The 57,465-nt window shown below is 54.8% G+C and carries 50 protein-coding genes, 1 tRNA gene and 3 pseudogenes (3 of these 54 cut by a window edge); 31 read left to right on the top strand and 23 right to left on the bottom strand.

Annotation, left to right across the window (positions count from 1 at the left end):
* A protein-coding gene (locus tag AC2FAJ_RS11305; protein WP_485454153.1) for an MFS transporter crosses the window boundary here: on the bottom strand, nucleotides 1-1,329 show its 5' portion. The gene continues 66 nt to the left of window position 1, outside the view; the window shows 1,329 of its 1,395 coding nt (coding positions 1-1,329); the start codon lies at nucleotides 1,327-1,329; its stop codon lies beyond the left edge, outside the window.
* A 45-nt stretch (nucleotides 1,330-1,374) separates the two neighbouring features.
* A complete protein-coding gene (locus tag AC2FAJ_RS11300; RefSeq protein ID WP_485454152.1) occupies nucleotides 1,375-2,442 on the bottom strand; it encodes a cellulase family glycosylhydrolase in 1,068 nt (355 codons plus the stop codon).
* Between the two features lie 185 nt (nucleotides 2,443-2,627).
* Between AC2FAJ_RS11300 and AC2FAJ_RS11295 the strand changes: the two genes are divergently transcribed.
* Nucleotides 2,628-3,635, top strand: coding sequence for a LacI family DNA-binding transcriptional regulator (locus AC2FAJ_RS11295; RefSeq protein ID WP_309257888.1), 1,008 nt, complete (start codon nucleotides 2,628-2,630; stop codon nucleotides 3,633-3,635).
* Here AC2FAJ_RS11295 and fosA read toward each other — a convergent pair.
* Nucleotides 3,621-4,046 (bottom strand): FosA/FosA2 family fosfomycin resistance glutathione transferase, encoded by a 426-nt coding sequence (gene fosA / locus AC2FAJ_RS11290; protein WP_485454151.1) that lies wholly within the window; start codon nucleotides 4,044-4,046, stop codon nucleotides 3,621-3,623. The two genes, AC2FAJ_RS11295 and fosA, sit on opposite strands and share 15 nt — an antisense overlap.
* Before the next feature lie 199 nt (nucleotides 4,047-4,245).
* Between fosA and trpS the strand changes: the two genes are divergently transcribed.
* The 5 genes from trpS to AC2FAJ_RS11265 all read left to right on the top strand — a co-directional run bounded on the left by trpS (nucleotide 4,246) and on the right by AC2FAJ_RS11265 (nucleotide 7,426).
* Nucleotides 4,246-5,247 (top strand): tryptophan--tRNA ligase, encoded by a 1,002-nt coding sequence (gene trpS / locus AC2FAJ_RS11285; protein ID WP_485454150.1) that lies wholly within the window; start codon nucleotides 4,246-4,248, stop codon nucleotides 5,245-5,247.
* A 186-nt stretch (nucleotides 5,248-5,433) separates the two neighbouring features.
* A complete protein-coding gene (locus tag AC2FAJ_RS11280) occupies nucleotides 5,434-6,117 on the top strand; it encodes a hypothetical protein (protein WP_485454149.1) in 684 nt (227 codons plus the stop codon).
* Nucleotides 6,110-6,457, top strand: a complete 348-nt coding sequence (locus tag AC2FAJ_RS11275; RefSeq protein WP_136128812.1) for a hypothetical protein — start codon at nucleotides 6,110-6,112, stop codon at nucleotides 6,455-6,457. Before AC2FAJ_RS11280 ends, AC2FAJ_RS11275 begins: the two co-directional genes overlap by 8 nt.
* Nucleotides 6,458-6,459: 2 nt before the next feature.
* Nucleotides 6,460-6,939, top strand: coding sequence for an Hcp family type VI secretion system effector (locus tag AC2FAJ_RS11270; protein WP_485454148.1), 480 nt, complete (start codon nucleotides 6,460-6,462; stop codon nucleotides 6,937-6,939).
* 115 nt (nucleotides 6,940-7,054) lie between these two features.
* Nucleotides 7,055-7,426 carry a hypothetical protein gene (locus AC2FAJ_RS11265; RefSeq protein WP_288789479.1) on the top strand — a complete coding sequence of 124 codons (372 nt, stop codon included), beginning with the start codon at nucleotides 7,055-7,057 and terminating at the stop codon, nucleotides 7,424-7,426.
* Between the two features lie 74 nt (nucleotides 7,427-7,500).
* Here AC2FAJ_RS11265 and AC2FAJ_RS11260 read toward each other — a convergent pair whose 3' ends face one another.
* The gene (locus tag AC2FAJ_RS11260; RefSeq protein WP_485454212.1) at nucleotides 7,501-7,974 is read right to left on the bottom strand and encodes a SymE family type I addiction module toxin; all 474 of its coding nucleotides are present in this window, start codon (nucleotides 7,972-7,974) and stop codon (nucleotides 7,501-7,503) included.
* Nucleotides 7,975-8,274: 300 nt separating this feature from the next.
* Between AC2FAJ_RS11260 and AC2FAJ_RS11255 the strand changes: the two genes are divergently transcribed.
* Nucleotides 8,275-9,147 (top strand): phosphorothioated DNA-binding restriction endonuclease, encoded by an 873-nt coding sequence (locus AC2FAJ_RS11255; RefSeq protein WP_485454147.1) that lies wholly within the window; start codon nucleotides 8,275-8,277, stop codon nucleotides 9,145-9,147.
* 57 nt (nucleotides 9,148-9,204) lie between these two features.
* Here AC2FAJ_RS11255 and AC2FAJ_RS11250 read toward each other — a convergent pair whose 3' ends face one another.
* From AC2FAJ_RS11250 to rraB, 8 genes are all read right to left on the bottom strand, one after another.
* A complete protein-coding gene (locus AC2FAJ_RS11250) occupies nucleotides 9,205-10,149 on the bottom strand; it encodes a PD-(D/E)XK motif protein (RefSeq protein ID WP_485454146.1) in 945 nt (314 codons plus the stop codon).
* A gap of 1 nt (nucleotide 10,150) precedes the next feature.
* Nucleotides 10,151-12,430, bottom strand: a complete 2,280-nt coding sequence (locus AC2FAJ_RS11245) for a Z1 domain-containing protein (protein WP_407221716.1) — start codon at nucleotides 12,428-12,430, stop codon at nucleotides 10,151-10,153.
* A 10-nt stretch (nucleotides 12,431-12,440) separates the two neighbouring features.
* On the bottom strand, nucleotides 12,441-14,009 hold the full coding sequence (locus tag AC2FAJ_RS11240) for an ATP-binding protein (RefSeq protein WP_485454145.1): 1,569 nt from the start codon (nucleotides 14,007-14,009) through the stop codon (nucleotides 12,441-12,443).
* A gap of 10 nt (nucleotides 14,010-14,019) precedes the next feature.
* Nucleotides 14,020-15,375, bottom strand: a complete 1,356-nt coding sequence (locus tag AC2FAJ_RS11235; RefSeq protein ID WP_407221714.1) for a DNA cytosine methyltransferase — start codon at nucleotides 15,373-15,375, stop codon at nucleotides 14,020-14,022.
* A 317-nt stretch (nucleotides 15,376-15,692) separates the two neighbouring features.
* Nucleotides 15,693-15,777, bottom strand: a tRNA-Leu gene (locus tag AC2FAJ_RS11230).
* A 106-nt stretch (nucleotides 15,778-15,883) separates the two neighbouring features.
* Complete coding sequence (locus AC2FAJ_RS11225; RefSeq protein WP_485454144.1) at nucleotides 15,884-16,606, bottom strand: topoisomerase II; 723 nt, start codon at nucleotides 16,604-16,606, stop codon at nucleotides 15,884-15,886.
* A gap of 30 nt (nucleotides 16,607-16,636) precedes the next feature.
* Nucleotides 16,637-17,395: a tRNA isopentenyl-2-thiomethyl-A-37 hydroxylase MiaE gene (gene miaE, locus AC2FAJ_RS11220; RefSeq protein ID WP_485454143.1), complete on the bottom strand. Its 759-nt coding sequence runs from the start codon at nucleotides 17,393-17,395 to the stop codon at nucleotides 16,637-16,639.
* A 46-nt stretch (nucleotides 17,396-17,441) separates the two neighbouring features.
* Complete coding sequence (rraB, locus tag AC2FAJ_RS11215; protein WP_008501374.1) at nucleotides 17,442-17,867, bottom strand: ribonuclease E inhibitor RraB; 426 nt, start codon at nucleotides 17,865-17,867, stop codon at nucleotides 17,442-17,444.
* Between the two features lie 99 nt (nucleotides 17,868-17,966).
* On the opposite strand from rraB, the gene argL reads away from it, so the two are divergent.
* The 5 genes and pseudogenes from argL to xynR all read left to right on the top strand — a co-directional run bounded on the left by argL (nucleotide 17,967) and on the right by xynR (nucleotide 21,517).
* Entirely contained in the window at nucleotides 17,967-18,062 is a 96-nt protein-coding gene (argL, locus tag AC2FAJ_RS11210) for a putative translational regulatory protein ArgL (protein WP_213014347.1), read from the top strand.
* Nucleotides 18,032-19,036 carry an ornithine carbamoyltransferase gene (argF, locus tag AC2FAJ_RS11205; protein ID WP_485454142.1) on the top strand — a complete coding sequence of 335 codons (1,005 nt, stop codon included), beginning with the start codon at nucleotides 18,032-18,034 and terminating at the stop codon, nucleotides 19,034-19,036. The genes argL and argF (AC2FAJ_RS11205) overlap by 31 nt, the downstream gene beginning before the upstream one ends.
* Before the next feature lie 712 nt (nucleotides 19,037-19,748).
* Nucleotides 19,749-20,111, top strand: a pseudogene (locus AC2FAJ_RS11200) (CHAP domain-containing protein).
* Nucleotides 19,993-20,547, top strand: coding sequence for a DUF3828 domain-containing protein (locus AC2FAJ_RS11195; RefSeq protein ID WP_485454141.1), 555 nt, complete (start codon nucleotides 19,993-19,995; stop codon nucleotides 20,545-20,547). The pseudogene AC2FAJ_RS11200 and the gene AC2FAJ_RS11195 overlap by 119 nt, the downstream one beginning before the upstream one ends.
* 208 nt (nucleotides 20,548-20,755) lie before the next feature.
* Nucleotides 20,756-21,517, top strand: coding sequence for a DNA-binding transcriptional repressor XynR (gene xynR / locus AC2FAJ_RS11190; RefSeq protein ID WP_485454140.1), 762 nt, complete (start codon nucleotides 20,756-20,758; stop codon nucleotides 21,515-21,517).
* Here xynR and AC2FAJ_RS11185 read toward each other — a convergent pair.
* From AC2FAJ_RS11185 to AC2FAJ_RS11165, 5 genes are all read right to left on the bottom strand, one after another.
* Nucleotides 21,502-23,112, bottom strand: a complete 1,611-nt coding sequence (locus AC2FAJ_RS11185; protein ID WP_485454139.1) for a glycoside hydrolase family 43 protein — start codon at nucleotides 23,110-23,112, stop codon at nucleotides 21,502-21,504. The genes xynR and AC2FAJ_RS11185 overlap by 16 nt on opposite strands.
* A gap of 11 nt (nucleotides 23,113-23,123) precedes the next feature.
* Nucleotides 23,124-24,506: an MFS transporter gene (locus AC2FAJ_RS11180; RefSeq protein WP_485454138.1), complete on the bottom strand. Its 1,383-nt coding sequence runs from the start codon at nucleotides 24,504-24,506 to the stop codon at nucleotides 23,124-23,126.
* A 226-nt stretch (nucleotides 24,507-24,732) separates the two neighbouring features.
* Nucleotides 24,733-26,700: a xylonate dehydratase YagF gene (yagF, locus tag AC2FAJ_RS11175; RefSeq protein WP_485454137.1), complete on the bottom strand. Its 1,968-nt coding sequence runs from the start codon at nucleotides 26,698-26,700 to the stop codon at nucleotides 24,733-24,735.
* 14 nt (nucleotides 26,701-26,714) lie between these two features.
* Complete coding sequence (gene yagE / locus AC2FAJ_RS11170) at nucleotides 26,715-27,623, bottom strand: 2-keto-3-deoxygluconate aldolase (RefSeq protein ID WP_485454136.1); 909 nt, start codon at nucleotides 27,621-27,623, stop codon at nucleotides 26,715-26,717.
* Nucleotides 27,624-27,820: 197 nt separating this feature from the next.
* The gene (locus AC2FAJ_RS11165) at nucleotides 27,821-28,312 is read right to left on the bottom strand and encodes a YhcH/YjgK/YiaL family protein (protein WP_485454135.1); all 492 of its coding nucleotides are present in this window, start codon (nucleotides 28,310-28,312) and stop codon (nucleotides 27,821-27,823) included.
* A gap of 675 nt (nucleotides 28,313-28,987) precedes the next feature.
* Between AC2FAJ_RS11165 and arcA the strand changes: the two genes are divergently transcribed.
* From arcA to AC2FAJ_RS11140, 5 genes are all read left to right on the top strand, one after another.
* On the top strand, nucleotides 28,988-30,208 hold the full coding sequence (gene arcA / locus AC2FAJ_RS11160; protein ID WP_008501384.1) for an arginine deiminase: 1,221 nt from the start codon (nucleotides 28,988-28,990) through the stop codon (nucleotides 30,206-30,208).
* 10 nt (nucleotides 30,209-30,218) lie between these two features.
* Complete coding sequence (gene arcC / locus AC2FAJ_RS11155) at nucleotides 30,219-31,130, top strand: carbamate kinase (protein ID WP_485454134.1); 912 nt, start codon at nucleotides 30,219-30,221, stop codon at nucleotides 31,128-31,130.
* A 25-nt stretch (nucleotides 31,131-31,155) separates the two neighbouring features.
* Nucleotides 31,156-32,160 carry an ornithine carbamoyltransferase gene (gene argF / locus AC2FAJ_RS11150; RefSeq protein ID WP_222567231.1) on the top strand — a complete coding sequence of 335 codons (1,005 nt, stop codon included), beginning with the start codon at nucleotides 31,156-31,158 and terminating at the stop codon, nucleotides 32,158-32,160.
* Between the two features lie 47 nt (nucleotides 32,161-32,207).
* Nucleotides 32,208-33,611, top strand: a complete 1,404-nt coding sequence (locus AC2FAJ_RS11145; protein WP_163332732.1) for a YfcC family protein — start codon at nucleotides 32,208-32,210, stop codon at nucleotides 33,609-33,611.
* Between the two features lie 80 nt (nucleotides 33,612-33,691).
* A complete protein-coding gene (locus tag AC2FAJ_RS11140) occupies nucleotides 33,692-34,171 on the top strand; it encodes an arginine repressor (protein WP_028015317.1) in 480 nt (159 codons plus the stop codon).
* Nucleotides 34,172-34,174: 3 nt separating this feature from the next.
* Here AC2FAJ_RS11140 and AC2FAJ_RS11135 read toward each other — a convergent pair.
* A pseudogene (locus tag AC2FAJ_RS11135) lies at nucleotides 34,175-34,292 on the bottom strand (hypothetical protein).
* Here AC2FAJ_RS11135 and AC2FAJ_RS11130 point away from each other — a divergent pair.
* The 5 genes from AC2FAJ_RS11130 (at nucleotide 34,272) to gbpA (ending at nucleotide 37,866) form a co-directional block, all read left to right on the top strand.
* On the top strand, nucleotides 34,272-34,376 hold the full coding sequence (locus AC2FAJ_RS11130; RefSeq protein WP_022646880.1) for a pyrBI operon leader peptide: 105 nt from the start codon (nucleotides 34,272-34,274) through the stop codon (nucleotides 34,374-34,376). The pseudogene AC2FAJ_RS11135 and the gene AC2FAJ_RS11130 sit on opposite strands and share 21 nt — an antisense overlap.
* A gap of 34 nt (nucleotides 34,377-34,410) precedes the next feature.
* On the top strand, nucleotides 34,411-35,343 hold the full coding sequence (gene pyrB, locus AC2FAJ_RS11125; protein WP_028015316.1) for an aspartate carbamoyltransferase: 933 nt from the start codon (nucleotides 34,411-34,413) through the stop codon (nucleotides 35,341-35,343).
* Between the two features lie 12 nt (nucleotides 35,344-35,355).
* Nucleotides 35,356-35,817: an aspartate carbamoyltransferase regulatory subunit gene (gene pyrI, locus AC2FAJ_RS11120; protein WP_485454133.1), complete on the top strand. Its 462-nt coding sequence runs from the start codon at nucleotides 35,356-35,358 to the stop codon at nucleotides 35,815-35,817.
* A 73-nt stretch (nucleotides 35,818-35,890) separates the two neighbouring features.
* Nucleotides 35,891-36,277, top strand: coding sequence for a 2-iminobutanoate/2-iminopropanoate deaminase (gene ridA, locus AC2FAJ_RS11115; RefSeq protein ID WP_003863373.1), 387 nt, complete (start codon nucleotides 35,891-35,893; stop codon nucleotides 36,275-36,277).
* Between the two features lie 137 nt (nucleotides 36,278-36,414).
* Entirely contained in the window at nucleotides 36,415-37,866 is a 1,452-nt protein-coding gene (gene gbpA / locus AC2FAJ_RS11110; RefSeq protein WP_485454132.1) for an N-acetylglucosamine-binding protein GbpA, read from the top strand.
* Between the two features lie 85 nt (nucleotides 37,867-37,951).
* On the opposite strand, the gene AC2FAJ_RS11105 is transcribed toward gbpA, so the two are convergent.
* Both AC2FAJ_RS11105 and mgtA read right to left on the bottom strand, forming a co-directional pair.
* The gene (locus AC2FAJ_RS11105; protein WP_485454131.1) at nucleotides 37,952-40,336 is read right to left on the bottom strand and encodes a beta-N-acetylhexosaminidase; all 2,385 of its coding nucleotides are present in this window, start codon (nucleotides 40,334-40,336) and stop codon (nucleotides 37,952-37,954) included.
* A 178-nt stretch (nucleotides 40,337-40,514) separates the two neighbouring features.
* Nucleotides 40,515-43,223 carry a magnesium-translocating P-type ATPase gene (gene mgtA, locus AC2FAJ_RS11100; protein WP_047364047.1) on the bottom strand — a complete coding sequence of 903 codons (2,709 nt, stop codon included), beginning with the start codon at nucleotides 43,221-43,223 and terminating at the stop codon, nucleotides 40,515-40,517.
* A gap of 390 nt (nucleotides 43,224-43,613) precedes the next feature.
* On the opposite strand from mgtA, the gene treR reads away from it, so the two are divergent.
* The 4 genes from treR to AC2FAJ_RS11080 all read left to right on the top strand — a co-directional run bounded on the left by treR (nucleotide 43,614) and on the right by AC2FAJ_RS11080 (nucleotide 48,696).
* The gene (gene treR / locus AC2FAJ_RS11095; RefSeq protein WP_041911447.1) at nucleotides 43,614-44,561 is read left to right on the top strand and encodes a trehalose operon repressor TreR; all 948 of its coding nucleotides are present in this window, start codon (nucleotides 43,614-43,616) and stop codon (nucleotides 44,559-44,561) included.
* A gap of 127 nt (nucleotides 44,562-44,688) precedes the next feature.
* The gene (treB, locus tag AC2FAJ_RS11090; RefSeq protein ID WP_028015311.1) at nucleotides 44,689-46,107 is read left to right on the top strand and encodes a PTS trehalose transporter subunit IIBC; all 1,419 of its coding nucleotides are present in this window, start codon (nucleotides 44,689-44,691) and stop codon (nucleotides 46,105-46,107) included.
* 51 nt (nucleotides 46,108-46,158) lie between these two features.
* Nucleotides 46,159-47,814, top strand: a complete 1,656-nt coding sequence (gene treC, locus AC2FAJ_RS11085) for an alpha,alpha-phosphotrehalase (RefSeq protein ID WP_485454130.1) — start codon at nucleotides 46,159-46,161, stop codon at nucleotides 47,812-47,814.
* 135 nt (nucleotides 47,815-47,949) lie between these two features.
* A complete protein-coding gene (locus AC2FAJ_RS11080; protein WP_028015309.1) occupies nucleotides 47,950-48,696 on the top strand; it encodes an oligogalacturonate-specific porin KdgM family protein in 747 nt (248 codons plus the stop codon).
* An 8-nt stretch (nucleotides 48,697-48,704) separates the two neighbouring features.
* Here AC2FAJ_RS11080 and AC2FAJ_RS11075 read toward each other — a convergent pair whose 3' ends face one another.
* Nucleotides 48,705-49,364: a MurR/RpiR family transcriptional regulator gene (locus AC2FAJ_RS11075; RefSeq protein ID WP_041911449.1), complete on the bottom strand. Its 660-nt coding sequence runs from the start codon at nucleotides 49,362-49,364 to the stop codon at nucleotides 48,705-48,707.
* A gap of 179 nt (nucleotides 49,365-49,543) precedes the next feature.
* Between AC2FAJ_RS11075 and AC2FAJ_RS11070 the strand changes: the two genes are divergently transcribed.
* From AC2FAJ_RS11070 to nrdG, 5 genes are all read left to right on the top strand, one after another.
* Nucleotides 49,544-50,941: a PTS fructose transporter subunit IIC gene (locus AC2FAJ_RS11070; RefSeq protein WP_072058717.1), complete on the top strand. Its 1,398-nt coding sequence runs from the start codon at nucleotides 49,544-49,546 to the stop codon at nucleotides 50,939-50,941.
* Between the two features lie 10 nt (nucleotides 50,942-50,951).
* On the top strand, nucleotides 50,952-53,549 hold the full coding sequence (locus AC2FAJ_RS11065) for a glycoside hydrolase family 38 N-terminal domain-containing protein (protein ID WP_485454129.1): 2,598 nt from the start codon (nucleotides 50,952-50,954) through the stop codon (nucleotides 53,547-53,549).
* Between the two features lies 1 nt (nucleotide 53,550).
* The gene (locus AC2FAJ_RS11060; RefSeq protein ID WP_248113304.1) at nucleotides 53,551-54,123 is read left to right on the top strand and encodes a PTS sugar transporter subunit IIA; all 573 of its coding nucleotides are present in this window, start codon (nucleotides 53,551-53,553) and stop codon (nucleotides 54,121-54,123) included.
* A gap of 369 nt (nucleotides 54,124-54,492) precedes the next feature.
* Nucleotides 54,493-56,631, top strand: coding sequence for an anaerobic ribonucleoside-triphosphate reductase (gene nrdD / locus AC2FAJ_RS11055; protein WP_060573501.1), 2,139 nt, complete (start codon nucleotides 54,493-54,495; stop codon nucleotides 56,629-56,631).
* Between the two features lie 85 nt (nucleotides 56,632-56,716).
* Complete coding sequence (gene nrdG, locus AC2FAJ_RS11050) at nucleotides 56,717-57,181, top strand: anaerobic ribonucleoside-triphosphate reductase-activating protein (RefSeq protein ID WP_045259613.1); 465 nt, start codon at nucleotides 56,717-56,719, stop codon at nucleotides 57,179-57,181.
* 3 nt (nucleotides 57,182-57,184) lie between these two features.
* On the opposite strand, the pseudogene AC2FAJ_RS11045 reads toward nrdG, so the two are convergent.
* Nucleotides 57,185-57,465: pseudogene (locus tag AC2FAJ_RS11045) on the bottom strand (type II toxin-antitoxin system RelE family toxin); it runs 4 nt beyond the window's last position.
* Nucleotides 57,459-57,465 carry the 3' end of a type II toxin-antitoxin system RelB/DinJ family antitoxin gene (locus AC2FAJ_RS11040; RefSeq protein WP_023331889.1) on the bottom strand. Its footprint extends 236 nt past the window's final position, so only the last 7 of its 243 coding nucleotides appear in the window; its start codon lies beyond the right edge, outside the window; its stop codon occupies nucleotides 57,459-57,461. Before AC2FAJ_RS11040 ends, AC2FAJ_RS11045 begins: the two are co-directional and overlap by 11 nt.

The raw sequence follows: 57,465 nt of genomic DNA, 5'->3' as shown, positions 1-57,465 counted from the left end.
ACGCTCCGCCAGCAGCCGACAAACCTCCGCATGCTTCTCCTCGGTAAAGGTAAAGCGCGACATAAAGCCCATGCGGATCAGCGACCCAATCGCCGGCAGCAGGCAAATCCCAAAGAACAGCCCCGACAGCACGCCTTCGCTCTGGATTTGCGCCTGCGGCACGTAGTCGATCATCGTCAGAAACACGCCAATAAGCCCGCCGCCCACCGCCACCGACATCTTGCCGGTAAAGGTCTGCCCGGAGAAAGTGATCGCCGCGCAGCGCTTGTTAGTGTGGTACTCCGCGTACTCAATGGTGTCGGCAATCATCGACGAGGTGAGGATGTTGGTCATCATCACGAACAGCGTGCTCAGGCCGAGCAGAATAAACAGCATCGTCACCTGCTGATAGCCGACAAACCACATCACCACGCGCACCGCCACGTCCAGCCCGCAGAGGATCATAAACAGCTTCCGCTTCTGCATCCGGCGCGTCAGCATCGGGGCGACCAGGCACAGCACCGCCGCCACGATCCCCATCACGCCAATCGCCATCTGCAGGCTGCCGTCGCCCAGGTTGTTGATAAAGAAGTAGATATACAGCCCACCCGCCACGTTGTGGAACACGCAGAAAAAGAACGACAGCAGGACGATAAACAGCGGCTTGTTCTGACGCAGGTTGTGGAAGGTGTCGCGGATAGTCACCTTTTCCGGGCTCGGCGGCACGCGCTCTTTGATCTGCATAAAGCCGTTGAGCATCAGCGGCAGGCCCACCAGCATCATCACCAGCGCCGCCATAAAGTAGCCTTTGTCATTGCTGTACTGGGCGAAGTAGGCCGCCAGCTTCGGAAAGAAGATGTTGGCGCAGGCAATCCCGGCGTTCACCCCGAGCATCGCCGCCGTCACCGCGCGGGTGCGCTGGGCGGAGTCGTTGGTCATCACCGACGACATCGACCAGAACGGGATATCGGAGATAGCGTACAGCGTCCCCCAAAGGATATACGTCACCCCGGCGTAGAGGATTTTGGTGGTCATGTCCGCTTCGATTTTATAGAACGACAGCAGCGTGACGCCGGTGATCAGCAGCGGCGCGATCAGCAAAAAGTGGCGAAACTTGCCGAACCGGCTGTTAATGGTGTCCATGATGCTGGCAAACAGCGGATCGTGAACCGCGTCCCATGCGCGGGCAATCAGGAAGATGGTGCTCGCCGCCAGCGCCGAGATCCCCAGCACGTCGGTGTAAAAATAGTTAATAAACGAACCCACTAAACCAAAGCTAAAACACTGACCTAAACCATAGCCAAAGTAAGACCACAACTCGCGAGACGGTATTTTCATTGTCATTGCCATAGTGCGTACCTGGTTGCCCGGCGGCTGACCGCCGGGTCGTTATTATTAGCCCTGCGGATTAGGGGCGATTTTGCGCAGCTTCTGCATCAGCGCGATTTCAGCGCGTGAGAACGGAATGCCGTTCTCCTCAAACACGTCGTGGAACCAGAGGCGACAGTAGTCCGTGGACTCTTTCATCACCACCGGCCACGGCAGCCACGTCTGGGTTTTGCCGCGCACCAGCCCCCACTGATACGGCGCAACCTTCGCCATGTACATCAGCGGCAGCTGCTCTTCGATGGTGCCGCCCACGTGGCGCGCCAGCCATTCGGTACAGAAGATTGGGCGGCCCAGCGCCTGAAGCTGCTGAATAATCGCCGTCATCCGCCCGGTGTTGGTGTAGGCGTGATAGCTCACCACGTCCGAGAGCGCCAGCGCGGTCTGGTCCAGCGGATGCTGATAGAACGTCTCGTCCTCCTCTTCCGGCGGCAGACGCCACGCGCAGACGGTGAGCGGCTGGGTCGGGTCTTCTTCACGTACCCACTGGAACGCCAGCTTCATCAGTTCGTGCGCGCAGGTCTCCAGCTTCGCGTCGTACAGCACCTCTTCCGTACCGGTCGCGAAGATGCCGCGGTTGCCCGGCTCGTTATAGAGATCCCACAGCAGCACGCGCTTATCGTCGCGGATATAGCGTTCAATGTCTGCCCAGCAGTCCGGATCGCACACCTTGTCGCGACCGGGGCTCGCCGCCGCCTGGCTGTTGTGCTTGCCCGGCACTGGCGGCTTTTGCGAGCCGAGGTACGGCTCGTCACCGGAGAAGCCGCAGTCGTCCATCAGGGTCAGCATGGTGCTGAACCCGTGGTCGTCGGCAATCGTCAAAAAGCGGTCGATACGCGCCATCAGCCCGTCGCGGTCATGCTCCCAGACGATAAACGGCAGGTTGATGCGCAGGGTGTTGTAGCCCGCCTCCGCCGCCCAGCCCAGCTCGCGGTCAATGGTTGCGGCATCGAAGGTCTCTGCCTGCCAGATATCGGTCCAGTTCACCGCCGTCGACGGCAGATAGTTAAACCCGCACAGCCAGCCTTTTTGCTCGTACCACGCCTGTGCCTGCTCCCTGCTCCACTGCTCTTTCATTACGCGTCCTCTTACTGATAATATTTAGCTAATAAATATTAGTTGCGGGATAAATGCGCAAATCACGGCGCTCTGAAAAGCGATGCCCCTCACAAAGTTCACGCTTCGATGAATGAGAAACGTGATCGACGGCGCTAAAGCGTGCGGTTAGGGTATGATGCGAAGTCGCGAAAGGGAGAGGACGGATGAAGCGAAAAACGAAAGTGACGATGAACGATATTGCGCGGGCGGCAGGGGTGTCGCAGGCGACGGTATCGCTGGTGCTTAACCAGTCCCGCAACATCAAGCTCAGCGACGACACCCGCCAGCGGGTGATTAGCGTCGCTACCGAGCTCGGCTACGACCGCCTCCCCACCGTTCACGCCCCGCGCAACCAGGAAGAGATCGCCCTGCTGGTGAGCTCCATGCAGAGCTTCGACCCGTTTATCGACGCCATCAGCCAGGCGCGGGAAGCGGCGTGGCGCAACGAGACCCTGCTCACCGTCTACGACTACGGCGACGACATTGAGCTGGCGCTGAACATCATCCGCCAGCTGGAGAAGCGCAACTGCATCGGGATTATTCTCGCCTCTCCGGTCACCACGCTGGTGGACATGACGGCGTTTCACGACTGTACCCGCATCCCGCTGGTGCTACTCAACCAGCGAGACCCCGGCTCGCCGCTGCTGCCGTCGTTTATCCCGGACGACTACGCCAACGCTTTCCAGGTGACTAAACACCTCATCGCCTGCGGGTCCACGCGCATCGCCCACATCACCGGCGAAAGCTGGATGGAGGCCTCCCGCCAGCGTCTGGCGGGCTACCAGGCGGCGCTGCAGCAGGCCGGACTCGCGTGCGACGACGGCCTGGTGCGCCAGACCAACTGGCAGTTCAGCGAGTCCTTTACCGCGACCACGGCCCTGCTGGAACTGGCCGAGCGCCCGGACGCCATCTTCTGCGCCAGCGACTGGCTGGCGATTGGCTGCTATCAGGCGCTGGCGGTGAACGGCGTGCGCATCCCGCAGGACATGCTGCTGGCGGGCTACGACGACCAGAAGATTTCCGAGCAGCTCACCCCGCCGCTGACCAGTATCCAGCTGCCCTACAGCGAGCTGGGACGGCTGGCGGTGGAGTACCTGTGCAATCAGGAAGATGCCGCCACACACGTGACGCTGGCGGGCAGGCTGAAGGTGCGTGCCTCAAGCCTTGTCTGAGGTAAACACCATGCCCGCATAGGGCTTCTCGCGACACGCCGCCAGCCGCGCGGCGATGCTGCCCACGTGCAGCTCCAGCTTGTGCCCGTCCGGGTCGAGAAAATAGAACGACGCCCCCTCGCTTTTGTTCTGCTTCCAGACGGTGACGCCCGCCTGCTCAAGCCTTTGCGAGAACGGTTCAAAATCCGCTTCCGCCACGGTAAACGCGTAGTGGGTATAGTCGCTCTCCTGCGGCGGCACATACCGGCGCGCCTCGTCGTACGACAGGCAGACCCACAGATCGCCGCAGGTGAGATAGGCCCCGGTATTCCAGCGGGCGTGCAGGGTCAGCCCCAGCAGCTCGTGCCAGAAGGTGACGCTTTTTTGCAGGTCGCTGACCGCCAGGGTCAGGTGGTTGAATGATTGCAGCATGACGTGCCCTTTTGTTTTTCGCGCCGGACGTGGTACGGTAAAGAGATGAACATAAACCACGCCGTGCTCACCGTAAACCGCTGGTGGCTGCCTTCTTAAAGGCGGCACGGAGTAGTTTTCCCCATTTTCAGATAGCCGCCGAAAGGCGGCTTTCACTTTTCTAAGACCCCTTTCGGCATTACAACGTTAAGGAGTCTTTATGAACGCACCCACCATCCTCACCGGCGATCGCCCAACCGGCCCGCTGCACCTCGGCCACTTCGTCGGATCGCTGCGCCAGCGCGTGGCGCTCCAGCATACGCACAACCAGTTTGTGCTGATTGCCGACCTGCAGGGGCTGACCGACAACGGCAGCAACCCGCAGAAGATCCGCGACAACATCCCCGAAGTGCTGGCGGATTACCTCGCCGCCGGCATCGACCCGAACCTGACCACGATCTGCCTGCAATCTGCCCTGCCCGCCCTCGCCGAGCTGACGATGCTGTATATGAACATCGTCACCGTTGCCCGCGTGGAGCGTAACCCGACGGTGAAAAACGAGATTGCGCAGAAGGGCTTCGCCCGCTCGCTGCCGGTCGGGTTTATGGCCTACCCCATCAGCCAGGCGGCGGACATCACCGCGTTTAAGGCCGAGTGCGTGCCCGTCGGCGACGACCAGCTGCCGATGATTGAGCAGACCAACGAGATTGTGCACAAGATGAACAGCCTGCTGCCCGCCCCGGTGCTGCGCCACTGCAAGGCGATGCTGAGCGACACCAGCCGCCTGCCCGGCATCGACGGCAGCGCCAAGATGTCGAAATCGCTGGGCAACACGCTGCACCTTTCGGCCAGCGAAGAGACGATCCACCGTGCGGTCAGCGCCATGTACACCGACCCGAACCACCTGAAGGTGAGCGACCCGGGGCAGATTGAGGGGAACGTGGTGTTTACGTATCTCGACGCGTTTCATCCGGACAAGGAGAAAGTGGCGGCGATGAAGGCGCACTATCAGGCGGGCGGGCTGGGTGACCGGGCGTGCAAGAACGAACTGGAAGCGTGCCTGCAGGAGCTGATTGCGCCGATGCGGGAGCGGAGGGCGATGTATATGCGTGATAAGGGGGAATTGATGGCGATGCTGAAGCGCGGGACCGAACGGGCGCAGGGGGTGACGCAGGCGACGCTGAGGGAGGTGAAGGTTGGGCTGGGGGTGCCGGTGTTTTGATTAGGTGAGTTGATTGAGGTTGGGCGGTGGAGTGCGTGCTGTTAGCACAAAGCCGCTTATTATCTCATTTAATATAATATTAATTCCGCCAATAATTCTTAATTCGTCGTTTAGATATAATTAATTGCTTTATCTACATTAATATCACATTGATATTACCCTTTATAATACATTTGAAGGGATACTATGGCTGATGTAGAAGATATAGCCCGGAGATTATGCAACATAATCGCTTCTCCTGATACAGTTACTGGGCTTATAAATGGAGGACTATCTGTACCGCTAGATTATGGATATCTGGTTTATGGAATCTTTGATACGGATTCCAGGTATGCTCGTGAAACTCAACGTATAAGAATGATGACTGCCATAAAAAACGACATTTTGAATTACGAGAACATTGTCAACGCAGTTAAAATTATTTTTAAAGTGTTCAATAGATATTTAACCGAGGATGAGCAGGATAAAATATACAGATCTGTAATGACTTCAATTGCAGGTAGAATATCAACCAATATTATCGCATCAACAATCGCAAAGCATGTTATTGAAAGAACATCCTTCACGTTTGTTGTTTTCAAAGGGAAAAGTAACCCAATCACGGCACTGAGCACACTCCTTTTGTTTGGGGGAATGGCTGAGCGATCAATTAGAACATCTGACAGACTCGAAGCAGAAGCCCCAGAAGTATATCAACTTCTGAGGTCCAGAGACTATGACCTGCTTTATTTTCTGTTCGCTGATGCCGTCCAGCCTTTCGTAGATGCTATCCATGCAGGTTATTCAGAAGGAAAGCCTGTATTTAATCAGATCATGAAGAAAGTTAATGAAAAACTAACAACACACACTACGGTAGGCGCGTATGAGTAAGTTTATCATCCCAATTATAAATCTGCTTCTTTGCTCATATTTAGTTTTAGCCTATATCCTTTGCTGGATAGAATTCGAAACCTGGCATGATAAAACAATCGCCTTTTGCATTATTACCATAAGTGCTTACATTATTTCATTTGTAATGAATAAATTCCTGCCAGGAAAGATACATATTTTTGGCGGGCTCCTGGATGTGTTATCAGGTCCCTTAATGATCATCGGGGCATTTGCTTGTATAGCTGTCCTTGAACCATGGCCGCTGAAAATAATTGGCTTATTCATATGGGTCGTGGCGATGTTGCACCTACCTTCTTTTGTAAATATAGATGAGGAATAATCATGTCAAATCCAGCATATCTATGGTTAACCGATGCTAATGGCTCACCCGTCACAGGAGGTTCCATGGTGTCCGGTCGGTTAGGTGCTATTGAATTAAAGGCAGTCGCTCATCACCTCACCATTCCTGTGAGTGGACATACAGGCCGACTAACAGGTACCCGCGTACATACACCGATTGCTGTTCAGAAAGAGTTTGATAAAACAACTCCGGTTCTTATCAGGGCACTGTGTGAAAACCAAACGCTAAAATCGGCTACGATAAAAATGTATCAAATTGATGATGCAGGAATCGAGAGAGAATATTTCAACATTATCCTGGAGAATGTAAAAATCACGGGGATTACGCCCAATCTGTTCCCGGGTTCTGGAACAGGAACGCATACAGAGACAATCGAGCTAAGATATGAGGCAATCACCTGGAAACACTGTGACGGGAATATAGTTTACAGAGATGCCTGGAATCATATGGCGATCGCCTGAACCGACTTTAAAATTTCTCGGGCCGGGGTAACGTTGTGCTTGTCGGTCCGACCAAGCGGAACGCCGCCGGGAAGCACTGGCGATGATTTCCACCGCATTAAAGGAGAGCATCATGATGGAACCCACACTCTCTCAAGTCATTGAGGTTGTTCGAAACTCCTCAGGTGAGCATCGTAAACCTATCGATAGCAATACGTTGATTGAGGCCGATTTGCATATTTGCGGTATGGATGGCGAAGACCTACTGGAAAACTGCGAAGAAGCTTTTGGCGTTCAGCTTGCCACGGAAGAAGATGGCTATATGAAAACGTTCTCTCTCGCAGAGAATGAGTATCTGTTTACAGGTGAAGGTATAGACTTTTTTGGCATCTGTCGATTTATCCGCTGGGTACGTGGCATACCCGAACCTGTTATACGCGATTTAACCGTCGGCGAACTTCACGCTGTGCTGGTTAAGGCTGTGAAAGAGCAGGTAAAGCACGAGTGATTTTTACTTACAACGGGCATGGGATGACATGCCCGTTTTATTGCTTCACGGATTACATTGGATGGGAAGCACAGTTACTCCAATATCGCCTGCCCTGTTCCACGCTTAACAGTCGGTATATCACCGGTATCATTCAGCGCTCCCGGAAAGGTCTTCAGCCACTGTGCGACTTTCTGTTTATTGATATTCACCACGCTCATCCCTTCCAGGCATCCCCATAATTCTCTTGTATGCTGGGGCGTAATGACAATGCAGTCTTTCATGGCGCGGATTTTTACCGGCATGCCGTTAATAAAGCCAGCACGGGTTAACCAGTCGCCGCCCAAAAGAAGATATTTCATATCTATGCGGGAATAAAGTTCGCAGCAAGCGGCACTGTCCTGCGGCGTTTCCGCGCGGGGGTGGACGGGCGCCGCGTTGGGCGGGTTGCCGTGCAGACGGCGGGCGCTGTTTTTGCGTACCAGCTCGCGGTTTTCAATCATGCCGGTGAAAGCGTCTGATTCTGTTTTGCAAACAGTAAACTCTGGCTTAAAATTCGTCGCAGCCATTTTCAACTTCTCCGTAGTTGTTGGTGGTTAGCGGTATGGGGGTGTTGCAGCACCTTCATATCGCGAATTCTTCGTTAAATTCTCTTTGATACTTCCTTTGCCGATTGGCGTAATTTCTGGTGCTCATTATACAAGGCTGAATATAAATACAGCGGTTTTGGGTGGGGGAAATTTGGAATTTGCGAGGGGGATTCAGGAAATAGAGTTCTGTGCGTTAAGGTCATGATTTTGTTGATTGCGGGTTGATTGGTCTGGGTTTTGCGAGCATCATCGCAATTATTTACTCTCTTCCGTAACGCGATGGCTTCCAGCAAAACTCTCGAACAGGCAATTGCCGATATCACAATCTGGCGCAAAGGCGAACAGCGTGCGCCGCATAAGCCTTTATTGCTTTTGTACGTGCTGGCGAACTATCAGCAGGGGCATGTGAGACTGTTTGATTACGGAACTGAGGTCCACGAGCAGCTGCTTAGCCTGTTAGAACGCTTTGGCCCACAGCGGAAGGCGCATTACCCAAATATGCCCTTCTGGCGGCTCAAGAGGGACGGATTTTGGGATCTGAAGAACACTGAGTTCTGTTCGACCACTGGCAGTAAGCAACCGCCTGTTAAAGAACTTGTGGAACATAACGTCGCAGGCGGGTTTGATGAAGAGCACTTTGCGCTTCTGATTATGAACCAAAAACTGATCGGCTCGCTGGCGCAGCAGATCCTTGAAGCGCACTTTCCTGAAAGCATTCAGGAAGAGATCGCGGATGAGATGGGTTTTGATATCCAGCAGATTCGTAAGGTTCGCGATCCGCTGTTCCGGCAGCAGGTGCTACGTGCTTATAACTATGAGTGCGCAATCTGCGGATTCAACATGCGGCATGATAACGCCTCTGTTGGACTTGAAGCCGCGCATATCAAGTGGAAGCAGTTTGGCGGACCGTGTGAGATCCCGAACGGACTGGCACTGTGTGCGATTCATCATAAGGCGTTTGATAAGGGGTCAATTGGGCTGGATGAGAGTATGCGGGTGCTGGTGTCCGAGGCGGTGAATGGAAGTGGGATTGTTGGGCGGTTGTTCTGGGATTTTGCAGGGAAGCAGATTACGTTGCCGGTGGTGAAAGAGAATTATCCAGGAGCGGGGTTTGTGGAGTGGCACCGCAGGGAAGTATTTAGCGAATATTGAATCGGACTATTCCATTATTAAAAGCCTTTACCTACTAGGGTAAAGGCTTTTAATTAACTAAAATATACAAGAATCGTCAGTGATATATTCTATTTCCGAAAGATCGCATTGATATCTGACTGAACTAATTGCTTTGCACTCAACAATAGGTTTAGGGATATTCTTGGAATTAAAATAAAGTACATTTTTTCTAGCATACGTCTCATCAAAAGCTAATGAAGTTGATAAAGAAATATCACTACCCATAACATCAAAAATATTCGTCCATAATTTTTCTTTTGTTTGAGAATCAGGAAGTAATGAATCAATTTTAATAGCAAGATCTAAAATTGTAGTTCCATTGGTCATCTTCTGCAGTAGATAAGAGACAACAAATACATTCTGTTCATCGGTAGAAGAAACCTGTCTAAGAGAAAAATTATGGATTCGTCTTTCCCCTATAGTTGCTTTTACTTCGTACTTAATACTCATTAATTCAAAATCATAAATATATTTATTATCCGAATGCCATGAACTTACTGCCACTGGAATGTTTTTTGAGTTCCTAATTGTAAAAAGCTCCCCCCAAAGGCCAATTAGTTGGTTCTCCGAAGGCTTTGAATTCGAACGAAATAATTTTATTAGCGAATTAATCAGATGATTTATATCAGTTACTAACATTGCACCTTTAAATTGTGAAAGACCTGCTGATACGCAACGCACGAAAACTTCGAACAACTCTGCATTAGCTGAATCAAATTTAATGATACAAAAAACATCTTCCAACTCTTCACTTTTATTTATATAAACAATACACCTCACATTAAACATCACGTTGAAATATCTAAAAGATATATCGGGATGAAAGAGAGGTTGATCTTGCTGTTTTATCAAAAAAATTGGGCTCCCACTTTCAGTCTTTGAAATAAATTGACTATTGAAGCTGTCTAATTTAATAGATTTAAATTTACCATTATCTTTTACAGAATCCAGTAAAAGAAAATCATGATATAAAGAATCCATATTATATCCGCCCTTCTACTAAGATATTTTTTGTCAATCCTTCAGGAATGTGAACAGCATACCAAACGACATTTTTTATATCCGCTGAGGAGGGATCTTTTACTACTGAACCAAGATCAAAAGTACGTAACTGCAAAGTAATATTGTTTTCAGATTTGAAAGATTTATCATTTATAGAATTGGCACTATTACTAAAATATTGATTTATAGGCGCATGTAAAGTCTTACGTTCTTCCGGAGTTTTACCATGTCTAGAACGATATTGTGATTGTAATTTATTGATTAAAAAGACGTCAACATTCAAATCTGGCCGCTCCTCCAAGAAGGAAGATAAGGCTATTAGGGTTGCAGAATGCTCCTCAGCATCCTGAGGATCTTTCACTTGTATATTTAATAAAAAATCATCCAAAATGGTTCTTAAGGGGACATTGCTTATGAGTTCAGAGTTCGAATGAGAGACCTTGCTAGATTGCAATATAGTTATTGCGTCCACAGCAGGTGAAAATTCCTTTTCCCATTTTTTTCGAACATTTGCTAACAAAATTTGGTTTTCTTTAATAGCTATTTTATCACGATGTAAACGTTTTGGAACCAACCAACTCGAAATGTCTATTCTTTGTATAGTCCTTCCGATAACATTACTTCTAGTTGGTTTAAGTTCTTCACCTAAAATAAAATCACGACGCCACCTGCTAAGAGGTTCACCTCTATTTTTAACAAGAACTGAGCGGACATATTCCTCATGCTCAACATATTCGATAAAAGCTTCTTTAACATCTTCTTGTAGAAAAATCCTACATTGCCCAAGATAACTCTTTTTATAACCAAAAAAGCGAGCTCTTTGCTGTAGCGTATCTGCCGATGGAGAAGTTCCTAAAGGGCGTGGCATATAAGTTGTTACTAGACCTTCAACAGTATAACCTCGATCAAGCTTTGCTCCACCAACCAAAATCCAATATGGATTGGATTTCCAATTAACTTTTTTTTCTGCATCAGGAGTTCCATTGATCTCTACACAATATAGATCATTTAGAACATTTTCCGAGATAGAATGTATTAATTCAGAAAGTTTACTAATACCCGGCGATGTTTTACAAAGCGAGTCATACTCAGCAGCGAAATATGACTCAACAGGTGCAAGATTCCCTTTTTTTAAATTATCGCTAATAAGGCGTCGTAGCGCGCTCAACGCAGCATCCATCCATCTCTTATATTGTTTATGCGAACTTGTTTGCATGGCAGGGTGGACCATCATTGATCTATTTCTATCTTTTTTTCTATCGGCTTTAACAGTACAGTTATTTTTTAAAATTGCATGTTGTCCACATACAAGCACAAAAAACTTTAGAGCCTTTATCAAACTTTTAGGAGTTGTTTTGATTTCGTTTTCTTTTGTTGGAACTTCATTTGGTGGAATATTTTCTAATAATTCCCCATTCCCCTTGAAGAAAGCTTTACCCCCAGTATAGGCAGCACCCGGAGTAACAATTTCAGCAAAACTTGGATTCAATAAATCTGCCTGAGCCATTAATAACAAAGCTTGAGGTGTCGCAGTGTATTGCAAGTAAGAATGATGAGGGATAACTTTACGAACATTGCAAATCCATTCATAAATTGTACTTTTCGCGCTAGAGTTTTCTTTTCCAGTTCTAATTTTAGATGCTAGAGTATTTAAACTAGCCTGATCACTTTCATCATCAATTATTAATGTCGGCACGCCTTTTAGTGGCATTTTTTTCAATAAAGAATGAAGATTCTGTAAATGAATAGCTTGCTTAAGAACCGTTATAATAATGGATTTCTTTTGTAATGGATTATTTTTCCATGAGTTTAACTTACCGATCACTTGTTCAGGCTGAATATTTTGCGAGGTAGAAAAATGACTCCAATAATCTTCTTCACCTATTTCCAAATCTTTTATTAATCTTTCTTCAGATTGTTGTTGTAGATTTGTTTTTGTTCCAGCAAACAAAATAACTAACCCATATCTGTTATCCTTAGCTAAAGAAATAACTGTTTCAAAGGACATTGTTTTACCGCTCTGAACATAACCAACTACTAAACCAGTTTCGGATCCGGCTAATTCAGTAGGGGGTAAACATCTACCTAATATTCTCATCGCCTCTTGAACAAGCGAATTTTCACCTTGTGTCAATTCCTCCATTGTTGGCCCACTTAGAGGATTTGATTTGCTATCAATAAAACTGAAGGTTGCTTCCCCTGTTACCGGAGACCATTTCAAAGGTGGATTTATCTTTTCTAGAACCTTAATCGATATCATTTTGCTGCTCCTATATAATGGCACTATTAATTAAGTCACTTCTCAGTAAAGAATTTAAGTTAGAAAGAAAATATTCTGGCGTATCACCAGTAAGTTCTTCCGTCAATACCAAGGAAATACTGCATGCCGTAGCGATTCTTAAAAGCAGTTCTATATTTTCATTAGTTGAACCAATGAATTTGACGGAAAAAGGATGAGCGAGAGAAAGATCAATAATTAGATTTCTTTTTTCCGAATTGAAATCGTCTCTTGCCATAGTTAACCAATCTTCGCAAGAGGGATCAGTAGAGGTACGCAGCGTTATATCCCACAGATAAGTACCATCATGAATAGTTACGTTCCGCTCGCAAATTTGAAATTCGCTTTTTTCTAAAGTATTTTTTATTAATTCAGGTTCAGTTGGATTATTTTTTTTATCTTGTAAAATAGGTTCAACTACATTAACGATATGATGAGCGACATTTTGAGATGCCTCAATGGCTATACTTTCGATTTTTTTTCGCGGCGGTAAAGAACGATAATATTCTGCTTGTGTTATTAAATTTAACATTCCTGTTTCCAAGCATTCTTTCAATTTGGTTAGGAAAATATCTTCGTAGTGCTCCCATCGAAAACCATCTTTAGTATGGCTAACTTCAAAACCCTCTAAGTGAAGTTCACCAAATAATCTCTGAGACTGAAAACTATTAGCTCTCTTAAATATTAATTCTGGCCTATATGCATCATCACAACTGCCAACAATTAAACGTCCACGGCGGAAAAGAGAAAAACCAGCTTGATTTGTTGAACCAATTTCTCGCAGCGCAGCGAAACCACTTATCGTTACATTATCGTCCAGAGAAAAAGATATGTCCTTTTTCCATTCATAAGAAGTACTATCTTCCGATACCACCCCCGGTAATTTATATTTTGGTGCTTTTAAAATTGCAGGTCTTTCATAACTAAGTTTTTCATCATTAAATGTGATATGTATAAAGTTATCACTTAAATACATTCGATATATACTAGAAAGATGATCTTTTATTTTTTTTAGAGTACGTCCTTGAGGAATATGATGCAGTCTATTTAGTACGATTGTGGTATAGTGGTAATTTTCTTGGGAAGGTTTAGATTCAATATCTAAGGAATTAATGTTTTGTTGCACTATCTTATTTACGTCAAAAAGAATTGTTCTTTCAATTGTTTCATTAATTGCTTTCGTTCTCACGGACCACTTTTCAGCAAACCAGCATGCAGCGCTCTTCATTCCCATTCCAAATTCCGATAATCCTGAGCGATTTTTCGGAACTTGTGCTGTACGAAATGCTCGATGAAAATCCTTAGCAGCAATCCCCGCAGCGTTATCTTTTATTATTATGCGCCCTGGCGCAGCGGTTTCAATATTTATACTAATATTAAACTTATAGTCTTTACCATGGATTTTTTTTAAATAATCTTCATTTTCAATATAACTTTGAATTGAATTATCGATAAATTCGGCGATAGCAAACCAAGGCTTATAGTTCAAATGTCGAAGAACTGATAAAACAGTTACCTGAGGGCGAATTTCGACGGAGTTGGAAATTTTTTCTTTGAACATGTTTACTCCCTTAAGCACAAAGATCATTAACCACTATAATATTTTCTTTATTGTCTATGGGGCATTCAGGAACTGAAAGTAACGCTCTTGCAACACTCTCTACAACCTTTGAATTGACAGCATTACCTAACGCCTGAAAAGCCTGTGTAGGGCTCGCTGGCAACGACTTGAGTTCCTCCATACTTTGCAAACGAGCGCACTCATTAGGTGTCATATATCTTTTCTGCCAAGCAATAATAGGCACCTGAGTATCAGTCATTGCAATTAAACTTGGCGCAGTTGTTTTGCGTTTTACTCGAACACCTGATGCTCTGAATTGGATAACATATTTCCAAATATTTCGTTCACCTCCATGTACATTCCACTCTAACTTCTGAAGGCTAGATGGGAATTTTAATATCTTAGGCATCCATTTATCGATCCATTCCTTATTTTCAGAATAGAATTTTCTATTCTGTTTTATAAAGTTAACTTTCCATTTTGGAAATTTAATCTCCTCTGTTCTGGCATAACTCGGAAGATTATTCCAGCGTTCCTCTAGAGTTTTTAGATAACCAATTTTTTTTCCATGATTTCCTCTAAACCCTTTGAGCCCATTTAAGCCTAAACGTATTTTTTTAGCATAGGGGGTTTCTTTTTCGAACGGATAAGTAGCACCCCATTCCATTGACCATAAGGGAAATGACGGTAGTTCAATATTTTTTGGCGCTGCAGTTAGAAAATCATTCCAAACTTCCAAACATTCGGTTACTTGTTGACTCAATTTTTTTGCGTCTTCTGGACAATCATCTAAAATACTTTCGATATTGGTTTCTTTATTTGTTATTTCAGGCCAAGAGAAATTATCTAAAGATTCTAGTGAACCAACAATGTAAACACGTTCACGAATTTGTGGTATGCCAAAATTATGAGGCGATAATTTTGTCGCTCTAATATTATATCCAACCCCTTCTTTCCCCAAGAGTTTTTGTATTTTACTCCAAGTCTTACCATCATCGTGCTTAAGTAAATTTGGTACATTTTCCAATATGAAATAATTAGGTCGTTTTTTTTCTAAAATTTCAACAACATTGAAAAAGAGTCCACCTTGTTTAGTGCACTCAAAACCAAGCTGGTCACCAGCTTTCGAGAATGGTTGACAAGGAAACCCAGCAGTCAAAACATCATGCTCCGGGACGTCCTCAGCATGTACTTTGGTTATATCACCTTCAGGACGTAATCCGAAATTATGAAAATAAAGATCTTGTAAGCTAGCTTTCCATTCAGCAGCAAAAACGCAATTTCCACCTAACTTAGCCAGCGCAAGATGAAAACCACCCAAGCCAGCAAATAAGTCTATGAATTTAAATGTTTTTTTGCTTTCCATGTTATTCTTTCTCAAATGTGATATGTAGTGACGGGGTTGATCTTAATCATATTATCAAAACTTAACACTGTATGCATATACAGCCTTTTGTTTGGTTAAAAAAATTGTTACTTCCGTCGAAATCAAAAGTTATGACTAAAATGATCAATCCACGAAGACAGAGACTCCAATGCCGTAGCACAAAACCAGAGAGAAAGATACTAAAATTACTATTGGAGTTCGAAATTTTTTTCAATATAAATAAAGATACTATTTTGCACTTCCTAAAGCAAAAAAGCCGCCCTAAGGCAGCTTCTTTTGTCCAGCATCACATCTTTTGGTGCCGAAGGCCGGACTCGAACCGGCACGTATTTCTACGGTTGATTTTGAATCAACTGCGTCTACCGATTTCGCCACTTCGGCACTGAAGGGGATGCGGAAACGTTGTGGATTATACCTGTCGCGCGCCGCCATGCAAGCGACGACGCGCGAAACCCGCGCTAAGTGCCCAAAAAACCAGCGCCCTTTGTCACTCCAGCTCAGACACCGCCAGCCGAATCCCCCCCGCCGCCTTCTGCTCCGGCAGCGCCAGCACCTTCGCCCACATCGCCTGCACCATATCGCAGGAGAGCTTCTCTTTGCCCGCCGCCTTCTCCGGCATCTGCAAAAGCTGGATGTCCTCGCCGTACTTATCGGCAAGCGCCTTCATAATCGGTCGGACATCCTCGACAGCCGCCTCGCGTTCGGCCGGGGTCACGGTGTGGCGGTTTTTGCCGTAGGCCGCGCGCATCATGTCGGCGTCGGCCTGCATGCGCCGCGCCATCAGGTCTTTATCCAGCATGCGCATCGGGTTCACGCCGCCCTTCACCGTCGGGTAGAGGAAGCGGAAGCAGGCGTCGTCGCTCACCTTCTGGATGGCGGCGGTCTGCTCCATGTTGATGGTCATGTAGTTCACCACGTTGACGTCCGGAGCGTTTTGCAGGCGCGACATCTGCAGATGCAGGATCTGCGGCTGGATGGTGTCGATAATCTGCTGCTCCGGCTCGCCCGCTTTTTGCAGGGCGGCCATCTGGTCGAGGATGCGCTGATGCAGCGCGGGCTCCTGCTCCTTAATCACCTGCCAGGCGGGCATCGCGTTAAGGGCAGCATTCATCTGCTGTTCCGGGGCGCGCTGCCTGTCGAAGTATACCCAGAACGCCACGGCGGCGGCCGCGACGACGACAATCACAATACGGGTCCACGTTTTATTCATCTCGCATCCTTATCCTTGAGTTGTGCCGGTTTACACCGGCACGCCGCTGTGGAAGCGAAACTCGTTGTCCGGTGTCGAGATAAGTGTGGCTTCAATTTCGCCAAAAAGCTTTATGCGCGGTGAGATATCGTCGTCGCTCACCTGCTGAGCCAGCGTCAGGTAGTCCTGAAAATGGCGCGCTTCCGAGCGCAGCAGCGAGAGATAGAACTTCTGCAGGTCGTCGTCGAGAAACGGGGCCAGCGCGGCGAAGCGTTCGCAGGAGCGGGCTTCGATATAGGCGCCGCAGATGAGCTTGTCGATCAGCGTCAGCGGTTCGTGAGTGCGTACTTCCTTCAGCATCCCTTTGGCGTAGCGGCTGGCGGTGATTTTGACGTACGGAATGTCGCGGGCCAGCATCGCCTCGCGCACCTGCCAGAAGTGGTGCAGCTCCTCTTTAATCAGCAGCACCATGCTGTCGATGAGCGACTGGCCCCACGGGTCGTCGGTTTTGGGCATTACGCTTTTGCCAATCTGCCTGTGCAGGGCGATGAAGTCCGGCTCCGGGCCGTCGCGGAAGGTGAACTGTTCGTAGGGCTTGAGCCAGTCGAGCAGCGCGTCGGCACCGCTTTCGTCGGCGACGTATTTACGCACGAGTAATAGCGCGGTCTGGGCGGCCTTGAGCTCGCACACCATGTGGTCGGTGAGCAGCAGCGGCAGGTTCGCCGGGTCGCGGGCTTTATCAATCCATGCTTGCGGGGTCGGGCACTGGAGGAAGTTGAGTACGGGGGCGAGTATCTGCGGGTAATCCATGGTTCTGCCTTGAAAAAGCGGTGGCGCACGCCACCGCCTGAAACGCTTAGTGACGCACGCCGTCGTCGTCTTCGTCGACGTAATCTTCGTCGTCGCCTTCTTCGCCGTCTTCACCGTTCGGATCTTCGAAGTAGGTTCCCCAGCCGTCGTACTCCACGTCAAACTTCTCGGCCAGGTTCATCAGCTGTTCTACCTGCGCGTCGATCAGCTCCGCCTTCAGCGCGCCTTCGCTCAGGATGTCGCAGCAGATGACGGTGTCGCCCTCCTCCACTTCCAGCTCTTCCGGCTCGGTCACTTCGTAACCCAGCTTGAAGGCTTCCACGGCCATTTTTTCCAGCGCGTCGAAATCATCCGCAGAGAAATGGTGCTCGATGGTGTACAGCGCGTCCGGATCGCTACCGTCTTCCAGCAGTTCTTCAATAATCAGACGCGTCTCTTCGCGTTGCTCTTCCAGTAATTCCGGGTTTGCCATGGCTCAATCCTCTTTAAAGTGCGGCAGATACTTCTATTTTCACACACGGACGGGTTTGCCTCCACCTTTGTTGGAAAGATTTGTGAAACGGGGTTGCAAATGAATAATTACACATATAAAGTGAATTTTAATTCAATAAGTGGCGTTCGCCATGTGAGGATAAAATGTCTGATCTGTACAAGAAACACTTTCTGAAATTGCTCGACTTTACCCCTGCACAGTTCACTTCTCTGCTGACCCTTGCCGCACAGCTCAAAGCCGATAAAAAAAAGGGCAAGGAAGTACAAAATCTTATCGGTAAAAACATCGCGCTCATCTTCGAAAAAGACTCGACCCGTACCCGTTGCTCTTTCGAAGTTGCCGCATTTGACCAGGGCGCGCGCGTCACGTATTTAGGGCCGAGCGGCAGCCAGATTGGGCATAAAGAGTCAATTAAGGATACCGCTCGGGTGCTCGGTCGGATGTACGACGGCATTCAGTATCGCGGCCACGGCCAGGACGTGGTCGAAACGCTGGCGCAGTATGCGGGCGTGCCGGTGTGGAACGGGCTGACCAACGAGTTCCACCCGACGCAGCTGCTGGCGGACCTGCTGACCATGCAGGAGCACCTGCCGGGCAAGACGTTTAACGAGATGACGCTGGTGTACGCGGGCGATGCGCGCAACAACATGGGCAACTCGATGCTTGAAGCGGCGGCGCTGACCGGGCTGGATCTGCGCCTGGTGGCCCCGAAAGCCTGCTGGCCGGAAGAGAGCCTGGTGGCGGAGTGCAGCGCGCTGGCGGAGAAGCACGGCGGCAAAATCACGCTGACGGAAGACGTGGCGGCGGGCGTGAAGGGCGCGGACTTTATCTATACCGACGTGTGGGTGTCGATGGGCGAAGCCAAAGAGAAGTGGGCGGAGCGGATCGCGCTGCTGCGCGGGTATCAGGTGAACGCGCAGATGATGGCGCTGACCGGCAACCCGGACGTGAAGTTCCTGCACTGTCTGCCGGCGTTCCATGACGACCAGACCACGCTCGGCAAGCAGATGGCGAAGGAGTTCGATCTGCACGGCGGGATGGAGGTGACGGACGAGGTGTTTGAGTCGGCGGCGAGCATCGTGTTCGACCAGGCGGAAAACCGGATGCACACGATTAAGGCGGTGATGGTGGCGACGCTTGGGGAGTGATTGGCTCGTCTGCGGTCTGGTGCCCTCACCCCGGCCCTCTCCCACAGGGCTGAGGGATCCCCAGTAATTTTTTTCCTGAAGCGATGAAAATTTATTTAGGGAAATAAATAACTTACAGCGATGTCCTGGTCCGGCTGTAAATCGCTGAGGCGTTTCCTGTAGGCCGGGGCGAGGCGCATGGATGCGCCGAGAGGGCGGGCTTTACAGGGACGTTACCTCCGCCCGTCCCCGACAAGCCGGAAGGAATAAGCCGAAGGCACCGCGAAGCGGCGATTTACCGCCGGGAGCCCGGGTCGCCAGGGCGGCGGCGATTGAGCCGCCCTGGCACGTTCACCGGCCATGTCCTTACAGAGTAGCAAGGAACATAACGTGAACGGAATGACCACCAGACCCGTATGTTCCCCCTCACCCCAGCCCTCTCCCTCAAGGGAGAGGGGGTTGTCCGTGCAGGTATTATTTTGTGGGGATCCCTCAGCCCACAGGGAGAGGGAGAAAAACCTAAAAACGACAACAGCGTTATCGTCAGGCAGAAAAATTCATTTTACTGACGCTTTCTCAGATACGCATTAACCATAATAGGTATTTATCTTTTTATTAACCATTATTTACTGAGTAGATAATGGTTAATATCAGGTCATTATCAATTACAAAACACCGTATATTATCGGCGTAATATTTCCTTATTGCTGCATTTCGTTAATAAGGATTATTTATGTCATGGAATAAGCATGAAGCTGTGTCATACGCCCGTAGCCACGCACTAACCCATACTGGACACTATTGCGCTCGCACAATCGCCGCCGCCATTCGAGCCGGAGGGCTTAAAATCGAAGGGGCAAACGCTAAGGATTTCTGACGTTCTCTTGAAAAAGCAGGGTTCACAAAAGTCTATGGCACTCCCATAGAGGGGGATATCGCGGTGATTGATGCCTTGCCCGGCCCGAATCAGTACGGGCATGTCTGTATTTACGATGGCGCTGGAACCTGGTATTCAGATTTTAAACAGAGAACACTGTACCCGGGGCCAACGTATCGCCAACTCCAGCCAGCCGTCACCTTATACAGGCATTATTAATATGAATAAGCTCATCTTAATTGTGTTATTCAGCACAGCAGCATTGGGGGCCGAAGATTTTCAGATACCGATGCAGCGCGCCCTTGAATTCAATCGCTGGTACATTAAACAAGTGAACAACGATCGTTATCCCATCCAACAGGGAAATGAAATCGATAAGTTCGTTACGGCCAGCACCATGAAAAAATTACGTCATGCAGACGATCCCCGTTATGCCGATGCTGAATTTTACGAGGCTGATTTTTTTATGAAATCGCAGTATATCGGCGAGGACTGGGCTGAGAATGTGGCTATTGATTCGTATGATTCAGACCCGGTCTGTGTAAACGTGAATATCACGTTCGGCAAAAAGACCCAGCACACAGTTATTGATTGCATGGTTAAAGAAGATGGGATCTGGAAAATTCAGTCTGTCGCTGCACGGGATAATAATTGATTCCCCCGCTAACAATAATGTAGCCGGGTGGCGCTGCGCTTACCCGGCCTACAAAACCCGTAGGCCCGTGCAAGCGTAGCGCCGCCGGGCAAATCAGGCGACGATGCGGCCTGATGCCCTTTCTCCCACAACCCGCTCTACTCAATTGATTTTTCACCCCGAAAAAGGTACGTTTTCCCCTTCATTCCAGCGTGGACATGCCAGCATTATGCCGATTATTCAGTCTGTTGAACGTGCGTTGCAGATCCTCGACCTGTTCAACGAGCAGGCCACCGAGCTAAAGATCACCGACATCAGCAAACTGATGGGGCTGAGCAAGAGTACCCTCCACTCGCTGCTGAAAACCCTCCAGCTTCACGGCTATATCGATCAGAACCCGGAGAATGGCAAATATCGCCTCGGCATGAAGCTGGTCGAGCGCGGCCATTTTGTCGTGGGCTCCATCGATATTCGCCAGAAGGCGAAGGGCTGGCTGACGGAGCTGTCCCGGCGGACCGGACAGACCACCCATCTGGGGATCCTGGACGGGCGTGAAGGGGTTTATATCGAGAAGATTGAAGGCAAGCTGGCCGCCATCGCCTATTCGCGCATCGGCCGCCGCCTGCCGGTTCACGCCACCGCCATCGGCAAGGTGTTGATTGCCTGGCTGGGCGAGGCCGAGCTGAACGCCCTGCTGGAGGGCTATCACTACACCACGTTTACTCCCGCGACCCTCGCCTCCCGCGAAGCGTTTATGACCGCCCTGACGCAGACCCGCGAGCAGGGCTATGCCCTGGACAGCGAAGAGAACGAGCAGGGCGTGCGCTGCGTGGCGGTGCCGGTGTGGAACCACGAATCCCGCGTGATTGCCGCCCTGAGCCTGTCGACGCTCACCTCCCGCGTGGACGACGCCGAGCTGGCCTGCTTCCGCGAGGAGCTTCAGCAGGCCGGGCTCGAGCTCTCACGCGCCCTGGGCTATACCGGCTCGTAGGTGAAGTAGTCGAAGTCTGCGTGACAGCCGTCGCCGCTGATGTCCTCGCAGTGCAGCCCCACAAACGCGCCGGTAAAGAAGCCGCGCCCTCCGATGTAGTCATCCGACAGCTTCCACGCTTCATAGGTCACCGGCACGGCGTGCCACGTCTCGCCGTCGAACGAGTAGCTGTAGCGGTAGACCAGCTTATCTACGTCCACCCGCAGCCAGACGCTCTCCGCATGTTCCGGCACCGAAATGGGCTGCTCGTGCAGCGGCCACGACGGCACGTTGTGGTCGAGCTGGATCACCTTGATGGTTCTCCCCTGCCCCTCCTCGTAGTCCACAAAGCAGTAGCTCCAGTTTTTACTGTTGTAGTAGCAGGTCAGCCCCGCGCTCTGCTGGAAGTGGACCGGCGAGAACTGCATCCGTGTTTCGGAGCGGAAAGCGAAGTGCTGCCAGCGACGCGCCACGGTCGACTGGGTGAAGGTCGAGTTGAGCGAGTCGTTGCCGTAGAGCCGTAAGTAGCCCGGGCGCGCGGTGAGCGAGCCGAGGGTGTCGTCGAACGGAATGCGCAGGGTCTGAAGTTCAGGGTCAAGCGTGCTGCCGTCGAAATCGTCCCGCCAGCCGTGCTGAACGGCTGCGGGCTGCTCGACAATCTGCGGGCCGGGCACGGTCAGCTGCGCGTGCTTGCCGCCTTCCACGTACGGCCAGCCGTCGCGCCATTCAATGCGCGCGATGCCGGTCTCGCGCCCCAGCGGGCAGTAGCCGCGCCCGCCGGAGGCCAGCAGCGGCACGCCTGGCAGGCGCAGCGGGCGGCTGGTGAGGTAGGCCATATACCACTCTCCGGTGTGGGTTTGCAGCAGCGAGCCGTGGCCGCTCTTTTGCAGCGGGTTCTCCGGCAGGTGCCAGCTGGTCATCATCGTCACCTCCGGGTGCAGCTCGTAAGGCCCGTCGATATTTTTTGAACGCAGCACCACGACGGCGTGCTCGTAGCTGGTGCCGCCCTCGGCAACCAACAGGTAGTACCATCCCGCATGGCGATACAGGTGCGCGCCCTCGGTGTAGCAGAGCGGCGTGCCGGTAAACAGCGTTTTGCGCTCCGGCGAGAGCGTGCCGGTCTGCGGGTCAAACGCCTGCAACACGATGGTGTTGTGCGGGTTGCTGTGGTGGCGCGGCCCCCACGGACGATAGAGGTAGTACTTACGGCCATCGTCGTCGTGGAACAGGGACGGGTCAAACCCGCCGTTGCCCATCGGGATCGGCTCGCTCCACGGCCCCTCAATCGAGGGCGCAGTGACAAGGAAGTTGCGGCCGTTTTTCCACGGCGAGTCGACAATCTTCACGTCGGTGTAGAGCAGCCAGAACCTGCCGTCGGCGTAGCTCAGGCACGGCGCCCAGATGCCGCCGGAGTCCGGGTTGCCCTTCATGTCCAGCATCGACACGCGGTCCAGCGGCGTGCTGACCAGCGACCAGTTTTTCAGATCGCGGGAGTGGTAGATGCGCACGCCGGGGAACCACTCGAAGGTCGAGGTGGCGATGTAGTAGTCCTCGCCCTGACGGCACAAAGACGGGTCCGGGTTGAAGCCGGTGAGTATTGGGTTGGTGATTTCCATATTGCCTCCGGTTAATGGGATGCGGCTGTCGCGGCGTCGGGAACGGCCTCGCCCTGTGCCGCGCGGTGCTTGATCAGCTGCTGGCTGATGGCCTCCACGCGGGCATCGGTGAGCTTGTAGAACGACAGCATGATGAACATGCCCGCGTAGAGCACCACCGGCACCACGCAGAACAGAATTTTGATGGTGGTGAGCACCTCGACCGGCTGCACGCTGCTGCTGGCGGAGTAGTTGACGTACGCGAGGATCCAGCCCACCACCGCCCCGCCAATTGCCAGGCCAATCTTCAGGCTGAACAGATAGGTGGAGAACACCAGCCCGTCGAGGCGTCGCCCGCTGCGGCTCTCCTCGTAATCCACCACGTCAGAGGCCATCAGCCACTGCAGCGGCGTGGTGGTGTTAAAGACGAACAGGAACAGGATGTTGAGGGCGAAAATCAGGGCGATGTGCTCCGCCGGGGTGATGAAAATCAGCAGGCTGATCAGCGAGTAGGCGACGATGATCCACTTGAAGGCGGTGACGCGGTCGAAACGGCCCAGCAGGCGGGAGGAGCAGAGCGAACCGAACATGGTGGCAAGGCTGCCGTAGAGTAAGAACTGGGTCGCCATCTCCGGGTGATCCATCACGTATTTGACGAAGTAGAGCGTCGCCCCGCCGCGCACCACGTTGGAACAGGTCGCCATCATCTTGAACGCGCACATGATCCGCCACTGGCCGTTGCCGAGCAGCAGCTTGAGATCTTTCGCCACCGACGAGCCCGGCTGCACCTCAAAGGTGTAGCGCTCTTTGGTGGTAAAGAAGCATACGTAGAGCAGCACCACGCCGGTCAGGCCCAGCACGCACATGGCGCCGAAATAGCCCACCTGCTCATCCCCCTTGCCGATGATGCTGACCAGCGGCAGCGCGATGCCGCTGATGGCGAGCGAGCCCGCCGCGGCGAGGAAGAAACGCCAGGACTGAAGGGCGTGGCGCTCTTTCGGGTCGGCGGTGATGACGCCGGGCATGGCGCAGTAGGGCACGTTAACGAAGGTGTAGACCAGGGTCAGGAGAATGTAGGTCGCGCAGGCGTAGATGATTTTGCCCTGCGCGGAGAAGTCCGGCGTGTAGAAGGTCAGCATGCAGACGATGCCAAACGGGATGGCGCCCCACAGCAGGAACGGGCGGAACTGGCCGTGCCGCGTGCGGGTGCGGTCTACCAGCAGCCCCATCAGCGGGTCGGTCACGGCGTCGAGCACGCGGGAGACTAAAAACAGCGTGCCCATAATGCCCGCGGAGAGTCCAAACACGTCGGTGTAGAAATAGGCCAGCAGGAACATGGTAGCCTGCCAGACGAAGCCGCAGGCGGTGTCACCCAGCCCGTAGCCAATTTTGTCTTTCATGGTTAATTGCGTCATCAGAATTACACCCTTATTTAGTGTGCTGAATTACAACATCGTGTTAATGGAGTGTAATGAGCTGTTCAATTAACCAGCAATGGTCATATCTTATTTCTGAATTACGTTATTTTGCTTTTGTGACGCCAACGATATATCGCAACATATTGTTTAAATTAACAAATTACAGATACGGAAAAGCCGTCCACGGAATATATTCCGTAGACGACAAGCGAGTGAAAAATAATTAAATACCGAGCGCTTTTTTACCGGCGTTAATTACCTCAATAATTTTATCGGTGTCATAAATACAGCCTTTCCAGGTGCCGCCGCTTACGGACTGCAATGCCGCCCACAGCCGGGTATCGTCCGGCAAAAAGTAGTGGGCGTGCAGGTCCGGGTGCGTCTGCCGCAGCGCCAGCTCGCGCGCGCCCTCCTCCGGCGTCAGCGGGTTATCCGCCGTGCCGATAAAGTTCACGCTGCCTGTTAATGTCAGGCGGTCGACGGCAATCTCGATGATGTCGTTGTCGCGCAGCTTGCCAATCGGTCCGCCCGCTAGCGCCTCCGGAGACACGTGGCCGAAGCAGGCGCCCGTCGACACGCCCGAGAAGCGCGCATCGGTGATTAACGACACCGTTTTGCCCCACGAGATATGCTTCAGCGCGGAGGTAAGCTGGTAGGTCTCTTCCATACCGGTGCCGGACGGGCCGCCGCCTATCACCACCATGATATCCCCCTGCTTAATCTCTTCCCGCTTGATGGCCTTGATCGCCTGCGCTTCCGAGACAAACACCCGCACCCGGCCGGTGTGGCGGTAAACGCCATCGTCACCCACCACCGACGGGTCGATCGCCGTGGCCTTGATCACCGAACCTTCCGGCGCGATGTTGCCCGTCGGGAAGCAGACCGTCGAGGTCAGCCCTTTCGCTTTGGCTTTCTCCGGCGGCAGGATCACGTCATCCGGCTCCACGCCGTCCTGCTCGCGCAGGCACTGGCGGAAGCGCTTACGGCGCTCGGACGTCTGCCACCAGTCGAGGTTCTCGCCCACCGTCTGGCCGGTGACGGTGATGGCGTCCAGATGCAGCAGGCCGAGATCGCGCAGGTGGAGCATCACTTCCGGCACGCCGCCCGCGAGGAACGCGCGTACGGTCGGGTGGTAGTCCGGGCCGTTGGGCAGCACGCTCACCAGGCGCGGCACCCTGCGGTTGAGGCGCGTCCAGTGCTCTACGTCCGGGATAGTGCAGCCCGCCGCGTGGGCGATGGCCGGGATATGCAGCAGTAAGTTCGTGGAACCGCCGAACGCCGCGTGGATCACCATGGCGTTTTCGATGGCTTTATCGGTGAGGATATCGCGCGTGGTGATGCCGCGGTTATCCAGCTCGCTCACCGCCCGCGCCGACTGGCGGGCGATCTCCAGCCACACCGCCTGCCCGGACGGTGCCAGCGCGGAGTGCGGCAGCGCCAGCCCCAGCGCTTCCGCCACCACCTGCGAGGTGCCCGCCGTGCCGAGGAACTGGCAGCCACCGCCCGGCGACGCGCAGGCGCGACAGCCGAGCTCGGCGGCCTCCTGCAATGAGAGCTCGTGGTTGGCAAAGCGCGCGCCGATGGTCTGCACCTTGCCCGCATCTTCCCCCACGGTCGGCGGCAGCGTCGCCCCGCCCGGCACCAGGATGGTCGGCAGGTCGTGCATGGAGGCCAGCGCGATCATGGTGGCGGGTAGCCCTTTATCGCAGGTGGCCACGCCGATCACCGCCCGGCGCGTGGGCAGAGAGCGGATCAGACGGCGAAACACGATCGCCGCGTCGTTACGATACGGCAGGGAGTCGAACATGCCGTACGTGCCCTGCGAGCGCCCGTCGCACGGATCGCTGACGAAGGCCGCAAACGGGATCCCGCCGTTGCGGGTGATCTCCTTCGCCGCCGCCTGCATCTGCATGCCGATTTCCCAGTGCCCGGTGTGGTAGCCCAGCGCAACCGGTCGTCCGTCCCCGGCGCGGATACCGCCCTGGGTACCGATAATCAGCACCTCTTTGCCGGTCAGCTTGTTGGCGTCCCAGCCCATCCCGGCGTTCTGCGTCATGCCGAACAGGTTGCCGCTGGGGGATTCCATCAGCATCTGCGGGGTCAGCGGCAGCGCGCCCTGCGGCCCCGCCGCGTGGGTGATCACCGCATAAAACGCATCGTCCTGTGGGGTGAAAATTTTTTCAATGGTCATCGTTATCGTCCGGCTCAGCAGAGCTTGAGCTGTTGCAGCAGGGTTTTCAGCTGCGCCTTACGCGGCTCGTCCAGCGGCGTGGCAGGCGGCAGCACGTGCGTGGAGACAGGACGACCACAAAGTACGATCGCCTCTTTAATGACGTTCACAAACGGCGTATCCAGCTGATACATCTGCGGGATTTGCAGCAGGGTCTGATGATACTCAGCCGCTTTCGCCACGTCTTTATCCCGCCAGGCTTTCAGAAGATTCACCGACACCTGCGGAGCAAAGTTGCCGCTGGCCGAAATCGCCCCGTCGCCGCCGAGCAGCAGGGTATTAAACAGATGATCGTCGTAGCCGCACAGCACGGTGAAGTGCGGATGAGCGGCTTTAACGGTGAGGATCATGCTGCGCAGGTGGGCGACGGAGTCGATGGTGTCTTTGATCCCGATAATATTGCTGCGCGAATCGGCCAGGGTTTTCACCAGCGCCGGGGTCAGATCCTGCCCCGTCAGCGCCGGGAAGTTATAGAGCATCACCGGCAGCGTGACGCTGTCGGCCACCTGTTCGAAATAGCGGATCAGGTTCGCTTCCGACACCTTCCAGTAGTAGGGGTTGATCACCACGATGCCGTCCGCGCCCGCCTGCTGCGCGTGCTGGCTGAGTTCAATGGTTTCCCGGGCATTGGTGCCGCCGGTGCCGATCAGCACCGGCACACGACGATCGACATGATCGATAGCAAATCGGGCAATGGTTTTACGCTCTTCGGCGCTGAGCTGGGAGAACTCGCCGCCGCTGCCCAGGAAGAACAGGCCGTCAACGCCCGCGGCGATCAGGTCGTCGATCAGCGCGGCGGTGCCCGGCTTATCGAGCTGGCCGTCGGCGGTAAAGATTGTGGAGACAGGGGGAATGATTCCCGTGAACAACGCGGACTGCGACATGAGATCTCCTTGTTGAATCATTTTGTTCTATATTATAGAACAGCGTTCATTAATTTAACGATCATACTATGACGCAGAAAAAGGGGAGGTAAATGGGAGATGAGGAGGGAGTGCGGGAAGTTTAAGCTGGATCACATTATGCGAAGGTGCGGTCTGGTGCCCTCACCCTAACCCTCTCCCACAGGGAGAGGGAACTTTTACACCCTCTCCCCGTGGGAGAGGGGCGGGGTGAGGGGTTGCTCTACCAGCATCTTCACCACAACCTTACGCACCTGCGCCGGTGCCCCCACCGCGCACAGCGGCTTATGCACTTCGCCAGGATAAAACACCACAAAATCCCCTTCGCTCAGCACCACGGTTTTCTCCTGCTCGCCTTCCGGCAGGAACGCGATGTCTTTATCCGCCAGCCAGTCGGTGTCCGGCGTGCCGTGCGGCAGGGTGCTGAACGTCATCCCTTCCTGCCCCTTTAACACGATCTGTATATCCAGATAGCGCGCGTGATACTCGGCGCGGCGCTCGGCGAATGGCTGGGTCATGTCTTCAGAGACCAGATAAAACAGGCTGTTGCCGTTGATGTCATGCTTGCCGGGCGGCGTGGCGTCGGTAACGTGGGCTTTTACGTACTCAATGGCCTGGCGCAGATCGTCAGTCAGCCAGGACTGGAGATGGTGGATGTTTCCAATAATCATGTTTCAACCCTCAATATAAAACAATGTTTCATTTTTATCTTTTATACGAGAATCCAGGCTGCCATACCAGCCCTTTTTGGACGAGGTTTGCGCGAGCGCATGTTTATCGGGAATGGTGTTAATTTGCTGTTAACCCTGCCCAGGCAATTATGCAGAGGTTATGCATAACCTCGATCCGCGCTTATCGCACGGCTGTTCTAACCTCTTGATCATGCTCTCTAATTAACAAAACCCGTTGCCGCCTCACACTTTACTGTTTTGATAATTTGCTCTAAAAAACCATAATTATTTATTGATTTTTCTTAAGTCAAAAATAGTTAATTACGTTATTTGCATAGCCATTCTTGCATATGATTTTTATCATTTAAAATCAGACACATAACAACTTATTTCAAAAGATTAATATCCACAAAATAATAACAACCTCAAATAATGCCACCGAATCCTGCTTAGCTATTCAACTCCCAATAATATGAAATTAATCATTATCTGATGCGAATCATGCAAATGAAAACAAACTCATTATTATCCATATTCGCGTGAGCAACATCACAATACGGATTATTTAACTGCCTAGTATGAATTACGAAATCAATTGAGCTTAGCCGCCATGAAATTAAATGCATCACATGGCGCATGCCCTTTTTATTCTGAAAAACAGTTAAAGGAATAATTATGGAAAAGCATTACGTCGGTTCTGAAATTGGTCAATTGCGTAGCGTTATGCTGCACCGCCCAAATTTAAGTCTGAAACGCTTAACGCCATCGAATTGCCAGGAGCTGCTTTTCGATGACGTGCTCTCGGTTGAGCGGGCGGGTGAGGAGCATGACATCTTCGCAAACACGCTGCGCGAGCAGGGTGTGGAAGTCCTGCTGTTGACCGACCTTCTGACACAAACCCTTGATATTGCAGAGGCGAAAGCCTGGCTGCTGGAGACGCAAATCTCCGACTACCGCCTCGGCCCTACCTTTGCCGGCGACGTTCGCGGCTGGCTGGCGGATATGCCGCACCGCGAACTGGCGCGCAGGCTGAGCGGCGGATTAACCTACGGTGAAATTCCGGCGGCCATTAAAAATATGGTGGTGGATACCCACACGGCGAATGATTTTATTATGAAGCCGCTGCCAAACCATTTATTTACCCGCGATACCTCCTGCTGGATCTATAACGGCGTCTCTATTAACCCAATGGCCAAACCGGCCCGTCAGCGTGAAACCAATAACCTCCGGGCAATATATCGCTGGCACCCGGCGTTCGCCGACGGCGATTTTATTAAGTATTTCGGCGATGAGAATATTAATTACGACCACGCCACTTTAGAAGGCGGCGACGTATTAGTCATTGGCCGCGGCGCGGTATTGATCGGCATGTCCGAACGCACGACGCCGCAGGGCGTGGAGTTCCTCGCCAACAGCCTGTTTAAACATCGCCAGGCCGAGCGCGTGATTGCCGTCGAGCTGCCAAAACACCGCTCCTGCATGCACCTCGACACCGTCATGACCCACATCGACGTGGACACCTTCTCCGTCTACCCGGAAGTGGTGCGCAAAGACGCCCAGTGCTGGACGCTCACCCCGGACGGACGCGGCGGCCTGCTGCGCACCCAGGAAACCGACCTGCTGCACGCCATCGAGAAGGCGCTCGGCATTAACCAGGTACGTCTGATCACCACCGGCGGCGACGCCTTTGAGGCCGAACGCGAGCAGTGGAACGACGCCAACAACGTCCTGACCATCCGCCCGGGCGTGGTGATCGGCTACGAGCGCAACGTCTGGACCAACGAGAAGTACGACAAAGCGGGTATCACCGTGCTGCCCATCCCGGGCGACGAGCTTGGGCGCGGCCGCGGCGGCGCGCGCTGCATGAGCTGCCCGCTGGAACGCGACGGAATTTAAAGGAGCCATCATGGAACGAAAACCCACTCTGGTTGTGGCTCTGGGCGGCAACGCGCTGCTTAAGCGCGGCGAACCGCTGGAAGCGGAGATCCAGCGCCAGAACATTGAGCAGGCCGCCCGCACCATCGCCGGCTTAACGGAACAGTGGCGCGTGGTGCTGGTGCACGGCAACGGCCCGCAGGTCGGGCTGCTGGCGCTGCAAAACAGCGCCTACGACAAAGTGACGCCCTACCCGCTGGACGTTCTCGGCGCCGAAAGCCAGGGGATGATCGGCTACATGCTCCAGCAGGCGCTAAAAAACAATCTGCCCCAGCGCGAGGTGAGCGTTCTGCTCACGCAGGTGGAAGTGGACGCTGCCGACCCGGCCTTCAGCAACCCGACCAAATACATCGGCCCGGTCTACAGCGAGGCCCAGGCAAAAACGCTGGCCGCGGAGAAAGGCTGGGTGTTTAAGGCCGACGGCAGCTACGTCCGCCGCGTGGTGCCCTCTCCGCAGCCGAAGCGCATCGTCGAGAGCGACGCCATCACGGCGCTGATCCAGCGCGACCACCTGGTGATCTGCAACGGCGGCGGCGGCGTGCCGGTGGTGGAACAGGCCAACGGCTATCGCGGGATCGAGGCGGTAATCGATAAAGACCTCTCCGCCGCCCTGCTGGCGCGCCAGATCGAAGCCGATGCCCTGCTGATCCTCACCGATGCCGACGCGGTGTACCTCGACTGGGGCAAGCCGACCCAGCGCCCGCTGGCGCAGGTGACGCCGGAACTGCTTAAAGACATGCCGTTCGACGCCGGATCGATGGGGCCGAAAGTGGCCGCCTGCCGCGAATTTGTTGAGGCCTGCAACGGCATTGCCGGGATCGGCGCGCTGGCCGACGGCGCGGAGATCCTGGCGGGCGAGAAAGGCACGCTGATTCGTAACTGATCACTCATTTAAAAAGGATTTACCCATGACCATCAACCTGAAAAACCGCAACTTCCTCAAACTGCTGGACTACACCCCGGCGGAAATTCAGTACCTGATCGACCTCGCCATCGAGCTGAAGGCGGCCAAAAAGGCCGGGCGCGAAAAGCAAACTCTGGCCGGGAAAAACATCGCCCTGATCTTTGAAAAAACCTCCACCCGCACCCGCTGCGCCTTCGAAGTGGGCGCGTTTGACCAGGGCGCGCAGGTTACCTACCTCGGCCCAAGCGGGTCGCAGATCGGCCATAAAGAGTCGATGAAAGACACCGCCCGCGTGCTGGGCCGCATGTATGACGGCATCGAGTACCGTGGCTACGGCCAGGCCATCGTCGAGGAGCTCGGAGAATACGCGGGCGTGCCGGTGTGGAACGGCCTGACCGACGAGTTCCACCCGACGCAAATCCTCGCGGATCTGATGACCATGCTGGAGCACTCCCCGGGAAAAACGCTGCCGGAGCTGAGCTTTGCCTACCTGGGCGACGCGCGGAATAACATGGGCAACTCCCTGATGGTCGGCGCGGCCAAGATGGGGATGGATATCCGCCTCGTGGCACCGAAATCCTTCTGGCCAGAAGCCGGGCTGGTTGAGCAGTGCCGCGCCATCGCCAAAGAAACGGGCGCACGCATCACCCTCACCGACGACGTGGAAGAAGGTGTGCAGGGCACCGATTTCCTCTACACCGACGTGTGGGTCTCCATGGGCGAACCGAAGGAGGCGTGGGCCGAGCGCGTCAGCCTGATGAAGCCGTATCAAATCAACGCGGACGTCATGAAGGCCACCGGCAACCCGAACGTCAAGTTCATGCACTGCCTGCCCGCGTTCCACAACGAGCACACTAAAGTGGGCCGCGAGATCGAGATGGCGTACGGCCTGAAGGGGCTGGAGGTGACGGAAGAGGTCTTTGAATCACCGAACTCCATCGTCTTTGACGAAGCAGAAAACCGCATGCACACCATTAAGGCGGTCATGGTGGCGACACTCGGCGACTAATCACCACCCGGCGCGCCGCGGGGTGCGCCGGGATTCAGGAGAACATCATGGGCAAGTTCAAGTTTCCCTCCGCTTACACCATTCTCTTTTTTCTGATTGCCGTGGTTGCCGTGCTGACGTGGATTGTTCCGGCCGGGCAGTACCATATGGCGATGAACGAGGCGCTCGGCAAAGAGGTGCCGGTTGCCGGCACCTATGCGCACGTGGCATCGCACCCGCAGGGGCTGGTGTCGGTGCTGATGGCCCCGATTGCCGGACTGTACGATCCGGAGTCCGGCCAGGCCGGGGCGATCGACGTCGCGCTGTTTATCCTGATCATCGGGGGATTTCTCGGGATCGTCACCAAAACCGGAGCGATTGACGCCGGGATCGAGCGCGTCACCACTAAGCTGCGCGGGCGCGAAGAGTGGATGATCCCGATCCTGATGGCGCTGTTTGCCGCAGGTGGCACCATTTACGGCATGGCCGAAGAGTCGCTGCCCTTCTATACCTTACTGGTGCCGGTGATGCTGGCGGCGCGGTTCGATCCGGTGGTTGCGGCTTCTACCGTGCTGCTCGGGGCGGGGATCGGCACACTCGGCTCCACCATTAACCCGTTTGCCACGGTGATCGCCGCCAACGCCGCCGGGATCCCCTTCACCAATGGGATCATGCTGCGCATCGCGCTGCTGGTCATCGGCTGGATCATCTGCGTAGCGTGGGTCATGCGCTATGCCCGTAAGGTGCGCAAAGATCCGTCGCTGTCGATCGTGGCGGATAAACAGGAGGAGAACTTCGCCCACTTCCTCGGCAACAAGGGCGAGCAGTCGCTGGAATTTACCCCGGTGCGCAAACTCATCCTGGTGATTTTCGCCCTCGCCTTCGCGGTGATGATCTACGGCGTGGCGGTGCTGGGCTGGTGGATGGCGGAGATCTCGGCGGTGTTCCTCGCCAGCGCCATTATCGTTGGGCTTATCGCCCGCATGAGCGAAGAGGAGCTGACGTCGACGTTTATCAACGGCGCGCGAGATTTGCTGGGCGTCGCGCTGATTATCGGCATCGCGCGCGGTATCGTAGTGATTATGGATAAGGGCATGATTACCCACACCATTTTGCACAGCGCGGAAGGGCTGGTCACCGGATTGTCGACGGTGGCGTTCATTAACGTGATGTACTGGCTGGAGGTGGTGCTGTCGTTTCTTGTGCCTTCTTCGTCCGGCCTGGCCGTTCTGACGATGCCGATCATGGCGCCCCTTGCCGATTTCGCTAACGTCAACCGCGACCTGGTGGTTACGGCTTACCAGTCGGCGTCCGGCATCGTTAACCTTATCACCCCCACCTCTGCCGTCGTGATGGGCGGGCTGGCTATCGCCCGCGTGCCCTACGTGCGTTATCTGAAATGGGTCGCGCCACTGCTGGGGATTTTGACGGTGGTGATTATGGTGGCGTTAAGCCTGGGCGCGTTGTTGTGATTTGCCGGATGGCGCTGCGCTCATCCGGCCTACGGATCGGTGCGGTGCCACCGGTTATTTCGGGAACTGATATGGGAACTATGATGGATTACGAAGAGTACTCTCCCAAAGAGCAACTACAGCTAACGGTCTGCCAGCGTCTGATCGCGGAAAAGAGCTATCTCTCTCAGGAAGAGATCCGCCGCGACTTGCAGGAGCGGGGTTTTGAGACCATCAGCCAGTCCACCGTTTCACGTCTGCTCAAGCTGCTTGGCGTCATAAAAATTCGCAATGCCAAAGGGCTAAAGATTTATTCGCTGAATCCCCAGCTGCGCCCTGCCCCCGACGCCGCGCGTACCGTCTCCGAAATGGTGGTGAGCGTGGAGCACAATAGCGAATTTATCCTTATTCATACCGTCGCCGGATATGGCCGCGCGGTGGCGCGTATTCTGGATTATCACCAGTTACCGGAAATTTTAGGCGTGGTGGCGGGAAGCAGTATCGTCTGGGTCGCGCCCCGGGTGGTGAAGCGTACCGCCCTGGTGCATAAGCAAATTAATTATTTACTCAGAATGCATTAATATTCATAAAGAACCGTTTGCATTGAGTAAAGCGTGCATTAAATCGCTTGATCCCAAAAACGAGCTGCGTATAATGCCCGACAATTTGCCGGGAGGAAGCATGGTCAAGCGTGTACGACATAACGTCTTACCGCGTCTGAAATCAGACGCTGGCCTGCCGTTTTTCTTCCCGTTGCTAAACCTATTCCCAGAGCCCCTCATTTGAGGGGCTTTTTTTTGCCCGGCGTCAGGAGATAAACATGAATCCGCTTTATCAAAAACACATCATTTCCATAAACGACCTCAGCCGCGAAGAGCTGGAACTGGTTCTGGAAACCGCGGCAAAACTGAAGGCCAATCCGCAGCCGGAGCTGCTGAAGCACAAGGTGATCGCGAGCTGTTTCTTTGAAGCCTCGACGCGCACCCGCCTCTCCTTTGAAACCTCCATGCACCGCCTGGGCGCGAGCGTGGTGGGCTTCTCGGACAGCAGCAACACGTCGCTGGGCAAAAAAGGCGAAACCCTGGCGGATACCATTTCAGTGATCAGCACCTATGTGGACGCGATTGTGATGCGCCACCCACAGGAGGGCGCGGCGCGTCTGGCGACCGAGTTTTCCGGCGGCATTCCGGTGCTGAACGCCGGTGACGGCGCCAACCAGCATCCGACGCAAACCCTGCTGGACCTGTTCACCATTCAGGAGACCCAGGGCACGCTTGAAAATCTGAACATCGCCATGGTCGGCGACCTGAAGTACGGCCGCACCGTCCACTCCCTGACCCAGGCGCTGGCGAAATTTAGCGGCAACCGCTTCTTCTTCATCGCCCCGGACGCGCTGGCGATGCCGCAGTACATCCTCGACATGCTGGACGAGAAAGGCATTACGTGGAGCCTGCACGCCAGCATCGAAGAGGTGGTGGGCAACGTGGATATTCTCTATATGACCCGCGTGCAGAAAGAGCGTCTGGATCCGTCCGAATACGCCAACGTGAAGGCGCAGTTCGTGCTGCGCGCCAGCGATCTCGACGGCGCACGCGACAACATGAAGGTGCTGCACCCGCTGCCGCGCATCGATGAGATTGCCACCGACGTGGATAAAACGCCGCACGCCTGGTACTTCCAGCAGGCCGGGAACGGCATCTTCGCTCGCCAGGCGTTACTGGCACTGGTTCTGAATCGCGAATTAGCTCTGTAAGGGGAGACGACCATGACACACGATAACAAACTCCAGGTTGAAGCCATCAAGCGTGGCACCGTGATTGACCACATCCCTGCGCAGGTGGGCTTTAAGCTGCTGACGCTGTTCAAACTGACCGAAACCGACCAGCGCATCACCATCGGCCTGAACCTGCCGTCCGGCGAAATGGGCCGTAAAGATCTGATCAAGATCGAGAACACCTTCCTGACCGACGAGCAGGTCAACCAGCTGTCGCTGTACGCGCCGGACGCCACGGTTAACCGCATCGACGATTACGACGTGGTGGGCAAATCCCGCCCGAGCCTGCCGGAGCGCATCGAAAGAGTGCTGGTCTGCCCGAACAGCAACTGCATCAGCCATGCCGAGCCGGTTTCGTCCAGCTTTGCAGTGAAAAAGCGCGCCAATGACATCGCGCTCAAATGCAAATACTGCGAAAAAGAGTTTTCCCATTATGTGGTGCTGGCCAACTAATTGAGGTTGGTAATGAAATCCCGGCTGTTATAATGGCCGGGAACATTCTTAACGCTGTAATTCTGGAGAAAAAATGAGCAAAGTACTCGCGACGGAAAATGCACCAGCGGCTATCGGCCCATACGTTCAGGGCGTTGATCTGGGCAGCATGATCATCACCTCTGGCCAGATCCCGGTAAACCCGAAAACCGGCGAAGTACCGGCCGACGTGGCGGCGCAGGCGCGTCAGTCGCTGGAGAACGTGCAGGCTATCGTTGAATCTGCCGGCCTGAAAGTGGGCGATATCGTGAAAACCACCGTGTTCGTGAAAGATCTGAACGATTTCGCAACCGTTAACGCTACCTACGAAGCGTTCTTCACCGAGCATAACGCCACCTTCCCGGCGCGCTCCTGCGTGGAAGTGGCGCGTCTGCCAAAAGACGTGAAAATTGAAATTGAAGCGATTGCCGTACGTCGTTAATTCATTTCCATTTTTAGAGGGCAGCTGAGGCTGCCTTTTTTATTTCGACCATTTTTACTCCCGGTATTCCATGACGTCGTGTGCTGTCCATTAATAGACTGGCGCTGCCTTGTTATATTCTAATTAATGGACGAAGAATGAAACTTTCTAAAATTGCGCTGGCCGTGACCACATTAACGGTGGCGTCTTCAGCACTTGCACACGGATATATCGAATCTCCTGCCAGCCGCGCCTATATGTGTAAGCTGGGTCAAAATATTGATTGCGGCTCCGTACAGTATGAACCGCAGAGCGTAGAGAAAACCTCCGGCTTCCCGACCGGGGCAGAGCCAGCAGACGGACACCTCGCCAGCGCGGGTATCTCTCAATATTCTCAGCTGGATAAGCAGAGCCTGAATGCGTGGACTAAAAACCCGATGACCGCGGGCCCGCATGAATTTGTCTGGCACCATACTGCGCCGCACAAAACTACCAACTGGCGTTATTACATTACCAAACAAAACTGGGACCCAAATAAGCCGCTAACTCGCGATCAGTTTGAATTAACCCCGTTCTGTACAATTAACGGAAATAGCCAGGCGCCAGCCGTAACTAAATCCATGACCTGTAATGTTCCTGAACGCACAGGCTATCAGGTAATTTACGGCGTGTGGGAAATTGCAGATACCACAAACAGCTTCTATCAGGCTATCGACGTTGATTTCGGGAACGGCGGCAACGTTACCCCGGACGAAACACCTGCGGTTGTGTCCGAGTGGAGCAAAACCCTGAGCGGCCAGATTGCCGGTAATAACCTGAACGTGGGCGATAAAGTTATCGCACGCTTCTTCGACGCCCACGGCGAAGTGACCGCCATGCGCACCGAGATGACCATCGGCTCTGCTGAACAAGGCGACGCTAACCAGTGGTCCTGGGATCTGGCGCAGAAGATCAACACCGCGCAGCACGACGTGCGCGTCGGCGTGAAGGATGAAGCCGGTGACATCAGCCCGGTTCACGGCGCCAACAGCGTATTCGTGAAAGACGGCAGCACGCTGCAGTCCGTTGCTATCTCTTATGAAGAGCAGAAAGCGCAGGTGAGCGAAACCATCGCCGTTACCGATCTGCAATACAGCAAAATCGAGCATGGCAACGCGACCGTGACCTTCCACGTGAATACGCAGGGTGACGTGAATTTTGAAGCACACGTGATGAACCACCACGGTGCGGAAAAAGGCTACCTGAAGCAGGACATGAACAACAGCAATCAGGACGTCACTATGACCCTGACCGACGTGACCGCCGGCCACCACATGCTGAAATACTACGCGACCAATAAAGACGGCACCCTGTTCGCGCAGGACGTCCTGAACCTGATGCTGGAAGGCGATGCCGCTGCGGATAGCATCGGCCACCACGACTTTACCTTCCCGGACAATATCGCGTCGTACAAGGCAGGTACCGTGGTGCTTCAGCCTAAAGACGGTAAGACCTACGAATGTAAGCCATTCCCGTACAGCGGCTTCTGCGTGCAGTACAGCCCAACCGCAAACCAGTATGAGCCAGGCGTTGGCGCACACTGGAAAGAGGCGTGGGTTCTGAAGAACTGAGTAGCCTTTACGCCCGGGAGCACTGCGTTTGCCGGGCCTACACACCACGTAGGCCCGGTAAGCGCAGCGCCACCGGGCATGTGTGTTACTGATTTCGCGTGGCGCGTAGCAGCGTCTCCAGCGGATAGACCGCCGCAATCACCACCTCATCCTGCACCTTCGCCGCGCTGTCCAGCTCGCTCTGGATCGACGCGATCTCTTTGTCGTCCAGCGTCCCCTGACGCGCCACCAGATCCGTCAGCCTCAGGCCAATCGAGGCCAGCTTATCCACCTCCAGAATGACCGGCTTAATGGCCTTCAGCTGATAGCTGTTTTCGCTCAAGGCCAGCACGTCGCTGGTGTTGTTCTGCCAGCGGTTAAAGACGTGGCGCAGCGCCTCGGCGCTCTCCGTGTCTTCCGCGTCGCTCACCAGACGGTCCGCCCACTTGTGCATCTGGCGCACGGTGGCGCTTTCGGCGTTCAGGGCATCCGCGAAGCGGTTGAGCGGCTCGAACTGATGATAGTTCCCGGCCTGGAACTTGAGGTGCTGGCGGGTGTAGTACTGCGCAGGCTCCACCGCCTGCGCGAGAATTTGCAGCGGCAGGGTATCCGCATTGTTGGCGAGGCGCGTGAACTGCACCTGCTGCTGGGTATGCTGCTGCAGCCCGACGGAAACCGTCGACCAGCTGTCCATCGCCTGCAGGCGGGTATACATGTTATCGACGTCGTTGACGTCCTGCGCGGACCACAGCCGCTCCGCCACCGCAAAGGCGCGCGGCCACAGGCGGATGTCCAGCACCGGCGCGACCACGTTTTCCGCCCACAGCGCGGCTTCGCCGCCGAGCAGGTTGGCCTGATTCGTCACGTCCGGCACGACCGGAGGGGTACCTTTCGGCACGTCGTCCAGACGCGCGCCGCTAATCGGGTAGCGGGTGTTTCCCACCAGGAAATAGCCGGTGAGTTTGTCGTTATCAACGTTGACCACCGGGCGCGTTTCACCCATCCAGGTGTCGACGGTAAAGGTCACCTGGTTGTCGTCGCGCCACTGAATGTTATTCACCGCCCGACGCGATTTCCCGGCAAAATCAATAAATCCGCGCCACCCGGCGTCGCCTTTCACCAGCGTAAAGCTGCCTTCCACCGGCTTGCCCTTCAGGCGCGGCATGGAGAAAGCCCAGCTCTGGACGCTGTCGGTGTCCGCTATCACGTCCACGCCATTCAGCCCCTGCGGCACGATTTCGTTGCGGTAGTGATAGGCGGTGGACTGGGGCTGGTCGAGGTAGAAGCCGGTTGAGAGAATGCCCTTATAGCCATTCTGCGCCACCTGCCCCAGCGCGTCCTGTCCCTGCCAGGACTGGATCAGAATGCTTTTCGGCAGATCGGGATGGTAGATCTCGTCCCAGCCGACCATCTGCCGGTGGTGCTTCTCAAGGATCGTCTCCAGCTTGCGGTTGAAATACGCCTGCAGCGCGTGGCTGTCCGCCAGTTTATTGTCGCGCATAAATCTCTGGATCGCCGCGTTTGCCTTCCACTGGCTGTCGTCCACCTCATCGCCGCCAATATGCAGATACGGATCGGGGAAGATCGCCGCCAGTTCGCTGACCATCGCGTCGGCAAAGGTGTAAGTCGCCTCTTTGGTGGGATCCAGCACAGGCTTTAGTACGCCCCAGTGGCGCTCCATAGCGTACGGCCCCGGCGCGCTCATCAGTTCTGGATAGGCGACGGCAATCGCTGAGGCGTGGCCCGGCATATCGATTTCCGGCACCACGCGTATGCCGCGTTCGGCAGCGTAACGCACAATCTCGCGCATCTGCTCAGGGGTGTAGAACAGCCCGTCGCTGGCAAGCTGGGTTAATTTTGGATAACGCTTCGAGGTAAAGCGCCAGCCCTGATCGTCAGTCAGATGCCAGTGCAGGACGTTGAGCTTGGCCGCGGCCATACCGTCGATCTGGCGTTTGATATCGGGTAACGGGATGAAATGGCGCGCCGAATCGAGCAGCAGCCCGCGCCACGGGAAGCGCGGCGAATCTTCGATGGTAACCCACGGAATCGAAGTGTTTTCGGCACCGTTCTGCATCAGCTGGAGCAAGGTTTCCATTGCGCGCAATGCGCCAAAGCGGGTGTTAGCGGAGATGTTCACGCCGTTGGCATCCACTATGAGTTTGTAGCTCTCATCGCTGTCCGTCAGCGGCTGCGGCTTCACCTTTTTAGCGATGGCGATACGGATGGTCGGCTTGTCAGGTTTTTCGGCCTGTGGCTGTAGCGTCCAGCCGGTTTGCAGCGCAATGCGCTGGCGCAGGCGGTTGACCGCGTCCCCCAACTCGTCGCCGCTGACGCTCACGGAGAGTTGATTGTTAAGCACCAGCGCGCCCTGCGTCGTCGGGCGTTCAACCTTCGCAGGCCAGGGCATCAGGGGAAGGTCGCCTGCCGGCGCGGCAAAAGCGGAGGCGCCGAGCATAAGCCCGGCGGTTAAGAGACTGTACCGTAACATGAATGTTCCTTATCTGACGGGCCAAATACAGGCAAAACATTCTGTTAACATGCGTACAAATTGTCGTCAAGCGAATGCGCCGACGGAGATCACAGGTTGTTGAATTTGGGAGGAAAGCCAGATGCCGGGTGGCGGCTTCGCCTTACCCGGCCTACGTTTGGATTGTGGCAAAATGAGCTTACTGCCACCCATATCGACGCGCATAGAATCCTTTCACCATCTGCGTCAGCACCATATAACCCGCGAGGATCGCCACCAGCCATGGGAAGTAGCTCAGCGGCAGCGCCTGAAGTTGCAGGTAGCTTGCCAGCGGTGAGAACGGCAGCGCGATACCCAGCGCCATCACAATGCCCGTCATTACAATCAGCGGCCACGCGGCACGGCTCTGGATGAACGGAATGCGGCGCGTGCGGATCATGTGCACAATCAGCGTCTGGGACAGCAGCCCTACCACGAACCAGCCGGACTGGAACAGCGTCTGGTGTTCCGGGGTGTTGGCGTGGAACACAAACCACATCAGGCAGAAGGTCAGAATGTCGAAGATGGAGCTGATCGGCCCAAAGAACAGCATGAAGCGGCCCAGATCGGCCGGGTTCCAGCGCTGCGGCTTCTGGATCTGCTCGTCGTCAACGTTATCAAACGGGATCGCTACCTGAGAGACATCGTACATCAGGTTCTGGATCAGCAGGTGCAGCGGTAGCATCGGCAGGAACGGCAGAAACGCGCTCGCCACCAGCACGCTGAAGACGTTACCGAAGTTGGAGCTGGCGGTCATTTTGATGTATTTGAGCATGTTGGCGAAGGTGCGACGCCCTTCGATGACGCCCTCCTCCAGCACCATCAGGCTCTTTTCCAGCAGGATGATATCCGCCGCTTCACGGGCGATATCCACAGCGCCGTCCACGGAGATGCCAATGTCCGCCGCACGCAGCGCGGGCGCATCGTTGATGCCGTCGCCCATAAAGCCCACCACGTGCCCTTCACGACGCAGCAGCGTCACAATGCGCTCTTTGTGCATCGGCGTCAGGCGGGCAAACAGCGTCGTGCGCTGGGCAAGCTGCGCCAGTTCGTCGTCGGAGAGGTGCTCAATGTCGCTCCCCACCACCACGTCGCCCGCGTCCAGCCCCACTTCGTGGCACACTTTGGCCGCCACCAGCTCGCTGTCGCCGGTGAGAATTTTGACGGTGATGCCGCTCGCCTTCAGCGCCTTCAGCGCCGGTGCGGTGGTCTCTTTCGGCGGATCGAGGAATGCGATGTAACCCTCGAGGATCAAATCGGATTCGTCGATACGCTGATAGTCCCCCTCCCGCGCGGGCAGGAATTTGCTCGCCACCGCCACCACGCGCAGCCCCTGACGGTTCAGGTTGTCGGTGACGCGCTTGATGCGGCGCAGCATGGTGTCGTCCAGCGGCACGATCTCCCCGTTGTGGCGAACCTGCGTGGAGACGTTCAGGATCTCCTGCAGCGCGCCTTTGCAGATCAACTGGTGCACGTCCGGCTGCTCGCTGACCACCACCGACATGCGGCGGCGCTCGAAGTCGAACGGGATTTCGTCCACCTTCTGCCAGCGGCCGGAGAGCGTACGGGCGGCCTCCTCGTCCACGCCTTCCAGCACCGCCACGTCGAGCAGGTTTTTCAGCCCGGTCTGGTAGTGGCTGTTCAGCCACGCGCTGTGGAGCACGCGCTCGCTGGTTTTACCGGCGATGTCGGTGTGGTTCTCCAGCACGATTTTATCCTGCGTCAGGGTGCCGGTTTTATCGGTGCAGAGAATGTCCATCGCGCCAAAGTTCTGAATGGCGTCGAGGTGTTTGACGATCACCTTTTGTTTAGAGAGTTTGACCGCCCCGCGAGCCAACGTGGAGGTAACGATCATCGGCAGCATTTCCGGCGTCAGGCCGACGGCCACGGAGAGCGCAAACAGCGCCGCCTCCCACCAGTCGCCCTTGGTGTAGCCGTTGATCAGCAGGACAATCGGCGTCATGACCATCATAAAGCGGATCAGCAGCATGCTGACGCGGCCAATGCCTTTCTGGAACGCATTCGGCTCGCTCTCCTGCTCGCTGACGCGCCCGGCAAGCTGTCCAAACCAGGTATTGCCGCCGGTGGCGGTGACAATTGCCTGCGCCGTGCCGCTGACCACCGTGGTGCCCATAAAGCACAGGGTGTCGCACTCGAGCGGGTTCATCTGCTGCGGGTCGCGGCTGCGCGATACCTTCTCAACGGGCAGGGACTCGCCGGTCAGAGAGGCCTGCGCCACGAACAAATCGCGCGCCTGGATGATGCGTAAATCCGCCGGGATCATGTCTCCCGCCGCCAGCTTCACCAGGTCGCCCGGCACCAGCTGGTCAATAGGCAGTTCCACCCAGGCGTTTTCGCCGAGGTCGTTAATCACGCGCGAGACGGTCGCGGTGTTGCTGACCATCGCCTTCAGGGCGTCCGCCGCTTTGGTGGAGCGGGCTTCCTGAATGAAGTTCAGCAGCGTGGAGATACCCACCATCAGGGCAATCACGCCCGCGGCAAAGAGATCTTCCGTCGCGTAAGAGATAATGCCGAGTACGGTCAGCAGCAGGTTGAACGGGTTGCGGTAGCAGAGCCACAGGTGCACCCACCACGGAGAGGGCTTCTGCGCCGGGATCTGGTTATCGCCGTGCACGGCGCGGATTTTTTCCACTTCAGACGCGTTCAGCCCTTCCGGATGGCCGCCAAAGGCGCGCCAGACTTCGTTTTCATCCATCGCCGCCACGTTCAGGCAGCGTTCGGTCAGGGACGCCGGGATCGCCGCTCCTGCCATGTTTTTGGCATTGGGCAGCGGGTCGCGCTGAACAAGACGGTGTGGCAGATGGCGGCTCAGCAGCGCCTGCAGCTGCCGGGTGATATTTTTAAACATAGACATTCCTCCGCATCCGCCAGGCGGACGCAGCATTCCCTTCAGGCGTGGCAAAGCCGTACCTGTCAGGCACTCAATTTTTCAAGCAGGAACGTTTGGGACGTTGCTGCCTCACATTACCGGTGAGACAGCAAAAGCTGGCTTACCGGAAAGAACAAATTCTCCCATTCAGGAGAGGTGCGGGATCGGGATCCATAAAGCCTCCGGTAAGTAAAAAAACAGGGTGTCGCCGCGCAGTATAAAGATTTAAGCGTACCCTTTGTGACGATTCGGGCGGTATTATACGCGCCTGCAAATAAACAGTACGTAAACCAGACTTTGCCCATAGCGAAATCGCGCTATAGCATTAGGCTCAATTGACCATTTTGTCGTTGTTACAGGGAAAACAGCATGCAGAACCGCCTTACAATTAAAGACATCGCGCGTTTAAGCGGCGTGGGGAAATCAACCGTCTCACGCGTGCTGAACAACGAAAGCGGCGTCAGCGAACGCACCCGCGAGCGCGTTGAGGCGGTCATGAATCAGCACGGTTTTTCCCCTTCCCGCTCCGCGCGCGCCATGCGCGGGCAGAGCGATAAAGTGGTTGCGATCATCGTTTCGCGTCTGGATTCTCTCTCCGAAAACCTCGCCGTTCAGACCATGCTGCCTGCCTTCTACGAGCAGGGCTATGACCCGATCATGATGGAGAGCCAGTTCTCGCCACAGCTGGTGGAAGAACATCTCGGCATGCTCCAGCGCCGTAACATTGACGGCGTGGTGCTGTTTGGTTTTACCGGCATTGACGAGGAGATGCTGAAACACTGGCAGCCGTCTCTGGTGCTGCTGGCGCGCGATGCCCACGGTTTTGCCTCCGTCTGCTATGACGATGAGGGGGCGATTATCACCCTGATGCAGCGCCTGTACGAAGAAGGCCACCGCCACATCAGCTATCTTGGCGTGCCGCACGCGGACGTTACCACCGGCAAGCGCCGCCACGAGGCCTATCTGGCCTTTTGCAAAAAGCACAATCTCCCTGCCGTGGCCTCCCTGCCGGGGCTGGGCATGAAGCAGGGCTACGAGCAGGTCGCCAGCGTCCTGACGCCGCACACCACCGCGCTGGTGTGCGCCACGGACACCCTTGCGCTGGGTGCCAGCAAGTATCTGCAGGAGCAGCGCATTGATAACCTGCAGGTGGCGAGCGTCGGCAGCACGCCGCTGATGAAGTTCCTGCACCCTGAAATTATCACCGTCGATCCGGGCTACGCCGAGTCCGGCAGGCAGGCCGCCGCGCAGCTGATCGAGCAGATCAACGGGCGGAGCGAGCCGCGCCAGATCGTTATTCCTGCCCGTCTCTCATAACCCCCCTGAATCGTTTATTGTGATCTTCGCCCGATTTCGGGAACGTTCCCATTTTCGCCGTCACGCTGAAGGAGTAGGCTTGCGCTCAGGTCATTACCCCCCTCAACATCTGTCATGAGGTTTCATGATGAGTAAAGTCAAACAAGCAGATATCGATCGGCTGATCGTCCTGGTCGGCGGCCGCGAAAACATCGCCACCGTCAGCCATTGCATTACCCGCCTGCGCTTCGTGCTGAACGATCCGGCCAGGGCCAACCCGAAGGCGATTGAAGAGCTTTCCATGGTGAAAGGCTGCTTCACCAACGCCGGACAGTTCCAGGTGGTGATTGGTACCGAAGTGGGCGATTACTATCAGGCTCTGCTGGCGACCACCGGACACTCTTCTGCCGATAAAGAGCAGGCGAAGAAGGCGGCGCGCCAGAATATGAAGTGGCACGAGCAGCTGATTTCCCACTTTGCAGAAATCTTCTTCCCGCTGCTGCCGGCGCTGATCAGCGGGGGCTTAATTTTGGGCTTCCGTAACGTCATCGGCGATGTGCCAATGAGCGACGGTAAAACCCTGGCGCAGATGTACCCGGCGCTGCAAAGCATCTATGACTTCCTGTGGCTGATTGGCGAAGCGATCTTCTTCTACCTGCCGGTCGGGATCTGCTGGTCCGCCGTGCGCAAGATGGGCGGTACGCCAATTCTCGGTATCGTACTGGGCGTCACGCTGGTCTCTCCGCAGTTAATGAACGCTTACTTACTTGGTCAGCAGGTGCCGGAAGTATGGAACTTCGGCCTGTTTACCATCGCCAAGGTGGGCTATCAGGCGCAGGTCATTCCGGCCCTGCTGGCGGGTCTGGCGCTGGGCTTTATTGAGACGCGTCTGAAGCGCATCGTGCCGGATTACCTCTACCTGGTGGTGGTGCCGGTCTGCTCGCTGATCCTGGCCGTCTTCCTGGCGCACGCTTTTATCGGTCCGTTTGGCCGCATGATCGGCGACGGCGTGGCCTTCGCGGTGCGTCATCTGATGACCGGCAGCTTCGCGCCAATCGGTGCCGCGCTGTTTGGCTTCCTGTATGCCCCGCTGGTGATCACCGGCGTGCACCAGACCACGCTGGCCATCGATATGCAGATGATCCAGAGCCTCGGCGGTACCCCGGTCTGGCCGATTATCGCCCTCTCTAACATCGCACAGGCCTCTGCGGTGACCGGCATCATTATCGTTAGCCGTAAGCACAACGAGCGTGAGATCTCCGTTCCGGCGGCCATCTCCGCCTATCTCGGCGTCACCGAACCGGCGATGTACGGCATCAACCTGAAGTATCGCTTCCCGATGCTCTGCGCGATGATCGGCTCCGGCCTGGCGGGCCTGCTGTGCGGCCTGAACGGCGTGATGGCGAACGGGATTGGCGTCGGCGGCCTACCGGGGATCCTCTCCATCCAGCCTACTTTCTGGCAAGTGTTTGCCCTGGCCATGGCGGTGGCGATTATCGTCCCCATGGCGCTCACCACCGTGGTTTACCAGCGTAAGTTCCGTCAGGGCACGCTGCAGATTGTTTAACTTCATCTTTCGGGGCGCAGTTGCGCCCCTTCGCATTTGCAGGTACGCACTATGAATACCCTTCCTCACTGGTGGCAGAACGGCGTCATCTACCAGATTTACCCAAAGAGTTTTCAGGACACCACCGGCAGCGGCACCGGCGATCTGCGCGGCGTGACGCAGCGGCTGGATTACCTGAAAACCCTCGGCATCGACGCCATCTGGCTGACGCCGTTTTATATTTCCCCGCAGGTGGATAACGGCTACGACGTGGCGAATTACACCGCCATCGACCCGTCCTTTGGCACGCTGGATGATTTTGACGAGCTGGTTGCCGAAGCGCACGAACGCGGCATTCGTATCGTGCTGGATATGGTGTTTAACCATACCTCCACGCAGCACGCCTGGTTCCGCGAGTCGCTGAACAAAGAGAGCCCGTACCGCCAGTTCTACATCTGGCGCGACGGCACGCCGGAGCAGCTCCCCAACAACTGGCGCTCCAAGTTTGGCGGCAACGCCTGGCGCTGGCACGCCGAGAGCGAGCAGTATTATCTTCACCTTTTCGCGCCCGAGCAGGCGGATCTCAACTGGGAAAACCCGGCGGTGCGCGCCGAGCTGAAAAAGGTATGCGAGTTCTGGGCCGATCGCGGCGTGGACGGCTTGCGTCTGGACGTGATTAACCTCATCTCTAAAGATCAGGATTTCCCGGACGACACCATTGGCGACGGTCGCCGCTTCTACACTGACGGGCCGCGCATCCACGAATATCTCCAGGAGATGAGCCGCGACGTCTTCACCCCGCGCAACCTGATGACGGTGGGCGAGATGTCGTCAACCTCGCTGGAGAACTGCCAGCAGTACGCGTCGCTCGACGGGCGCGAGCTGTCGATGACCTTTAACTTCCACCACCTGAAGGTGGACTACCCCGGCGGCGAAAAGTGGACGAAGGCAAAGCCGGACTTTGTGGCGCTGAAAACCCTCTTCCGTCACTGGCAGCAGGGGATGCACAACAAAGCCTGGAACGCGCTGTTCTGGTGTAACCACGACCAGCCGCGCATCGTGTCGCGCTTTGGCGACGAAGGGGAACACCGCGTTCACGCTGCAAAGATGCTCGGCATGGTGCTGCACGGCATGCAGGGCACGCCGTATATCTACCAGGGTGAAGAGCTGGGCATGACCAACCCGCACTTCAGCCGCATCACCGACTACCGCGACGTGGAAAGCCTGAACATGTTCGCCGAACTGCGGGTCAATGGCCGTGAGCCGGATGAATTACTGGCGATCCTAGCGAGTAAATCCCGCGATAACGGGCGAACCCCAATGCAGTGGGACGCGTCGCACAATGCGGGCTTTACCGAGGGCGAGCCGTGGATTGGGGTCTGCGATAACTATGAAACCGTGAATGCCCGTACGGCGCTGGACGACCCGGATTCAGTGTTCTACACCTATCAGTCGCTGATTCGTCTGCGCAAAACCCTGCCCGTGCTGACGTGGGGGGATTACGACGATCTGCTGCCGGAACACCCTTCCCTGTGGTGCTATCGCCGCCAGTGGCAGGGCCAGACGCTGATGGTGGTGGCAAACCTGAGCCGAGAGCGCCAGCAGTGGCAGCCGGACCCGGTCCAGGGCGCATGGCAGGTCGCACTCAGCAACTATGAGGACGTCCCCTCTCGTCCCGATACGCTGCAACTGCGCCCGTTTGAAGCCATCTGGTGGGTGCAGGAATAAACGTCAGGAGATACAGCATGCTGTATCTCCTTTTTTATGTTTAGCGATACGCTAAATGTACGACGATAACTTTTACATCACGGCGTACCGAAAATAAAAATAGCCCTGCCAATTAAATAACCTCGGCAGGACATGATGAAAAAGACAATTATTAAAGTAACGTGTATTAGTGCATTATTATTGAGCACACAGGGATGGTGCGGAAATACGTCCGTCGACCTTCGCTTTGGCCATAATACGCGCTCTGACGTAAATGATTCTCGTATTAAGGTTATGCATCAGGCGGATAACGGTTTTTACTTCTCCGTTGAAGCCGCACAAAACCATAACGACACCTTTTTTGGTGATACCGACCGAAATAATCCCGATGACAAAGGATTAACGGAGGCGGCACAGGAGATTGAAACGCGCTGGCGCTTCAATCTGGGCAATGGCTTTGCCGTTGCGCCTGGCATGGTGACGGTTTTCACCCCCAGTAATACCCACTATCGCCCCTTCATTCAGGGCTGGAAAGCGTTCGATAACGGTCTGAACCTCTCTGCCCGTTACCGTTATAACACCATCAATGACGCGCACAGCGACAAAGAACTTGACGGCAGCGGCTATACCCGCCGTCAGTCACACCAGTTCGACATTTGGTTCGCGTACAACATTGGCAAATTCGGTATGTCCTACAACCCGCGCTTCCGCTGGCAGGATAATGTCGATCAGGGAACCGGGGATGATACCTACTGGGAGCATACCGTTGCGTTCAACTACCAGCTCGACGATGGCTGGACGCCTTACGTCGAGCTGGTGTCACTGGATAAAACCTATATCAACAATGACGGCAACCATGAAAATGATTATGCCGTACGTCTGGGGATAGTGAAGCAGCTCTGACGGCCTGACTACACCGTATCGTGCTGCAGCAGCCTGCAGCCGATACGGTCCACGGCGCTTAACAGTTCAAGCTGGCCCTCCCGCTGATACAGCGATACCGCGTTAATGTCGATCGATAACGGCCAACATAGCGTTGAGATTGACGCCAGCGTCGCCCCCTGACGGGTAATTGCAATAATCTTTAAGCCCTTGCGCAGCGCGTTTCGCGCCATTTCTATCAGCGACTGTGTCTCCCCGGATTTGCTGATCAGCACCAGCGTCCCCTTCGATACCCGTGTCAGCTGGTGCATGTCATTCAAAATAAGATGCGGCAGGCTCGCCAGCGATAAAAAGCGCGACAGGTAGTTGAGGCTGGTAAGCGAGGCGCCGCGTGCGTACAGATAGATATGGCTGGAATGGATGAGCAGCCTGGACACCTCCGCCACAATGTCGTCCGCCTGCGGACCCGCGTCGGGCACTGCAGGCGCAGGGGTAAAATGATCGCGTAAAAAACGATACCGAAGCTCGGTATAGCTTTTATACCCCATTTTTTTACACACACGATTAACGGATGTTGTCGTTGTAAAGGTATCACGGGCAATCTCTTTTGCCGAAATATTAGAAATATTACACGCGTGATGCTGAATGTATTCAAATATCAAGCGTTCACTTCCCTGGAATGAATTCATATATTACACCCTGTTTAATCCCGGCATGATATTAACACAACAGAAAAATAGTCTCTGGAAGGCGCTTCACACATTGCATTTACGCGTATCACGATACGTAATTAGTATTAGCAAACGTTAAAAACTGTTTTAGGTTCTCTTTATACTTTCCCTGTTTTCACATCCAGGGAATTATGACAATGACGAAACAGAAAGTTGTCGCGGTAACGGCCTGCCCGACGGGCATTGCACATACCTTTATGGCGGCGAATAAAATTATTGCATGGGCTAAAGAGCATAATATTGAGGTTAAGGTCGAAACGCAGGGCAGCGACGGCGTTAAAAATCGCTTAACGAAGCAGGATATCGCCTCCGCCACGGCCATTATTCTGGCAACCGACGTCCCCATTCAGGATGCCGAGCGCTTTGAAAACATTCCCCACCTTCAGACCCGCACGCAAGAGCTGATCAAGCATACCGATCGCTATCTGCGTCAGGCGCTTGCCATGGAAAAAAACGTCACGACTGTCGTACATGAAGACGAACTCCAGCCTTCGGCTTACCAGATTTTTATTGGCCATATCATGGCGGCCATCAGCTATATGCTGCCGGTGGTGGTCATGGGCGGGCTGATGATGGCAACGGCCAAAATTACCGGCCAGTTTATTAACATCGACCATTCGCCGTTCAGCGTGCTGGATAAAGTGGGCTTTATGACCATTAAGTTCATGTATCCGGTTTTCGCCATGTATCTGGCGTTTTCCATTGCCGGCAAACCGGCGCTGATCCCCGGACTTATCGGCGGCATCATGTCAGACGAGGTCTACAAGCGCTTCTTTGATATCGAAGGCTTTATGCCGTCCGGCTTTTTCGGCGCGATCGGCATTGGCTTTTTTGTGGGCTATCTGGTGCGCTGGCTGAATGATTCCATTCACGTCCGCCAGCAGCTCACCACCATCAAGACCATGCTGGTCGTCCCACTGATCACCGGCATTACGCTGGTGATGGTCATGGAATATTTGATTAACCCGATTTTCGGCTCGCTTAACCAGCTGATGGTGGTCTTTTTTACCTCGGCAGGTGACACCGGGCGCGGATTCTATTCCGCGATGATCGCCGCAGGCACCGCGTTTGACCTGGGCGGCCCGGTCAACAAGGCGGCAGGCTCAGTCGCGCTCGGCCTGAATGGCATGAGCGAAACGTTTGATCTCACCGCCCGCGAACTCTCCATCGTGATCCCCTCTATTGGCGTCGGCTTTGCCGCGTTCCTCAACGGCCGCTTTGGACTACCGGATGTTTTTAGCCGGGAAGAGAAAACCGTTGGCAGCACCTCGTTGCTGCTGGGCGTGATTGGGATCTCCGAAGGCGCGATCCCGTTCATCCTGAAAAACCCACGTCTGATCCCGGTGTTCATGACCGGTGCCGTCGCCGGCGCGCTGGTCGCCATTGCACTCGGCGTGAAGCAGACGCTGCCGCTGCCGGCCATCTGGGGCTGGCCGCTGGCAACCAACGTGGCGGGCTACCTGGCGAGCGTCTTTATTGGCGCACTGATTTGCGCCCTGGGCGTGCTTTACGTCAGCCCAAAGAACGCCAGCTAAGGGGAAGGTCATGAATCAGATCCACGTCATTGCCCATACGCACTGGGATCAGGAGTGGTATTTCACCCGTCAGGACAGCATGGTGCTGGCGTCATATAACTTTGCGGACGTCATCGACACGCTGGAGCAGGACCCGGCTTACAGCTGCTATCACCTTGACGGACAGATGGCGGTGGTAGAAGACTTTCTCGCTATCAATCCCGATTATCGCACCAGGCTGGAGACGCTGGTCAGAGCGAAAAGGATTTTTGTGGGGCCGTGGTATACCCAGACGGACACCTACAACGTGCATGGCGAATCCATTATCCGCAACCTCAAATACGGCATCTTCTCTGCCCGTAAGCTGGGGCACGCCATGCAGGTTGGGTATCTTCCGGATACCTTCGGCCACAATGCGCAGATGCCCACGATTTTGCAGGGCTGCAATATCGACAACATCGTCTTCTGGCGCGGCATCGATCACGACAGACAGGCGAAAAGCAGCCAGTTCCTCTGGCGCGCGCCGTCAGGGGCGACCGTTATCGCCTGCGCGATGGCGCTCGGTTATGGCGCGGCTAAAAACATCTCTTCAGACGCGAGCCATTTGCAGGGAAAAATCTTCCCGATGGTCAATCTCCTGCGCTCGCGGGCCGGAATAAATGACCTGCTGCTGCCCTGCGGCGGCGATCAGGTCAGCATCGACCCGGCGCTGCCGAAAATCCTGCAGGTCGCCAGCGCACGCTCCCCGGATGAGGACCATTACGTCATCAGTTCGCTGGAGCGCTACGTCGACATTCTGCGCGCGCAGCGTGAGCAGTTTGAATTCTGGGAAGGAGAGCTGAAATCGCCGCGCTACACCCGCATCCATAAAACGATCGGCTCCGTGCGCTACGACATTAAAAAGAAAAATGATGCAGTTGAGCAGTTCATCCTGCGGCAGCTGGAGCCGACAATCGCCATGGCGCGTCATCAGGGGCTCCCGGTCAACCTCTCGGTGGTCGATACGCTCTGGAAGAAGCTGTTGCGAAGCCATGCCCATGACTCCATCGGCGGCTGTAATAGCGATGCCACCAACCGCGATATTTTGCATCGACTGGAGCAAACCGAACAGCTGTGCCACAGCCTGTGGAATCTGGTGGTGAAAACCCTGGCCGCCGCCTGCGCCCGGGAAGGCGATCTGCTGATTTTTAATCCGCTGGCCACGCAAACGCAGCGCGTGGTGAAAACCACTCTCTATAGCCGCGCTGAAAATATCGCCCTGATGTATCAGGGGCAGGCCATCCCCTTCGACGTCCTGAAAAGAGACGTGTTGCCCGGCGGAACGGCGATCTCCCTTAACGCCGAAGGCGAATGTGAAACGCCCCTTCCCCCTTATTACCGCTGGCACGTTGCTGTGAAAACACCGGTTCTGCCGCCAGTCGGCTATCTCAGCGTTAACGTTGAAGATGACCCGGCGCCTTTCCGGCAGCCTGAACAGACAACGGGCAGCGAGATAGAGAATGCGCATTATCGATTAACGCTGGACGACGGAACGCTAACTCTGCACGACAAACGCAGCGGCAGATGCATCCCCTCGTTCTTTACCCTTGAAGACTGTGCGGATGCGGGCGACAGCTACGATTTCTCACCGCTTGCGGGCGATACGCCGACGCGATGCGACCATTTCACGCTCGTCGACTGCCTGAAAACGCCGCTTGTCGAAAAGCTGATCGTTGAAGCCACCCTGTTTCTTCCGCCAGATCTCGCCGGACGCCAGGATACTGCCCGAACGCCGTTATCCCTTCGTCTGGAGTGCACATTACGCGAAGACGATCCGAACCTGTACGTCGAGGCTTCGCTGGAAAACAGCCACTGCGATCACCGGCTACGTTTACTGATCGGCAGCGATATTCGCACCCGTCACGCTATCGCCTCCCAGCCCTTCGCGATAATCCAGCGCGATACGGGGTGTGAGAGTGGAAACTGGCAGGAGCGCTATCGCGAGATGCCCGTGGATATCGAAACCACCGAAGGCATTATTGCTGTCGCGGAAGCGGGCAAAGCGCTGGTGGTGAATAGTCGCGGTATGAAGGAATTTCAGATTATCGGCAGTGAACCCGCGGCGATTGCTCTGACGTTGTTTAAAGCGACGGGCGTGCTCGGGCGCAACGATCTCGACTGGCGACCGGGCCGTGCGTCCGGCATTAATAATACGGTGGTTGAGACCCCCGATGCGCAGTTGCTGAAACCGCTGCACTTTTCATTTACCGTCGCGCTGGCCGACAGCGCCGATCATCTCACGCTTCGCCAACTGGAAAATCAGGCGGCCGGACAGCCCTTCACCTACCAACGGCAATCGTTACACACGCTCGATCACCGCCTTGAGCGCTTTGCGTTGCGTCTGCCCGAGCATCAGCTTCCGGCACAATTCTCATTATTGACCCTGCCGGAGCCGCTAGTCCTTTCTGCCCTGCCCCATGCGCAACGGTCGAATGGCACCGTCGTCCGGGTGTTTAACGCCGGGACGCAGCCGGTTCCCGTCCCGGAAAGTCTGGTGGGGCTACGTCAGATCAACTATCTGGAAGAGCCTGTGCCGCCGGTAACGGCAATCCCCCCTTTCGCAACCTGCGATTTTTTGATGGAGGCTTAATATGAACTTGCTTGCATTGACGCACCCCGATCTGGTTTTTATCAACCCGCCGCACCGTACGCCTGAAGCGCTGATCCGCTGGCTCGCCGAACCGCTCGCCAGGCGAAAAATCATCTGCGATGAAGAAACATTCATCCAGAGCGTATTACAGCGCGAAAGCGAAGGCCCTACCGCGCTGGGTGAAGCGCTCGCCGTTCCGCACGGTAAAACCGAGGCGGTGCAGCAGGCGGCGTTTTGTCTGGCACTCTTTGACGACCCGATACGCTGGCCGGGGCTGGACGGTGATGAAGAGGTCAGAATGGTTTTCCTGCTCGCCATTCCGCCCGCGGAAGCAGGCAGTACCCACATGCAGCTGCTGACGACGCTGACCAGTTTATTGACAGAAGATCGAGTGCGCGCGCAGCTTCTGGCGGCGCGCACCCGGGAAGAGGCGATGTCCGCCCTGAGTGCTGAAGAACCTCAAAAACAGGATGCGGCTCCTGACCGCTCCTTTCTCATTCCGGTGATACTGGGCAGTATCGCTACCGCAGCCTTTTTACAGGCAGGATTGAGCTGGGCCTGCGCGGTGAGTTAACCGAACGGCGCTCAGCATGTACCACGTTGAGCGCTTGTTTTTGTTGAATAATTAATCAGATTTTTCCTTCGCGTCTTTACAAAGGCTGAAGCGCCCGCCGTTTGTACTCTCGTCTTTTTACTTTGTTCTGCGTCAAATAAATCGCAAACTTGTTTGATGCAAATCACTATATGTAGAACTTAAAATGCACGCCGACCCAACATATTGTATTAATCGTCTACTATTCCAACAACAAGACGGCGCTTACGCTGGCCGGAATTGTGGATAACATGAGCTGGGAACGGGGGAAGTCTTTGGCCTGGCGGGGAATACGTCCGGTGAATACTTCTCCACCTCTGTGGATAACCTGTTTTTAAAAATGGAGTGATCATGACACCGCATGTGATGAAACGTGATGGCTGTAAAGTGCCGTTTAAATCAGAGCGCATCCAGGAAGCCATTCTGCGTGCAGCTAAAGCAGCGGGAGTCGATGACGCAGATTACTGCGCCACCGTCGCAGAAGTCGTTAGCAGCCAGATGACTGAACGCAGCCAGGTCGATATCAACGAGATCCAGACCGCGGTTGAAAACCAGCTGATGGCTGGCCCCTACAAACAGTTAGCCCGCGCCTACATTGAGTATCGCCACGATCGCGACGTGCAGCGTGAGAAGCGCGGTCGCCTCAATCAGGAGATCCGTGGCCTGGTGGAGCAGACCAACTCTGCCCTGCTCAATGAAAACGCCAACAAAGACAGCAAAGTGATCCCGACCCAGCGCGATCTGCTGGCCGGTATCGTCGCCAAACACTATGCCCGCCAGCATCTGCTGCCGCGCGACGTGGTCTCGGCACACGAGCGCGGCGAGATCCACTATCACGACCTCGATTACTCGCCGTTCTTCCCGATGTTCAACTGCATGCTGATCGACCTGAAAGGCATGCTGACCCAGGGCTTTAAAATGGGTAACGCCGAGATTGAACCGCCTAAGTCGATCTCCACGGCGACAGCGGTAACGGCACAGATCATCGCTCAGGTGGCGAGCCACATTTATGGCGGGACCACCATAAACCGCATTGACGAAGTGCTGGCCCCGTTCGTGACGGCGAGCTTCAACAAGCATCGGAAAACTGCCGAAGAGTGGCAGATCCCGGACGCGGACGGCTATGCGCACTCCCGTACCGAAAAAGAGTGCTACGACGCGTTCCAGTCGCTGGAATATGAAGTGAACACGCTGCACACCGCCAACGGGCAGACGCCGTTTGTAACCTTCGGTTTTGGCCTGGGCACCAGCTGGGAATCACGCCTGATCCAGCAGTCCATTCTGCGCAACCGTATTTCCGGCCTCGGCAAGAACCGCAAAACCGCGGTGTTCCCGAAACTGGTGTTTGCCATCCGCGACGGCCTGAACCACAAGTTGGGCGATCCGAACTACGACATCAAACAGCTGGCGCTGGAGTGCGCGAGCAAGCGCATGTACCCGGACATTCTGAACTACGACCAGGTGGTAAAAGTCACCGGCTCGTTTAAAACGCCTATGGGCTGCCGCAGTTTCCTCGGGGTGTACGAGGATGAAAACGGCGAGCAGATCCACGACGGGCGTAACAACCTGGGCGTCATCAGCCTGAACCTGCCGCGCATCGCGCTGGAGGCCAAAGGCAATGAAGCTGAATTCTGGAAACTGCTGGATGAACGCCTGCAGCTGGCGCGTAAGGCGCTGATGACCCGTATCGCACGCCTTGAAGGGGTGAAAGCCCGCGTGGCGCCCATCCTCTATATGGAAGGGGCCTGCGGCGTGCGCCTGAAGGCGGACGATGACGTGTCCGAGATCTTCAAAAACGGCCGCGCGTCGATTTCGCTGGGCTATATCGGCATCCACGAAACCATCAACGCCCTGTCTGGCGACGCGCATATGTACGACAGCGCGGCCCTGCGCGAAAAAGGCATTGCGATTGTCCAGCGCCTGCGCGACGCGGTTGACCAGTGGAAAGAGGAAACTGGCTACGGGTTTAGCCTCTACAGTACGCCGAGCGAGAACCTGTGCGACCGCTTCTGCCGTCTGGACACCGCCGAGTTCGGGATTGTGGAAGGCGTGACCGACAAAGGGTACTACACCAATAGCTTCCACCTCGACGTGGAGAAAAAGGTAAACCCGTACGACAAGATCGACTTCGAAGCGGCCTATCCGCCCATCGCCAGCGGCGGCTTCATCTGCTACGGCGAGTACCCGAACATCCAGCACAACCTGAAGGCGCTGGAAGACGTGTGGGATTATAGCTATCAGCACGTGCCGTATTACGGGACCAATACGCCAATCGACGAATGCTACGAGTGTGGCTTTACCGGTGAGTTCGAGTGCACCAGTAAAGGCTTTACCTGCCCGAAATGCGGCAACCACGATGCAGCCCGTGTCTCCGTGACCCGTCGCGTGTGCGGCTATCTCGGCAGCCCGGATGCCCGTCCGTTTAACGCCGGCAAGCAGGAAGAGGTGAAGCGCCGGGTGAAACATCTGGGGAATGGGCAGATCGGTTGAGCCACTGCCACATTTATGCCCGGTGGCGCTACGCTTACCGGGCCTACAATCCGCACTCACACTGTACCCGGCTTGGTTAACCGCTATGAACTACCATCAGTACTACCCCGTCGATATCGTCAACGGCCCCGGCACCCGCTGCACCCTGTTCGTTTCAGGCTGCGTTCACGAGTGCCCCGGCTGCTACAACAAAAGCACCTGGCGCGTAAATTCCGGCATGCCGTTTACCGCTGAAATGGAAGACCGCATCATCGACGACCTGAACGACACGCGCATCAAACGCCAGGGGATTTCGCTCTCCGGCGGCGATCCGCTCCATCCGCAAAACGTGCCGGAGATCCTGAAGCTGGTGAAGCGCATCCGCCGCGAGTGTGCGGGAAAAGATATCTGGGTCTGGACGGGATATAAGCTGGAAGAGCTGAATGCTGCTCAGAGGGAAGTCGTGGATTTGATTAACGTGCTGGTGGACGGCAAGTTCGTGCAGGATTTAAAAGATCCGGCCCTGATCTGGCGCGGCAGCAGCAACCAGGTTGTGCATCATCTGCGTTAAATGCTAAAGCCGTTTATTTGCTTCATGATAAACGGCTGATTTCTCTCTCTTTCCGATAGCGATAACAAATACCGTAACTACGTTATCCTGAACCTGATAAACCAAACGATAACCCAGAGATCTGAGTTTTATTTTGTAGCATTCCGGCAGGCCGTGCAGGCGGGCCTATTCAATTCTGGGGTTCACTAAGACGTCAGCAAGTTTCTTTTTAAACTGGCATTTCACCGTATCGCCCAGCTTATGCCACTCCTTTAAAGCCCTAGGGTCGAACTCCAGTTCATAAA

This window comes from Enterobacter cloacae complex sp. 385G4 (assembly GCF_057320665.1).
Note: the sequence above shows the minus strand (reverse complement) of the source record. Positions and strands in the feature narration are given on the sequence as shown.

Coding starts and splice junctions, on each gene's coding strand:
- AC2FAJ_RS11300 (WP_485454152.1), bottom strand. CDS start 2,442: ATGAAAGAGCAGTGGAGCAGGGAGCAGGCACAGGCGTGGTACGAGCAA.
- AC2FAJ_RS11295 (WP_309257888.1), top strand. CDS start 2,628: ATGAAGCGAAAAACGAAAGTGACGATGAACGATATTGCGCGGGCGGCA.
- fosA (WP_485454151.1), bottom strand. CDS start 4,046: ATGCTGCAATCATTCAACCACCTGACCCTGGCGGTCAGCGACCTGCAA.
- trpS (WP_485454150.1), top strand. CDS start 4,246: ATGAACGCACCCACCATCCTCACCGGCGATCGCCCAACCGGCCCGCTG.
- AC2FAJ_RS11280 (WP_485454149.1), top strand. CDS start 5,434: ATGGCTGATGTAGAAGATATAGCCCGGAGATTATGCAACATAATCGCT.
- AC2FAJ_RS11275 (WP_136128812.1), top strand. CDS start 6,110: ATGAGTAAGTTTATCATCCCAATTATAAATCTGCTTCTTTGCTCATAT.
- AC2FAJ_RS11270 (WP_485454148.1), top strand. CDS start 6,460: ATGTCAAATCCAGCATATCTATGGTTAACCGATGCTAATGGCTCACCC.
- AC2FAJ_RS11265 (WP_288789479.1), top strand. CDS start 7,055: ATGGAACCCACACTCTCTCAAGTCATTGAGGTTGTTCGAAACTCCTCA.
- AC2FAJ_RS11260 (WP_485454212.1), bottom strand. CDS start 7,974: ATGGCTGCGACGAATTTTAAGCCAGAGTTTACTGTTTGCAAAACAGAA.
- AC2FAJ_RS11255 (WP_485454147.1), top strand. CDS start 8,275: ATGGCTTCCAGCAAAACTCTCGAACAGGCAATTGCCGATATCACAATC.
- AC2FAJ_RS11250 (WP_485454146.1), bottom strand. CDS start 10,149: ATGGATTCTTTATATCATGATTTTCTTTTACTGGATTCTGTAAAAGAT.
- AC2FAJ_RS11245 (WP_407221716.1), bottom strand. CDS start 12,430: ATGATATCGATTAAGGTTCTAGAAAAGATAAATCCACCTTTGAAATGG.
- AC2FAJ_RS11240 (WP_485454145.1), bottom strand. CDS start 14,009: ATGTTCAAAGAAAAAATTTCCAACTCCGTCGAAATTCGCCCTCAGGTA.
- AC2FAJ_RS11235 (WP_407221714.1), bottom strand. CDS start 15,375: ATGGAAAGCAAAAAAACATTTAAATTCATAGACTTATTTGCTGGCTTG.
- AC2FAJ_RS11225 (WP_485454144.1), bottom strand. CDS start 16,606: ATGAATAAAACGTGGACCCGTATTGTGATTGTCGTCGTCGCGGCCGCC.
- miaE (WP_485454143.1), bottom strand. CDS start 17,395: ATGGATTACCCGCAGATACTCGCCCCCGTACTCAACTTCCTCCAGTGC.
- rraB (WP_008501374.1), bottom strand. CDS start 17,867: ATGGCAAACCCGGAATTACTGGAAGAGCAACGCGAAGAGACGCGTCTG.
- argL (WP_213014347.1), top strand. CDS start 17,967: ATGAATAATTACACATATAAAGTGAATTTTAATTCAATAAGTGGCGTT.
- argF (WP_485454142.1), top strand. CDS start 18,032: ATGTCTGATCTGTACAAGAAACACTTTCTGAAATTGCTCGACTTTACC.
- AC2FAJ_RS11195 (WP_485454141.1), top strand. CDS start 19,993: ATGTCTGTATTTACGATGGCGCTGGAACCTGGTATTCAGATTTTAAAC.
- xynR (WP_485454140.1), top strand. CDS start 20,756: ATGCCGATTATTCAGTCTGTTGAACGTGCGTTGCAGATCCTCGACCTG.
- AC2FAJ_RS11185 (WP_485454139.1), bottom strand. CDS start 23,112: ATGGAAATCACCAACCCAATACTCACCGGCTTCAACCCGGACCCGTCT.
- AC2FAJ_RS11180 (WP_485454138.1), bottom strand. CDS start 24,506: ATGACGCAATTAACCATGAAAGACAAAATTGGCTACGGGCTGGGTGAC.
- yagF (WP_485454137.1), bottom strand. CDS start 26,700: ATGACCATTGAAAAAATTTTCACCCCACAGGACGATGCGTTTTATGCG.
- yagE (WP_485454136.1), bottom strand. CDS start 27,623: ATGTCGCAGTCCGCGTTGTTCACGGGAATCATTCCCCCTGTCTCCACA.
- AC2FAJ_RS11165 (WP_485454135.1), bottom strand. CDS start 28,312: ATGATTATTGGAAACATCCACCATCTCCAGTCCTGGCTGACTGACGAT.
- arcA (WP_008501384.1), top strand. CDS start 28,988: ATGGAAAAGCATTACGTCGGTTCTGAAATTGGTCAATTGCGTAGCGTT.
- arcC (WP_485454134.1), top strand. CDS start 30,219: ATGGAACGAAAACCCACTCTGGTTGTGGCTCTGGGCGGCAACGCGCTG.
- argF (WP_222567231.1), top strand. CDS start 31,156: ATGACCATCAACCTGAAAAACCGCAACTTCCTCAAACTGCTGGACTAC.
- AC2FAJ_RS11145 (WP_163332732.1), top strand. CDS start 32,208: ATGGGCAAGTTCAAGTTTCCCTCCGCTTACACCATTCTCTTTTTTCTG.
- AC2FAJ_RS11140 (WP_028015317.1), top strand. CDS start 33,692: ATGATGGATTACGAAGAGTACTCTCCCAAAGAGCAACTACAGCTAACG.
- AC2FAJ_RS11130 (WP_022646880.1), top strand. CDS start 34,272: ATGGTCAAGCGTGTACGACATAACGTCTTACCGCGTCTGAAATCAGAC.
- pyrB (WP_028015316.1), top strand. CDS start 34,411: ATGAATCCGCTTTATCAAAAACACATCATTTCCATAAACGACCTCAGC.
- pyrI (WP_485454133.1), top strand. CDS start 35,356: ATGACACACGATAACAAACTCCAGGTTGAAGCCATCAAGCGTGGCACC.
- ridA (WP_003863373.1), top strand. CDS start 35,891: ATGAGCAAAGTACTCGCGACGGAAAATGCACCAGCGGCTATCGGCCCA.
- gbpA (WP_485454132.1), top strand. CDS start 36,415: ATGAAACTTTCTAAAATTGCGCTGGCCGTGACCACATTAACGGTGGCG.
- AC2FAJ_RS11105 (WP_485454131.1), bottom strand. CDS start 40,336: ATGTTACGGTACAGTCTCTTAACCGCCGGGCTTATGCTCGGCGCCTCC.
- mgtA (WP_047364047.1), bottom strand. CDS start 43,223: ATGTTTAAAAATATCACCCGGCAGCTGCAGGCGCTGCTGAGCCGCCAT.
- treR (WP_041911447.1), top strand. CDS start 43,614: ATGCAGAACCGCCTTACAATTAAAGACATCGCGCGTTTAAGCGGCGTG.
- treB (WP_028015311.1), top strand. CDS start 44,689: ATGAGTAAAGTCAAACAAGCAGATATCGATCGGCTGATCGTCCTGGTC.
- treC (WP_485454130.1), top strand. CDS start 46,159: ATGAATACCCTTCCTCACTGGTGGCAGAACGGCGTCATCTACCAGATT.
- AC2FAJ_RS11080 (WP_028015309.1), top strand. CDS start 47,950: ATGAAAAAGACAATTATTAAAGTAACGTGTATTAGTGCATTATTATTG.
- AC2FAJ_RS11075 (WP_041911449.1), bottom strand. CDS start 49,364: ATGAATTCATTCCAGGGAAGTGAACGCTTGATATTTGAATACATTCAG.
- AC2FAJ_RS11070 (WP_072058717.1), top strand. CDS start 49,544: ATGACGAAACAGAAAGTTGTCGCGGTAACGGCCTGCCCGACGGGCATT.
- AC2FAJ_RS11065 (WP_485454129.1), top strand. CDS start 50,952: ATGAATCAGATCCACGTCATTGCCCATACGCACTGGGATCAGGAGTGG.
- AC2FAJ_RS11060 (WP_248113304.1), top strand. CDS start 53,551: ATGAACTTGCTTGCATTGACGCACCCCGATCTGGTTTTTATCAACCCG.
- nrdD (WP_060573501.1), top strand. CDS start 54,493: ATGACACCGCATGTGATGAAACGTGATGGCTGTAAAGTGCCGTTTAAA.
- nrdG (WP_045259613.1), top strand. CDS start 56,717: ATGAACTACCATCAGTACTACCCCGTCGATATCGTCAACGGCCCCGGC.